Annotated in this window: 47 protein-coding genes, 1 pseudogene and 1 riboswitch (1 of these 49 running past the window's edge); of the genes and pseudogenes, 9 read left to right on the top strand and 39 right to left on the bottom strand. The window is 40.9% G+C overall.

Annotation, left to right across the window (positions count from 1 at the left end; translation table 11 throughout):
* Both LJE12_RS06555 and LJE12_RS06550 read right to left on the bottom strand, forming a co-directional pair.
* Nucleotides 1-619 carry the 5' portion of a carbohydrate ABC transporter permease gene (locus tag LJE12_RS06555; RefSeq protein ID WP_119253240.1) on the bottom strand. It extends 263 nt beyond the left edge of the window, so 619 of the gene's 882 nt are visible here — the first part of the coding sequence; it begins with the start codon at nt 617-619; the stop codon falls past the left edge of the window.
* A 158-nt stretch (nt 620-777) separates the two neighbouring features.
* Nucleotides 778-2,124: a carbohydrate ABC transporter substrate-binding protein gene (locus tag LJE12_RS06550; RefSeq protein ID WP_055199588.1), complete on the bottom strand. Its 1,347-nt coding sequence runs from the start codon at nt 2,122-2,124 to the stop codon at nt 778-780.
* 312 nt (nt 2,125-2,436) lie between these two features.
* Between LJE12_RS06550 and LJE12_RS06545 the strand changes: the two genes are divergently transcribed.
* Nucleotides 2,437-4,221, top strand: a complete 1,785-nt coding sequence (locus LJE12_RS06545; RefSeq protein WP_055150789.1) for a cache domain-containing sensor histidine kinase — start codon at nt 2,437-2,439, stop codon at nt 4,219-4,221.
* A gap of 36 nt (nt 4,222-4,257) precedes the next feature.
* Nucleotides 4,258-5,436 (top strand): response regulator transcription factor, encoded by a 1,179-nt coding sequence (locus LJE12_RS06540; RefSeq protein WP_008706712.1) that lies wholly within the window; start codon nt 4,258-4,260, stop codon nt 5,434-5,436.
* Between the two features lie 78 nt (nt 5,437-5,514).
* Here the strand turns inward: LJE12_RS06540 and LJE12_RS06535 are convergent, their stop codons facing one another.
* The 5 genes and pseudogenes from LJE12_RS06535 to LJE12_RS20530 form a co-directional block, all read right to left on the bottom strand.
* Nucleotides 5,515-7,770 carry a glycoside hydrolase family 95 protein gene (locus tag LJE12_RS06535; protein ID WP_055058442.1) on the bottom strand — a complete coding sequence of 752 codons (2,256 nt, stop codon included), beginning with the start codon at nt 7,768-7,770 and terminating at the stop codon, nt 5,515-5,517.
* Nucleotides 7,771-8,046: 276 nt separating this feature from the next.
* Complete coding sequence (locus tag LJE12_RS06530) at nt 8,047-8,859, bottom strand: EAL domain-containing protein (RefSeq protein ID WP_195303387.1); 813 nt, start codon at nt 8,857-8,859, stop codon at nt 8,047-8,049.
* 25 nt (nt 8,860-8,884) lie between these two features.
* Complete coding sequence (locus LJE12_RS06525; protein ID WP_055058444.1) at nt 8,885-10,012, bottom strand: YibE/F family protein; 1,128 nt, start codon at nt 10,010-10,012, stop codon at nt 8,885-8,887.
* On the bottom strand, nt 10,012-12,552 hold the full coding sequence (locus LJE12_RS06520) for a metallophosphoesterase (protein ID WP_055058445.1): 2,541 nt from the start codon (nt 12,550-12,552) through the stop codon (nt 10,012-10,014). The genes LJE12_RS06525 and LJE12_RS06520 overlap by 1 nt, the downstream gene beginning before the upstream one ends.
* A gap of 205 nt (nt 12,553-12,757) precedes the next feature.
* Nucleotides 12,758-13,324: pseudogene (locus LJE12_RS20530) on the bottom strand (4Fe-4S binding protein); the annotation flags it as partial.
* Nucleotides 13,325-13,544: 220 nt separating this feature from the next.
* On the opposite strand from LJE12_RS20530, the gene LJE12_RS06510 reads away from it, so the two are divergent.
* The gene (locus tag LJE12_RS06510; RefSeq protein ID WP_055058447.1) at nt 13,545-14,129 is read left to right on the top strand and encodes a cytidylate kinase-like family protein; all 585 of its coding nucleotides are present in this window, start codon (nt 13,545-13,547) and stop codon (nt 14,127-14,129) included.
* Nucleotides 14,130-14,289: 160 nt separating this feature from the next.
* On the opposite strand, the gene LJE12_RS06505 is transcribed toward LJE12_RS06510, so the two are convergent.
* The 4 genes from LJE12_RS06505 to LJE12_RS06490 all read right to left on the bottom strand — a co-directional run bounded on the left by LJE12_RS06505 (nt 14,290) and on the right by LJE12_RS06490 (nt 16,856).
* Nucleotides 14,290-14,766 carry a GNAT family N-acetyltransferase gene (locus LJE12_RS06505; protein WP_055058448.1) on the bottom strand — a complete coding sequence of 159 codons (477 nt, stop codon included), beginning with the start codon at nt 14,764-14,766 and terminating at the stop codon, nt 14,290-14,292.
* Between the two features lie 42 nt (nt 14,767-14,808).
* On the bottom strand, nt 14,809-15,939 hold the full coding sequence (locus tag LJE12_RS06500) for a type II toxin-antitoxin system HipA family toxin (RefSeq protein ID WP_227226517.1): 1,131 nt from the start codon (nt 15,937-15,939) through the stop codon (nt 14,809-14,811).
* A complete protein-coding gene (locus LJE12_RS06495; protein WP_227226516.1) occupies nt 15,926-16,204 on the bottom strand; it encodes a helix-turn-helix domain-containing protein in 279 nt (92 codons plus the stop codon). The genes LJE12_RS06500 and LJE12_RS06495 overlap by 14 nt, the downstream gene beginning before the upstream one ends.
* A gap of 148 nt (nt 16,205-16,352) precedes the next feature.
* A complete protein-coding gene (locus LJE12_RS06490) occupies nt 16,353-16,856 on the bottom strand; it encodes a pyridoxamine 5'-phosphate oxidase family protein (RefSeq protein WP_227226515.1) in 504 nt (167 codons plus the stop codon).
* Between the two features lie 269 nt (nt 16,857-17,125).
* Here LJE12_RS06490 and LJE12_RS06485 point away from each other — a divergent pair, with 269 nt between their 5' ends.
* Nucleotides 17,126-17,704 carry a TetR/AcrR family transcriptional regulator gene (locus LJE12_RS06485; protein ID WP_216459539.1) on the top strand — a complete coding sequence of 193 codons (579 nt, stop codon included), beginning with the start codon at nt 17,126-17,128 and terminating at the stop codon, nt 17,702-17,704.
* 195 nt (nt 17,705-17,899) lie between these two features.
* Here the strand turns inward: LJE12_RS06485 and LJE12_RS06480 are convergent, their stop codons facing one another.
* From LJE12_RS06480 to LJE12_RS06430, 11 genes are all read right to left on the bottom strand, one after another.
* A complete protein-coding gene (locus LJE12_RS06480; protein ID WP_227226514.1) occupies nt 17,900-19,444 on the bottom strand; it encodes an AMP-binding protein in 1,545 nt (514 codons plus the stop codon).
* Nucleotides 19,445-19,547: 103 nt separating this feature from the next.
* Nucleotides 19,548-19,778: an acyl carrier protein gene (locus LJE12_RS06475; protein ID WP_055054282.1), complete on the bottom strand. Its 231-nt coding sequence runs from the start codon at nt 19,776-19,778 to the stop codon at nt 19,548-19,550.
* 184 nt (nt 19,779-19,962) lie between these two features.
* The gene (locus LJE12_RS06470) at nt 19,963-21,351 is read right to left on the bottom strand and encodes a condensation domain-containing protein (protein ID WP_008706732.1); all 1,389 of its coding nucleotides are present in this window, start codon (nt 21,349-21,351) and stop codon (nt 19,963-19,965) included.
* A gap of 463 nt (nt 21,352-21,814) precedes the next feature.
* Nucleotides 21,815-22,801 (bottom strand): alpha/beta hydrolase, encoded by a 987-nt coding sequence (locus LJE12_RS06465; protein WP_118572780.1) that lies wholly within the window; start codon nt 22,799-22,801, stop codon nt 21,815-21,817.
* Between the two features lie 124 nt (nt 22,802-22,925).
* Nucleotides 22,926-26,306: a bifunctional diguanylate cyclase/phosphodiesterase gene (locus LJE12_RS06460; RefSeq protein ID WP_227226513.1), complete on the bottom strand. Its 3,381-nt coding sequence runs from the start codon at nt 26,304-26,306 to the stop codon at nt 22,926-22,928.
* A 262-nt stretch (nt 26,307-26,568) separates the two neighbouring features.
* The gene (locus LJE12_RS06455) at nt 26,569-26,763 is read right to left on the bottom strand and encodes a hypothetical protein (protein ID WP_025577511.1); all 195 of its coding nucleotides are present in this window, start codon (nt 26,761-26,763) and stop codon (nt 26,569-26,571) included.
* Nucleotides 26,764-26,841: 78 nt separating this feature from the next.
* Nucleotides 26,842-27,699, bottom strand: a complete 858-nt coding sequence (locus LJE12_RS06450; protein WP_118521833.1) for an EamA family transporter — start codon at nt 27,697-27,699, stop codon at nt 26,842-26,844.
* Between the two features lies 1 nt (nt 27,700).
* Complete coding sequence (locus LJE12_RS06445; RefSeq protein ID WP_118331386.1) at nt 27,701-28,327, bottom strand: esterase; 627 nt, start codon at nt 28,325-28,327, stop codon at nt 27,701-27,703.
* A gap of 435 nt (nt 28,328-28,762) precedes the next feature.
* Nucleotides 28,763-30,040: an L-cysteine desulfidase family protein gene (locus LJE12_RS06440; protein WP_227226512.1), complete on the bottom strand. Its 1,278-nt coding sequence runs from the start codon at nt 30,038-30,040 to the stop codon at nt 28,763-28,765.
* A 74-nt stretch (nt 30,041-30,114) separates the two neighbouring features.
* A complete protein-coding gene (locus tag LJE12_RS06435) occupies nt 30,115-31,458 on the bottom strand; it encodes an MATE family efflux transporter (protein WP_118520294.1) in 1,344 nt (447 codons plus the stop codon).
* A complete protein-coding gene (locus tag LJE12_RS06430) occupies nt 31,448-31,900 on the bottom strand; it encodes a MarR family winged helix-turn-helix transcriptional regulator (protein ID WP_008706749.1) in 453 nt (150 codons plus the stop codon). The genes LJE12_RS06435 and LJE12_RS06430 overlap by 11 nt, the downstream gene beginning before the upstream one ends.
* Nucleotides 31,901-32,092: 192 nt before the next feature.
* On the opposite strand from LJE12_RS06430, the gene LJE12_RS06425 reads away from it, so the two are divergent.
* Nucleotides 32,093-33,025: an AEC family transporter gene (locus LJE12_RS06425; protein WP_118571260.1), complete on the top strand. Its 933-nt coding sequence runs from the start codon at nt 32,093-32,095 to the stop codon at nt 33,023-33,025.
* 38 nt (nt 33,026-33,063) lie between these two features.
* The gene (locus tag LJE12_RS06420) at nt 33,064-33,606 is read left to right on the top strand and encodes a TIGR00730 family Rossman fold protein (protein ID WP_227226511.1); all 543 of its coding nucleotides are present in this window, start codon (nt 33,064-33,066) and stop codon (nt 33,604-33,606) included.
* Between the two features lie 325 nt (nt 33,607-33,931).
* Here the strand turns inward: LJE12_RS06420 and LJE12_RS06415 are convergent, their stop codons facing one another.
* From LJE12_RS06415 to mgtE, 11 genes are all read right to left on the bottom strand, one after another.
* Complete coding sequence (locus tag LJE12_RS06415) at nt 33,932-34,603, bottom strand: energy-coupling factor ABC transporter ATP-binding protein (RefSeq protein WP_227226510.1); 672 nt, start codon at nt 34,601-34,603, stop codon at nt 33,932-33,934.
* 32 nt (nt 34,604-34,635) lie between these two features.
* A complete protein-coding gene (locus LJE12_RS06410; RefSeq protein WP_055199580.1) occupies nt 34,636-35,460 on the bottom strand; it encodes an energy-coupling factor transporter transmembrane component T family protein in 825 nt (274 codons plus the stop codon).
* 3 nt (nt 35,461-35,463) lie between these two features.
* Nucleotides 35,464-36,468 carry a cobalt transporter CbiM gene (cbiM, locus tag LJE12_RS06405; protein ID WP_118408673.1) on the bottom strand — a complete coding sequence of 335 codons (1,005 nt, stop codon included), beginning with the start codon at nt 36,466-36,468 and terminating at the stop codon, nt 35,464-35,466.
* A gap of 182 nt (nt 36,469-36,650) precedes the next feature.
* Entirely contained in the window at nt 36,651-37,412 is a 762-nt protein-coding gene (locus LJE12_RS06400) for an ABC transporter ATP-binding protein (protein WP_178414553.1), read from the bottom strand.
* Nucleotides 37,409-38,203: an ABC transporter ATP-binding protein gene (locus LJE12_RS06395; protein ID WP_227226509.1), complete on the bottom strand. Its 795-nt coding sequence runs from the start codon at nt 38,201-38,203 to the stop codon at nt 37,409-37,411. The genes LJE12_RS06400 and LJE12_RS06395 overlap by 4 nt, the downstream gene beginning before the upstream one ends.
* A 98-nt stretch (nt 38,204-38,301) precedes the next feature.
* A complete protein-coding gene (locus LJE12_RS06390) occupies nt 38,302-39,840 on the bottom strand; it encodes an ABC transporter substrate-binding protein (protein WP_227226508.1) in 1,539 nt (512 codons plus the stop codon).
* Nucleotides 39,841-39,874: 34 nt separating this feature from the next.
* The gene (gene nikC / locus LJE12_RS06385; protein WP_022380077.1) at nt 39,875-40,741 is read right to left on the bottom strand and encodes a nickel transporter permease; all 867 of its coding nucleotides are present in this window, start codon (nt 40,739-40,741) and stop codon (nt 39,875-39,877) included.
* The gene (nikB, locus tag LJE12_RS06380; RefSeq protein ID WP_008706768.1) at nt 40,738-41,682 is read right to left on the bottom strand and encodes a nickel ABC transporter permease; all 945 of its coding nucleotides are present in this window, start codon (nt 41,680-41,682) and stop codon (nt 40,738-40,740) included. The genes nikC and nikB overlap by 4 nt, the downstream gene beginning before the upstream one ends.
* A gap of 499 nt (nt 41,683-42,181) precedes the next feature.
* Entirely contained in the window at nt 42,182-43,090 is a 909-nt protein-coding gene (locus tag LJE12_RS06375) for a LysR family transcriptional regulator (protein WP_025577533.1), read from the bottom strand.
* Nucleotides 43,091-43,125: 35 nt separating this feature from the next.
* On the bottom strand, nt 43,126-44,856 hold the full coding sequence (locus LJE12_RS06370) for a sensor domain-containing diguanylate cyclase (RefSeq protein WP_227226507.1): 1,731 nt from the start codon (nt 44,854-44,856) through the stop codon (nt 43,126-43,128).
* 92 nt (nt 44,857-44,948) lie between these two features.
* Nucleotides 44,949-45,024: riboswitch (cyclic di-GMP riboswitch) on the bottom strand.
* 485 nt (nt 45,025-45,509) lie between these two features.
* Nucleotides 45,510-46,904 (bottom strand): magnesium transporter, encoded by a 1,395-nt coding sequence (gene mgtE / locus LJE12_RS06365; RefSeq protein WP_161233556.1) that lies wholly within the window; start codon nt 46,902-46,904, stop codon nt 45,510-45,512.
* A 749-nt stretch (nt 46,905-47,653) separates the two neighbouring features.
* On the opposite strand from mgtE, the gene sdaAB reads away from it, so the two are divergent.
* Nucleotides 47,654-48,322, top strand: a complete 669-nt coding sequence (gene sdaAB, locus LJE12_RS06360) for an L-serine ammonia-lyase, iron-sulfur-dependent subunit beta (protein ID WP_025577539.1) — start codon at nt 47,654-47,656, stop codon at nt 48,320-48,322.
* A gap of 19 nt (nt 48,323-48,341) precedes the next feature.
* Nucleotides 48,342-49,211 (top strand): L-serine ammonia-lyase, iron-sulfur-dependent, subunit alpha, encoded by an 870-nt coding sequence (gene sdaAA, locus LJE12_RS06355; protein ID WP_055150769.1) that lies wholly within the window; start codon nt 48,342-48,344, stop codon nt 49,209-49,211.
* A gap of 79 nt (nt 49,212-49,290) precedes the next feature.
* Here sdaAA and LJE12_RS06350 read toward each other — a convergent pair whose 3' ends face one another.
* On the bottom strand, nt 49,291-49,926 hold the full coding sequence (locus LJE12_RS06350; RefSeq protein ID WP_008706774.1) for a YczE/YyaS/YitT family protein: 636 nt from the start codon (nt 49,924-49,926) through the stop codon (nt 49,291-49,293).
* 344 nt (nt 49,927-50,270) lie between these two features.
* On the opposite strand from LJE12_RS06350, the gene LJE12_RS06345 reads away from it, so the two are divergent.
* Complete coding sequence (locus LJE12_RS06345; protein ID WP_055052633.1) at nt 50,271-51,362, top strand: PTS transporter subunit IIC; 1,092 nt, start codon at nt 50,271-50,273, stop codon at nt 51,360-51,362.
* 188 nt (nt 51,363-51,550) lie between these two features.
* On the opposite strand, the gene LJE12_RS06340 is transcribed toward LJE12_RS06345, so the two are convergent.
* The 5 genes from LJE12_RS06340 to LJE12_RS06320 all read right to left on the bottom strand — a co-directional run bounded on the left by LJE12_RS06340 (nt 51,551) and on the right by LJE12_RS06320 (nt 57,375).
* On the bottom strand, nt 51,551-52,207 hold the full coding sequence (locus LJE12_RS06340) for a ribonuclease H1 domain-containing protein (RefSeq protein ID WP_195303481.1): 657 nt from the start codon (nt 52,205-52,207) through the stop codon (nt 51,551-51,553).
* Between the two features lie 283 nt (nt 52,208-52,490).
* Nucleotides 52,491-53,675 carry an iron-containing alcohol dehydrogenase gene (locus LJE12_RS06335; protein ID WP_195303480.1) on the bottom strand — a complete coding sequence of 395 codons (1,185 nt, stop codon included), beginning with the start codon at nt 53,673-53,675 and terminating at the stop codon, nt 52,491-52,493.
* 110 nt (nt 53,676-53,785) lie between these two features.
* A complete protein-coding gene (locus LJE12_RS06330; RefSeq protein ID WP_173680931.1) occupies nt 53,786-55,306 on the bottom strand; it encodes an APC family permease in 1,521 nt (506 codons plus the stop codon).
* Nucleotides 55,307-55,309: 3 nt separating this feature from the next.
* Nucleotides 55,310-55,930, bottom strand: coding sequence for a cytidylate kinase-like family protein (locus tag LJE12_RS06325; RefSeq protein ID WP_022380087.1), 621 nt, complete (start codon nt 55,928-55,930; stop codon nt 55,310-55,312).
* Between the two features lie 227 nt (nt 55,931-56,157).
* On the bottom strand, nt 56,158-57,375 hold the full coding sequence (locus tag LJE12_RS06320) for an aspartate aminotransferase family protein (RefSeq protein ID WP_008706795.1): 1,218 nt from the start codon (nt 57,373-57,375) through the stop codon (nt 56,158-56,160).
* Between the last annotated feature and the right edge of the window lie 296 nt (nt 57,376-57,671).

The raw sequence follows: 57,671 nt of genomic DNA, 5'->3' as shown, positions 1-57,671 counted from the left end.
TCCTAAAGAACTTCTGCACTCCTGTTGCACCGTCAATGGAAGCAGCTTCATAAACCTCCTGGGAAATCCCGTCAATGGAAGCCACATGCATAACCATATAATAACCAATAGCCTGCCACACCAGGGCTGCACCGATACACCAGAGAGCCGTTTTTCCCTCTCCAAGCCATGCGTGTTTCCAAGTGGAGAGATGGAACAGATCCAGCATATGATTCAGAATTCCTCTTGTGGGATTAAACACAAAAGACCACACAATACCAACTACAGTCATGGAAACAATACTTGGGAAAAAGAATACGGTCCGGTAAAATGACTTTTCCTTGAGCTGTCCCTGAGTAAGGATAAATGCAAATATAAGACTTAGAAATATGGTCACAGCCGGGATTACCAGCATCAGCTTAAGAGTATTAAACAGTGCCTGAAGAAAATCCTTATCCTGGAACATATACTTGTAATTATCCAAAAATACAAATTTGCTGTTAAAGCCTACGCTAAGTGCAGTGGAACTGGTAAAAGACAGATAAATGGCATTTACCATAGGCACAATCATAAAAACAATGGTTAAAATCAATGCAGGAAGCGTACACAGGGCTATAAATAATCTGGGCTTCTTTACCACGCTTGTTCACCTCTTTAAATTTAAAGTATTTAATAAATGTGGATGACATCACCGATTGGCGATATATCTGTTCAGGGTTACAAAAGGCTGCTGCATAGCATACACTGTGTAGCAGCCTTTCCATGCTTTACCGTTTTTATCCGGCTGGTATATGAAGTTTAGTTGGCAGCTTCCATATCAGCACGAACCTGTGCAAAAGCATCTTCCACATTCTGTGCCCACTCTTCCACTGTCATTTCATCATTCATAACAGATGTAATCGGATTAAATATCTCATCTTTCGGGTTAACCTTGCAGTCAGCCGGAACTGCTGCGAAGCTCATAATCAGGGAGGAGGCATTTGCCTCTTCGTAGATTCCGTACATGTTGTAGATTGCAGTAGACAGCTTATCTTTTGCTACTTCACGGGCACTCTTGGTAGCATAGAGGGCACCGGAAGCTTCTGCAAAAGCAGATACAGATTCATCACTATACAGGAAACGAAGAAATTCTTTTGCAAGTTCTGGATTCTTGGCAGCTGCCGGAATGGAAAACTGCTCGCAGCTGTCAAATACATAGTGCACATCGTCTGCGTTCTCGGTCGGGATCGTAGCCATTGCAAATTCAAATCCATCTTCTCTTGGCGCATCCTGCATCTCATTTTCCATCCAGGTTCCGTTTGTGATAAATGCAGCTTTTCCAAGCATCATCTCTGTCTGAGACTCTGTATGGTTCATACCAACAGTGCCCTCTAACAGATAGCCTTTATCTGCAATCTCTTTAATATGACTTAAAGCCTTTAACACACCCTCATTATTAAAGGAACCTTCTTCGTAATTGGCAATCTTAGTAAGTGCTTCTTCGCCGCACTCATTTGCAATTGCCGGCCAGAGCATTTCTTCCATGTATCCCGGATAAATTCCCTGATATGTGAAAAGTGCACGTCCGTCAATATCTTTTACCTTATCACCAAGTGCAAAGAACTCATCCCAGGTCTTCGGCACTTCCAGATTATTCTCATCAAAGAATGTTTTGTTGTAAATCAGACCCTGCGGACCACTGTTGAATGGTGCCAGATAGATCTCATCATCTCCGTATGGTGCACACTTTGTACTGGAAAGGATCCCATCTGTAATATCATCGCGAAGGGTACCGGTTCCAGCATAATTTTCTCCGTCAAAAACATCATCCAGGTTGAGAAGTGCATGATCTTTGATCAGGGAAAGGATTACACCATCCTCACCACCATCGTTAAGACAGATAAAATCAGGTGCATTTCCAGCTACAATCTGTGGACGGATGATATCTCCAATTGTAGGGCTGATAGTCATGTTTACTTTCACGCCCTCATGGCTTTCTTCAAAAAGCTCCACCATCTGATTCCAGTAAGCATCCCCATATCCACCCTGGAAAATGGCAATGTTCAATTCCTGTTCTTCTGCCTCTGCAAATGCAGTAAGCGGGGAAAGTACTGTTGCTGCGCTCATAGCAAGGATCATAGCAGAAGCTGCAAATCTTTTCTTCATAGGTTGTTTCCTCCTTCTTGTTGGCTTTTATTATGTTTGCCTGATGATATTAGTATAATGGAAAATCTTCTTGTGGTAAATTCACAAAATAATTCTTTATATGGAACATTTTTCTGTTATTTTTATATAATATGGATTTTCTTGCGACATATATGTACAATCTTTTTCTATTTGTATTTTAAATGGATTATCTTGTTTTTTTCCTGTATAATAAATCTGTCACAATCCGATACAGTCATGAAAATCAGAACGATTTTTTCCATCTTTACCGGACCATGTACGAATTATTTTTTAGAAATGAGGGACAGCGGCATGGAAAAAAGACAACGATATCAGGGATTTCGAAAATTCAGTATTAGAACCAGGCTGATCATAGCGCTTTTCCTGATCTCTATTGTACCATTAACAGGAATCAGCTTCTATTCGTTTCATATTTTTTCAGAAGCGCTTCGGGAAAAACTTTCCACTTCCATCTCACAGACTTTATCCATGATCAATCTGAATATGGTAAGTGAGATTGAAAAGTATCAGTATCTCTGCGGCTCCATCTGCATCAGTCAGGAAATCAAGGACGGTCTTCTGAAAAAGGGTATGACAGATACGGAAAAGAATCAAGCCATCAATGAAATCCAACATATGATTCGAAGTAAAATCATCTATCCTGCACAGGCAAAAAACATTACAGTATATGATACAGATGGGAATATTTTTTATGATTTGGGATATGATGGGTTATATTCGGATGATGTAAGCAGGATCCTGAGTCGTCTTGAAGAAGAAAATCAGGATGTATGGGCATACGCACATACTTACCGTAACCGGGACATCCTGATTCTTGGAAGAAGAATTTATGAACAATACAGTCAGAGTCGTGTAATTGGTTATACCCTGATTTCCATTGATGAAAAAATTTTTTCCAAAACAGTACTGGAACCAGTAGGTCTGGCTGACTCTTCCAATATTATGTATCTGAATATGGATGGAACAATCCTTTCTTCCTGGGATCGTAGTATTCAACTGGGGCAAAAAACCGAAAAAAAGCTGCTGAAAAATATTCAAGCAAGACTTCCAAACAGAACAGATTTTTTCAGCATTTACAAAGATGGCGAAGAACAGCTGGTTACTTATATTTTCAATAAAAACCTGAACCAGCTGTTTGTATATACCATGCCATATCATTATATTAATTCTGAAGTTAACACTATGTTTTGGAAAATCCTGGCTGTGGCATTCTTCCTTGTTCTACTCTGCATTGGAATTGTAGCTATGGTGTATCCTGGAATTACCTCCCCCATCAGAAGCATGCTGGATTTTTGCAGGGAATTATCAAAGGGAAATCTTTCCGTACGGATCCAGGATGACCACAAAGACGAACTTTCCGATCTTTCCGGAAGCATGAATCATATGGCAGATACCATTGAGAGCCTGATGAAACAACAGAAAAGCCAGGAAAAGAAAAAAAGAGAATTGGAGCTACAGATGCTTCAATATCAGTTAAATCCTCATTTTCTTTTCAACACTTTAAACAGTCTGCGCTTTGTAGCCGCCATGCATAAAGACCAGATTGTAAGTGATGGAATCCAGGCCCTCAGCAGTCTTTTGCAAAATACACTGACTAATAAAAACGAGTATATAACCATTCAGGAAGAGCTTGAGAACCTGGAAAACTACTTCGCGATTTTAAGAATCCGGTATGCCGGAAGCTTTGAGTACTCTTTTGACGTAGAAGAGGAAGAACTGCTCTCCTGCCTTGTTCCTAAACTAATCCTGCAGCCCCTTGCAGAAAATTCTGTTATGCATGGTTCTTCTGATGACGGCTCCGTTATGGAAATTCTAATCACCTGTTGGGAAGAAAACAATCATCTTATCATAGAACTCTGTGACAATGGAAAAGGATTTGAAGTGACACCTGCAGCGCTGGAACCTCATACAAACCGGAAAAAGATTGGAATTACCAATGTAAATGACCGAATACAGCTGAATTTTGGAAAGGAATATGGACTTAAGGTCAATAGTCACCCTGGAGAAGGAACCACATGTACGCTGACTCTTCCCTTACTATATGTACAAGAACTGTCAAAAGATTATAACAGCTAAAAATCACAACCACTTTTGCCCACAGAAAGGACTTTTATGTACAGTATATTAATTATTGACGATGAACCAATCGTAAAAATTGCGCTTCGCTCCATTCTTCCCTGGGAAGAGCATGGTTTTTTCATTTGTGGAACAGCATCAAATGGTCTTGAGGCTGTTCCACTGATTGAAAAACATCATCCGGATATCATTATCACTGACCTGAAAATGCCTGAAATGGACGGACTGGAACTAATTCGTTTTCTGAAGGAAAAAGAATATCCCGGAGAAATACTGGTACTAAGTAACTACGAAGACTTCGATTCAGTAAGAAGTGCATTGCTTTTAGGTGCTGCGGACTATCTGTTAAAAATCAAAATTCAACCAGATACACTCCTTGCCTGTCTGAACAAAACCACAAAAAAAATGCAAAATACAGCTGACCGAAAAGATTCCATTCTGAAAACAGACATCACTGAACCCATAACCGATCATCTTCTCTCCTTTTTTCAGGGAGAAGAGTCTCTCGATTCGTTCATTGAAAGATATGGAGCAGAAAAATTTGGATTTATGAAACATTCCTGTGCTGTATGCTATGTAACGTTTGAAAAATTTTTATCAAATGATGCATTTTCTATATCAGCTAATCTGCTGCGAGATATGATACTGGATGCTGTTCAGGGAGTGCTACAGCCATACATTCTTGTTCTTAGTGCCCATAATGCGCTCGTAGTATTTTCCCAAAAAGAATTAATGTGCAGTCAAGTAAAAGTGGAACAGCTGATAAAAAAGCTGTATAACCGTTTTACCATGTACCAATCCTTTGCACCAGATATGCCATATAAAGAAAATCTGAAAAATTATGAAGAGGCCAGGACCACATATCAGGACTTTCTTCATAGTGAGGGGCATTATAAAAATGATGTTGCCAAAACCCTTACATACATAGAAAATAATTACATGCACCGTCTCACATTATCCTCCATTTCGGCAAATGTCAATCTCAGCACTAGCTATTTATGCCGTGTTTTCAAGTCCGAAGTAGGAACAAGTATTACCAGCTACTTAAACAATCTGCGGATAAGAAAAGCTGCTACACTGATAAAGGAGAATACCTTTTCCCTTAAGGAGATCTCCGTTATGGTAGGAATTGACGATCAACTTTATTTTAGTCGATTATTCAAAAAGTGTATGGGAATTTCACCTTCTGAATATGGGAAACGATTTCATCTATAAGCAGGTAATCTGATATAAAACAGCAGGATGTCTTATAATCACAAGATATCCTGCCTTTCATATATCATAATATATTCTTTATATCAGCGTCTTCTGATAACTGCTTCCAGCATTCAGGACGATTTCTTCTTCCATACCATTATATAAGATTACCAGTTTCGCATCAATTGGAGATTTCAGATTTATTTCCGTAACCCGTTTTTCTTTCCACTTGAAATTAAGTGTGATATTACCAGGCGCTTTCACGCCTTCTGCCATCCCATCTTTCCATTCATCTGGTAATGCCGGAAGAAAAACAATTTTCTGCTCTTCATACTGAACCAGCATTTCCAGCACAGCAGCAGCAAATCCAAAATTACCATCAATCTGAAACGGAGGATGGGCACAAAGCATATTCGGATATATCCCGCCACCTACCAGACTGCATGCTTCTTCTCTTGTTAAGCGAAGCTGATTTTTTAATAAAGTCAGGGCATGATTTCCATCTCCAAGTTTTGCCCACAGGCAGGCTTTCCACGCCATACACCAGCCGGTTCCCTTATCCCCACGCCTTTCCAAAGAAGTTCTGCAGGCTTCTATAAGAGGTTCATTCTCTTTATGAATCTGGTTCCCAGGATATAATCCAAACAGGTGAGAAATATGTCTGTGATTGATATCTGCTTCCGGGTAATCATAAAACCATTCCTGAAGCTGCCCTTCTTTCCCAATTTTATAGGGAGGAAGTTTCTGAAGCACATTTTTGACTGCATTTGTAAAATCTTCTACTCCCAGAATTTCACATGCTTTTAAATATAATCCAAACAGTTCTCTCAATATGCTGATATCCATTGTTGACGCAAACGTAACACTATGTGTCGTCATATCTGGTGCAAGGAATGTATTTTCAGGTGAAGTAGAGGGAGCAGTTACATAATATCCCTTATAAGGTACCAGATAGCCCAGGTAAAATTCTACGGCCCCTTGTATAATCGGAAATGCCTTCTTTTTTAAAAAAGCTTCATCCAATGTATAGCAGTAATGTTCCCATAAATGACAGCATAACCATCCAGAACTCATCGGCCACATGGAATATGTACAGGGATTTTCGTCCTGTCCAAATTGTCCAACCGGGCTTGAGTGTCCCCAAATATCCAGATTATGGTGGCTTACCCAGCCAGCCAGATGATAAACATCCTGAGCTGTTTTTTCACCTTTTTTTGAGGTACGTTCTATAAGTTCAAGCAAAGGCATATGACAGTCACTTAAATTTGCTTTTTCTGCCATCCAGTAATTCATTTCCGTATTAATATTTACAGTATAATTACTGCTCCAGGGAGCACGCATATGGTGATTCCAGATTCCCTGAAGATTTGTACATTGTGAACCGGGTACAGATGAACAGATCATCAGATAGCGGGCATAATGAAACATTTTTAATGCAAGTTCATTATCGGGTGTATAATTAATGTCAAGATGCATCCTATCAAAATAATTTGCGTATACATCCATATGCGCCTTTTTTTGCTTTTCATATTGAATGTGCTGAATGTTTTCCATCATACAGTTTCTTTTTGAAAAAAAGAGTTCTTTTTGTTTAAAATCAGTTACTCCGGACACGTAAATATACACATCATTTGGAGTATTTATAAAAAGCTTATCCGCTTGCTGATATACATTTCCACCGTTCGTTTGTACATATAATCCAATTGCAAAACGGATTCCCTGCCCCTCTTCATAAACGACAGGAACTTCGCAGGAATAATAAGGTGGTGCAACATAAATGGGTGCCTGCCCTTCTAATATAATTCCATTTTCTGCAAAAAAAGCAGATTTGTGCTTTATTTCACTTTCCAGTGTTATTGACATTTCAAGATTGCAATTTGGAGAAGTATGATAATGAATTGCCATCACTGGTTCTGACATACTCACAAAAAATTCTCTTTGATAAATCAAATCATCCTGGCAGAATTCTATTTTTTCAGTTGCATTCGTCAGGCACAGTTCTCTTCTATAAAAGCTGTTTCCATTTTGAATGGGTTCTTTCACATTAATGGAAAGCGTTCCTGCAGGCAGATAGCTTTCTGTCCAGTCTCCTAACACATTTTCTTTGCAATAATTCTCTGCTCCCTGGTAATCCCCTGCAAAAATGTGTTTTCTAAAAAGATCCCAGTCGACATTTTTGTTGGGATTTTCCTTGTTTCTTCCATTTCCAGACCAAAGCGAATCCAGATTCAATTCTATTCTTTCATTTTGAAATCTTCCATAGGACATTGCTCCCATGGTTCCATTTCCAAGGGGCAGCGCTTCATTCCAGGCTTCTGCTGGTTTATCAAAAATAAGTGCTAAGCGATCCATAACCCACTCCTCAATTCTAGTACATCGTTTTCGAAATAACTATACCACTTACTTGTCTGCGAATCCGATTGCACAGGTCTAAAAGCCTCAGCGTAGCCCGCTACGCCTGCGTTTTTATACCAGCACACTCGAATCCGCATCCTACGCGATTGATATAGTTATTTACGAAACGATGTACTAGAAAACTTTATTTTTATAATTATACACAACTCTCAGGGATTAATCAACTGGTGTAATTTCGGATTTATTGTTAAAAAATGTAGAAAAATGAATGGCTTATTTGCCTGATATATCCAAAAATAAAATATTCTTTCTCCCATTTAATCGCTCTAATATTTCTTCCGATTCAGCACTGATATTTCCAAATGCGCGCTCTGGTTTTCCGAGGAAAAATCCCTGGCCGTAATGTACTCCCAAGCTGTGCAGACATTCCAGCTCCTGTGCTGTTTCTATCCCTTCTGCGATCAGAATCGCCCCTGTTGCATTACAGTAATCCAGCAGGAGTTTCATCATGATTTCTTTTTTCTTATACTTGTAGATATCCCTTACTAATTCTATATCCGCCTTCAGATAATCAGGCGTGGTATTTACCACACGGTTTAGTCCTGAATGTCCAGCTCCCACATCATCCAATGCTATCTCATATCCCTGATCTGCATAATGTTTCATGATCTGCTGCAATATCTGATAGTTTTCTATGTCTGATCTCTCTGTTATTTCGAATACAATATCAGAAGCAGGAACCCCTGCCTTCATAGCCTTACGGTTTGTAAATCCCTGTATAAACGCTTTATCCTGAATAATATTTCCATCAACATTAAGAAATAATTTTACATTTTCCGGTTTTTCAACTGCTGCCTTCAAGGCTTTGTTTCTGCATAGTTTCTCTAATTTCCATACGCATCCCAACTGTTCAGCGATCACAAACAAATCTGAAATCGTAAGTGTCGTACTACTCCTGTCTATACGGCTGAGTGCCTCATAGCCGGACACCCTGCCGGTCTGTAAATTGACGATTGGCTGAAACACCGGATATATGGCTTTTCTCTCTAATATCTTATAGAATTCATCTGCTTTGTTTACTTTCATCGTTTTATGATCCCTCCTGCGAGAATCACTTTTTCAATACTTTTCCTGAAATAAAGAAGGCTCCTGCCAGTGAGGTAAAGGGAACTGTAAGGATTACTCCCATACTTGCGGAAATCCCCTGCATCAGTTCAATCCCAATAGAATACATATTGATGATCTGATGATAGGAATAGTTATATGCAAAAATAAATACCAGTGTGTTGAGAGAGCCACCTGCAAAAGCAAGAATCAGCGTGTTTGACATAGTTCCCATCATATCTTTTCCAACATTCATGCCGCTTTTAAACAAGTCCCACATTCCAAGATCCGGGCGTCTGCTGTATATTTCCTGTAAAGTAGAGGCAATAGACATTCCTACATCCATTACTGCTCCCAGTGATGCGATCAGGATCCCTGCAAACAGAAGTTCATTTATTTTTATAGCTGTTTTCTCTTCCAGGTAAATCAACTCTTCAATATCACTTACATTATAACCTGTGATCTGAGTTACTTTTCCAAATATTCCTGCAAATATAACAGCCATTACAACACCGGTTACAGTTCCTGAAATTGCAGTTAATGATTTAACAGAAATTCCGGAAATCAGATAAATTGTTACTACAGTGGTTATAACGGCAACAACTACCGCTGAAAAGATTGGCGAAACACCTCTGTATATCATCGGAAGAAACAGAAACAGCACACATACAATGGTAAAGCCCAGCCCCATTACAGATGCCGCACCTTTTTTTCCACCGATCAGGATAATTACCAGAAGAAACACTGCAATCATAAAATATAAGGAAAATTCACGGTCAGCACTATATACAGATGCAATGACTTCACCCTGTGATTCACTGACCAGTGCAATGACTTTCATACCCTTTTTACAGGTTGCACCAAACAGATAGCTGGAAGAACTGATTGCTTCCACTTTTTCGTTCTTAAATTTGCCGGAACAGAGTCGCAGCCTGACTGTCTGATTACCTACTCTGTTTCCGTTTTCTGTAAGGTTATCTGAAATAACCTCTGTTACTACTGCTTTTTCAAAGGTTCTGCCCTCTGTAGAAAGAAGTTCTGTTTTTTCGATCTTATTATATTGCATCAGAAAAATGAGGAAAAGGATGCCTGTGATCACCAGGCACCCTCTCCGAAGGAAATTTTTGTTTAACATTATTTTGCTTTCACCTTAATTGTTTTGCTTGCTGCACCATACACGTTCTTCTCTGAAACTTTGGTAAATGCTTTTACTCTTACATAGTAAGTTTTTCCTTTGGACAAATTTTTAAGAGCATATGTAGTTTTTGCTGTACGGTAAGTAGTTACCTTTTTGAATGAAGAATCTGTGGAAACCTGAATTGCATAGCCGGAAACTTTTCCACCTGCTTTTCCGATCGTAACAGTGGCTGTTCCGGATTTTCCGGCTTTCACAGTTTTTAACACTGCTTTCTTTGGCACAATCTTAAATGTTACTGTCTGTGTTCCTGTATACTTTCCGATTCCATTGATGGTTGCTTTTGCCAGACCTGTATTTTTGTTATCTGTATAGGTAACTGTGTAGTCTTTTCCTGCCTTTAAGGTCTTTCCATTCAGAGTTACTTTAAGAGCCGGCTGGATCTGTTTTCCTGTATAAATCTGATTCTTCACTTTCCCTACAGATGCAGATTTAATATCTTCTGTCACACCTTTTTTAATCGTAAAGGTTTCATCAATTTTCTGGTCATTATCTGTACGATAAGTATTGATTGTAAATGTATTATCTGTTACATCAATAACAGAATAAGTCGGAACATCTTCCTGCCATCTGTTTGCAATATAGCTCTGCATTCTTGGTACAAGATCATAATACTTGCTTCCTGATGAAGAGTTTGCTGTCATATAGAGAATACCATCCGGATTTACAACTGTCTCACCCTTTTCTGTATCCTCTATCGCATCCTTATCCATGACTGCATTCAGATAATTCAGATAAGCCACATCAGCCGGTTCCTTGGAATCTGTGGAAATATTTGCCGGTGCTTCATATCTTGTAGCCGGATTTTCTCCTGCATCCATATCCTTATCCAGTTCTGCATCAAACTCATCATCCGTATATTCTACAGTTTTATGTCCGCCCTCAAGAATATGGGTACGGGAATATGCATGATCGTGTCCTGTAAGAACAACATCTACATCATTTGCTTCAAAATAGGGTACCAGTGTATATCTGAGGTTTGTAATCTCCGGTTCATTGGAATGCTCCGCTGAACCATAGATATCCTGATGTAAGGTTACGACTCTCCAGGTACAGTTTGGATTTGCAGCAATCGCCTGTTCCATAAACTGTTTATGTTCAGCAGCATTTGTATCCTGTGTATTGAGCATCATAAACAAAGTGTTTCCATATGTGAAATAATAATCTCCACCCACAACTCCGTTAGAACCCAGGTCGCTGCTGTTTGGTGTATTAAAATGATATGTGTAGTTTGCATTATCTGCGTCATGGTTTCCAACAGTTGTTGCAACAGGAAGGGATTTCAGCACATCTGGGCTTAAATATCCGGTATACTCAATCTCGCTGGTCATTTCACTTTTTCCCGGAGATTTCTTCTTTGTTGTCTGGATCTGGTCACCTGCTGATACCACGAAGCTTGCATTTCCGCCTGTTTTATCCATAGCTTCATTTAATGTGGTGTTCCAGTTAAAGGAATCATTTCTGACCGCATCGGACTGTGCCTGATAAAATTCTGCTGTATCAGAGCCTTTCAGTTCATTGGAAGATCCAATCTGCGGATCACCTACGAAAATAAAGCTGTAATTATTTGTTGATTTTGTAGCATATTCTGCAGGTTCTGTGTAGGTTCCATCCTCTTTTTCATAGCTGTAATAGTACACAGTATTTGCACTCAGACCTGTGGCAGTTACTTTATTGGAAACATATGCCTCATTTGTCTTTGTATTTGTAGTTGCATCTGTCTGCTCTGCAACATACACTTTTGCATTTTTCATATTTCTGCCTTCACCGATGATCAGTTTCGGCGCAGCTGTATCAGCCTGTGCTCCAAGGATATCCGCTACCATTGCAGCAATTGCACGACTTTCATCACCTTCTGTATCAAAATCAGGAAGGTTCTCATCTGAGTTTGCTTCTGCTGCGAATTCCTCTGCGTCATTCTCAGAAGTACTAAATGCTGCTACGTTTTCTCCTTCTTCCGCATTAAATGCTGCTATGCTTTCTTCTGATGCTATATCCTCTTCAGCTATTGCAGTTTTCTCTGCTATATTTACTTCTGTTGCTGCATTTGATTCTGTCTCTTCAGCCTGTGCTGCTTCCACTGTTTCACCTGCTGCTGAAGTATCGGCTTCTGTTCCTGCAAAGACAGATTCACTGCTGTCACTGAAAGCATCACCTGACTGAGCGGAGAACTCCTGTGCAGCCTGTTCTTCTTTCTTTTCTGCTGTGTCAGAGTTGTCTTTTTTAGAATACCATGCGAAATTTAACTGGCTAAAGTCAGAGCCCGGAGTAAGTGAAACCTGAGTCCAGTCATTCTTAACAGCTTCCCACTCTGCTTTCCAGGATTCCCAGTTCCGGGAAATTCCCATTCCGCCTGCAAGAGAAGCAGCATCTGTTTTTCCGTCCGGTGCTGCACTTGCAAATGCCGGAGTAACCGCTCCTGCTGTCAGTGAAACTGATAAAATACCTGCCATAAAACTTTTTCGCCATAAGTTGTTCATTTTTTCATAATCCTCCTGAGAAATGAATGTTTCATCACACGATCACAGATCGGGTGTTCATTACATTGGAGAGTATAGAAACATTGAGAAAAAAGTTCAATAGACTTTACTGAGGTTTAACTATATTTTACATAGGTCTTACACTACTGTTCGCTCCGTTCTCAGTAACAGCTGACACCAAAGTACATCCTGCAGGAAATTCGGCTCAAAGTGCTTTCCTCGGACAGGTTCTGACACATTCCATGCACAAAATACATTCTGTTCCGTTTTTCCGTTTTCTGGAGTTATCGGTTATATCAACATTCATCGGACAAACTTTTTTACATTTTCCACATGAAATACACTTCTCTTTGTCACACTTAACTCTGACTACAGAGAAATAACTCATAGGTTTCAGAAAGATCGTGACAGGACAAATATACTTACAGAACGCTCTGTTATCTTTGAATAGGAATGCCAGAATAATCCCCACAATATAATACAGAATATTCCCCACGATAAAAGCTATAAACATGATTTTCTCCATATTCTCTACGTGATTCAGAAAAAGTAGCACCACGAAAGAGAACTAAAATGCAAATGTAATATACCGGATGAAACCTATCTTTTTTCTTGCAGCCTGAGGCTTTTTATATGGTAAAAAGTCCAACACCATAGCTGTCCAACAGGCATATCCGCACCATCCTCTTCCAAACAAAAGTGGTCCGAATATTTTTGCAACAACATAATGGATCGTAGCTGCTTCAAATACTCCGCTGCAAAGCAGCTCCCACAATTCTCATCATATCTCAATATAAAGTATTTGTCTAATGTTTCTATTAAGCAAATATTTGTCAGACCAACTTGCCATAAGTACCAGAATATCAAGGTTTGCGAAGGCAATTTATAGTAGATTTTGGCATATACATTTCGATTTTTTTTGAGTATAATAATTCCGAAAAAGTACTTTGACAGTAAATAAATGCAACATCATTGCACAGGAGGCATGGGATATGATTATTACAATAGCAAGACAGTGCGGAAGCGGCGGACATGAAATAGGAAAAGAACTGGCTTCCAGACTTGGACTGGAACTCTATGACAGAAAGAAACTGGAAGAAGAGGCCAAAAAACTTGGAAAGCTTGACGAAAACAAAGAATTTTTCCAGGAAAAGGCAGTAAACAGCCTGCTCTACAGCATTGCTGTAAGCTACGGAGAAAGCAATCCGATGGAAAAATCTTTTGAACTTATACGTGAACTTACGCAGCAAAAACCTGCCGTAATCATCGGACGCTGTTCAGGAGCGATTTATGCAAATGATCCTGAGGCAACTACTGTTTTTCTTCACGCAGATAAAGACTGCCGTATCAAACGTGTAATGGAACGGGACGGTATTAATGAGAAAAAAGCTGCAAAGCTGATAAAGGAAGTGGATGAGAAAAGAGCATCTTTCCACAAATTCTGCACAGGCAAAGAATGGGAAGACGCCAGCCAGTATCAGCTGTCTATTGATACAGGCAAACTTGATATTTCCGATGCAGCAGACATGATCATAAATTATATCAATGCTAAAAATATCGGACAAAAGCACCTGTAATTTCCAAATAACACTGTAAAAATCAGGCACAAGTTTCCGAAATATAACTTGTGCCTGATTTGCATTTTCTTTTAATATTTACTGTTTGACTGATCGGATTCATCCATCGGATATCTCTGTAAATTCGCAGATAGACTTCTCAAATATGCTATACAACGCATCAATGTTCTAGGATATATTCCATCTGCCTTTCTTTTGTTTTCATACCCATTTTTTCATAGAACTTTTCGGCTGAAGTATTTCCTGCCCATACGTTCAGTGTCACTTCATAACAGCCCATTCGCTTTGCTTCATTTTTTACATATTCAAACAAGCTCTCGCCGATATGCTGTCCTCGTGCGTGCTGATCAACACATAGATCATCTATAAAAAGAGACTTAAACGGTACCATATTAGTTGAAAAAGGCTGTTCCTGTAATTGGCAAAATGCATATCCTACACAAACATCTTCCTCGTTCACTGCTACATATATGGGTTTTTCTTCTTTTCCTAATAGCTCTGTCAATTGGCTTACAGTATATTTTGTGGTACCGGGAATAAAAATATCAGGTCTTATATCTGCATGGATCTGCAATACCTGTCCCAACAGTTCAATTATTCTTAGAATGTCTTTTTCTTCTGCTTTTCTAATAGTCATTTTTGTCCTCCAAGTAACAAATTATTCCACATGTCGATTTCTTTAAAGATATCTTCCCAGCATATTTTTCACACACTTTTCTACCATATCCATACTTTCTATACATACCTCTTTTTTCATTCCTGCCGCAATTCCCACAGTCAGGAGTTCTTTTCTGCCTGGATTACGTCCATTTCCGTCAACTGTTGTAGTATGCTCTCCATAGTATGTGTTACTGTAAGTAAGATCATATGCCGGACTCAGGCTCCATCTGTCTTTTTCATCATCATATAAATAGGTGAAATTCTTTGAATGATCATCTCTGTTATGTGCAAAAACATTAAAACACATCCTGCGAAACATCTCTCTCATATCTTTCTTATTATCTCTGGTTAATATTTTTGTCAGTTTCATCAGACTGTGATAATCCAGGCTTGGCTGCTCAAAATTCAACTCCAGCAACGCAGCAGCTGTCAGCATATGAATTCTCTTTGTTCCATTTTTATCTGATATCCTATCAAACCGCTTAATCCCAAAATACCCCTCACAGTTCTCAGATGGAAACAGTCTGGTTTCACTCATTATAATACCACATTTTTTTGCGCAGCATGAATAATCATATTCCATCTTCCCTGCATTTTCTCCATCCACATGTGCAGGAAATTTAATAATCCATTCCTCTCCATTCACTGTAGTCATAATTTTGGGTCTGGCTCCACCACTTGTACCACCGAGACGATATAATTCATCCAATCTATCGGAGTATTCCGTATTTAGTATTTTCCGGCACTGCTCCGCAAGTTCATCCAAATCCACATCTCCATATTGTTCATCTATTTTTTTCTCTGGATAATAGGTAAGTGCTCCCATACCTGACTTTCCAACAATTGCCAGCCGATCCAGCACTGTTAATTTGTCTGGATTCTGCTTATGTGCACGTAGCAGACGATCCAACAACAATCTCCCCCAATTATCCGGCAAACTATCTGCAAATACTCCAAATAATCCGTCAAAATAATCTTTTGTCGGTACAAAAACCTGCTTTTTAAGGGGAAGTGAAAACGGACTGATCGGAAAACCATTTTCAATCCATTCTTCACTATATTGAAACGCAGCTTTATGGTCAGCTGTCATAGCCAGTGTTCCTACAAGTTTTTCATCATAAAATACCTGTAATGCATTACCTTCCCTCATTTATGACCTCCTGAATATCTTTATATGGAACATGCGTAAAAATATTTCTAAGCTCATCTGCAATATCCAAAGCCATGGCAATCTTTGTCAGTGATCTCAATGATATCTGTCCGGTAGTTTCGAATCTCTTAATTGAACCATAGCTTACTCCGCTCATGGAAGATAATTTTTCCTGAGAAATAGAGCGGCGTTTTCTGATATTACGCACTCTTTGTGCAAGTTTCTGATCCAACTCCTCTGCGGTTTCCCATACAAACTGCTCCATTTTCCCTCCTTATTTCACAGATATTATTTTATCTAAAATCGTCCTATTTTACCAAAAACAGATAATATTTTATCTGGCATTATTTTATCATTCATTCATTTATAAATCAATCTTTTATTTGTTTCTTTGCTATATACCAGAAAGGTTCTTAATTTTCCTGTCTTTCCACTCCTGGCTTTGCCGGTAATGGTCTGTACTTTGCAGTATAATAATCACACTCAATTCGGATGACACTGACAATTGAAACCAGCCGCTCATTAAACTCAAAATCCTTACCCGTTTGTATTTTCATTAAGGCAATCATGGCCTTAATTTTTTCTTGTGGTGCTTCCACAATCTCCGCAGTTCCAAATCCATCAAAAGAATAATAACTACACCCATATTGGCAGGCTACTTTACCTGAGAATGGTTGAACATCACACTCAATCTGAACACAGCAGTCTGAATTGTTTCTGATAATGTCAAGCTTACGGCCTTCCAAAGCACTGTGCACATAAAATACAAGTTTATCATTTTCCATAACATAACCGTAGTTCATAGGAACTATGTATGGCTTTCCCTGATCCACCAGCCCAAGATGCAAAACCTTACCAGAATCAAGTATATGTATGATCTCATTAAGATCTGTTACTTCTCTGTCTCTTCTGCGCATAAAAACTCCTCCCATCGTACCTCTTATATTTTCATTTTTTCTTCTCCGGATAATGGATTATTCCATAATCAATTTAATCATAGCACATACATTCCTGCTTGACAAATACATCGCAATGCGATGTAACATAATATTTTCAAATGACCAATTATGGATATGGGATTATGCAGAAAGTAAAAGAATTGACTGAGAACGAAAATATATTTTTTTATCGTCAGATTTGTGGTATACTTTATGTATTACTTACAGACTCCCGGGAGGAGACAGCTATGCAAAATATAATTCCCGATGAAAGATATTCCGTGGCTGACGAAGCCATTTTAGGTGCTTTTTTCAAATTGGTAAAAGAAAAGAAGCCTGACAGGATTACTGTATCCGACATCACTAAAACAGCAGGTATTGCCAGAAGTACTTTTTATAATCACTATCAGGACATCCCTTCACTGATCTCTGCAGTTGAGGATAAAACGATTCATGACGTTTTTTCCATGATGGAAAACTTCCAACCCAAAAATGACCGGGATATCTGCAGTTCCTATTTTCTGACTCTGTGCCGGTACACTATGGAAAATCCTTTTCTGTCCGGTCTTTTAAGCACACCTCATGGCAATGATCTGTTTGAAAAAATGCTGACTATGCTCCATCATTATGTCACAGAAACTACATCTAATTCCAGGCCTGACAGGCATACAAAGGAAGAAGTTTCCTATGTGATCACCTGTGCCATCGGCAGTACTATCGGAGTTCTCCACAAATGGAGCCGGGATAATTTTAATCTTGCACCGGAAGTGATCGCTGATATTCTGTCTGAAATTTTTTTATCCGGTATGCTGCCGCTTTTATCCTAACCGAATCAAGCAAGTCCTCACCCACTGCTTCAATTGCGAAAAGCAATAAGCAGTGGGTGGGGACTTGCTTGTATCAGGAGGAGTGCAAGCTCCTTCTGATAAACTGCGAAGCAGTTATTCGGTTATGAGCAAGTAGCGAAGCGAATTGCGAATATCCGCTTGACTTCAGGGAGCATAATCATTGTCCGGTCTTATTTACGCCAGAGGCTCATCAATCAGAACATCCTGCCTCTTAATCTTCTTTGTTGTGTTGCGGATAAACGGATTTTTGCGGACAACCAATCCTGTAATGCGGCGATAGGTAGGCTGATTTCTGTTATATTCATCCAGAAATGCCTGAAGCTGTGCCTGAATTGCCTCTGCACCCAATGCTTTCGCTTCCACAACAGCCTGCTCCGGATAAATACGGGCAGTCAGGCCATTATCCTCACCTGTGACGATCACTTCGCCTACCAGCGGATTCAGAGCCAGCTTATTCTCAATCTCCTCCGGAGATACATTTTCACCATTGGACAAAATGATCAGGTTCTTCACACGTCCATTGATAAACAGATAACCGTCTTCATCCATATATCCCTTATCACCTGTATGCAACCAGCCATCCTTTAAAGTCTCTGCTGTCTCATCAGGCATCTGATAATATCCTTTCATAACGCTACTGCCTTTTACCAGGATCTCACCGTTTTCAAATCTGATTTCTGCATTTTCAAGTGGTTTTCCAATAGAACCCTTTTTATTGTTTTCCAGTGTATTATTGCTGATAACAGGAGAGCATTCTGACATTCCATAGCCTTCCAGTACTTCGACGCCATATTCTGCAAAACGGTCAATATAATACGGATCCAGATGTGCACCGCCTGTAAAGATAATGCGCAGTTTTCCGCCGAATACCTTTTCTGCCAGAACTGCCTTCGGGATTGACGGATCAGCAGCAGCCAGTCTCTTATAAATCGTCTCAATCATCATTGGAACCATAAGCATAATATTCGGTTTGAAAATACTCATATTTCTTACCATATGAAGCAGGGAATCATTGATGCAAAGAGTTGCACCCAGAGAGAATCCCTTCAGCCAGTCCATAACAAGACAGAATGCGTGATGGATCGGAAGCACACTGAGCATGGCAGTTCCCGGTTCTGCCGTAATCTTTACTGCCTCAACATTGGAAGCCAGATTATTCTGTGTCAACATAACACCCTTGCTCTTTCCTGTTGTTCCGGAAGTGAAGATAATGGTCGCAATATCCTCTGCATCCGGGCAGACAGAATCTGCTGATGCGCTCTTTCCTGCATTTCGAAGTTCACCAATACCATATACCTTTGCCGGTGCATCTTCTACCTCTTCCTGAAGCATCCACACCTTCTGAAGTTTCGGGCAGTTTTCAAGAAATGCATCCAGATATGGTCTAAGCTTCGGACTTAAGAAAAGAGCTACGGAATCGGAACGGTTAAGCAGATCGATCAGATCCTCACAGGGAAGTGCGGCATCCAGCGGTACTGCAGTGGTACATCCGGTGATGATTCCCAGATAACTTTCCATCCACTCTACAGAACTGGTTCCGATCAGTGCAATGTGTTTGCCCTCAAAGCCTTCTGCAAGAAGACCTTTTCTGGTGGAAACTACATTTTCTATCAGTTCGCCATAGCTTCTTTCCATGATTTCCTTTTTGTTGAGCCATTTTACTGCTTTTACTTCATCAAATTTACGTACACTTTCTTCTAATATATTTCTGATCAGCATATCTGTCCCCCATTATTTTCTGAACTGTTCAAGTTATGGATATCCTGTCAGGTACAAAATATCCTTGACCCTGACATCTTTATAAGTTTTGCTTCGAAAAAAATTACTGAAGTTCTTCCAGTAGATTTAAGGCTTCTCCAAGAGTTGTGATCTTCAGCACTTCGCTCTCGTCAAGTTCAAGATCAAAGGTATCCTCAAGCTCACCTAAAAAGGACATAAAATCCAGAGAACTGAAACCCAGATCCTCGCGGAATCTCATTTCATTATTCATTTCTTCCGATGCTACCTTGCTATACTGTGCTACGATATTTTTAAATTCCATTTCCTGATTCATTGCATTTCCTCCTGATATTGATTTAAGTCAAGCGGATATTCGCAATCCGCTTCGCTACTTGCTCATAACCGAATAACTGCTCCGCAGTTTATCAGAAGGAGCTTACACTCCTCCTGATACAAGCAAGTCCCCACCCACTGCTTATTGCTTTTCGGAATTGAAGCAGGGGACTTACTTGATTCGGTTAAACCAGTTCCATAATTTCGCCGATGCTCATATCCGGCTCTGCGATTCCCTTGAAAAGAATACGCATCATATAATAATAGAGCAGTTCCATATCATGTTCCTCCAGATGAGCAGTCTGGTAATGATAGGAGAAGTTCATACCTCCATCTTCTGTATGGGATACAGTCAGATACATCTTCTTGGTGGCTGCACCGTTTGCAAACCATTTTGCATGCTGACGGATAGTTCCAAGCATTTCATTCTCTACCTTCACAGTCATTGGCTGGTAAGTCAGATAACAGCTCTCATATCCTGTATGCTCCGGTGTATTGTATCTCTTTCTCATCTCATCCATAATAAATGCCGGATCGTAATTGCTGTGCATGTAGATACGATTCTGCATATTCTGGATCTCATAAGCAGCAGAAAGGAAATCTGTCTCCGGTGCGATCACTGTTCTGCATGGGAACATGATAGTTCTGCTTCCTCCTGAAGTCCATTCATCATGAGTAGAACGTCTGGATATAAAGTTCTGGATAGTGATATCTTCCTGTCCGTTATTTACCTTTGACAGATAGGTACGGATGCCAAGCAGAAGAAGGTTTGTCATAGACAGCTGATGGTTCATACAGAAATCGATCAGATTTTTAGTTGGTCCCGGCTCCAGATAATAATCCTTAACTGCCACAAACAGATCCTTCATCTCAATGTCAGAAGAACGAAGTTTTGGATTTCCATGACGTTTTCTTGCTTCCTCCAGTACGGACGGTCCCTGAATATCAGAATACAGAGGTTCGCCCAGTGCATCCAGCTGATCATCCCAGAATTTCTTATCTTTTGCAAAACGTTTCTCGTTGCCTGCTTTTGCAAGATCTTTTTTCAGTACTGTCTCAAAGTCTGCCAGTTCCTGCGGATAGGCTGTTCCATATTTATAATAGGTATATAACTGAAACAGATCACCGATCATTACTACCAGACCACAGGAATCGATCAGTCTGTGATCCATATGTACAAAGAAACCATTATATCCTTCCGGCAGCTTCAGCATAGTAAACTCGCACATGGGAATGTCATCACCGTCAAAGGTTTCGTATGCCCACTGCTGCATCAGCTCGTCTGCTTTTGCAAGGCTTCCCATTCCTGACAGATCCTTGAATCCGATATCTCTTGGATCCTGTTTTACAAGGTATTGCTGTACATTTCCGTCTTTATCAGGCTTCGTAAAACGGATTCTGGTGCATCCGGAACGTTCTGTCTCCATCTGAATACATTTTTTTAATAATCCAAAATCCAGTTCAGCCTGTACAGACGCCACAACACTGACACCGGATACCTGCTGTGTACCGTAATCCATGATCCAGTTATGGTGCATTTTCTGTGCTGCTGTTAAAGGATAGTAGTTTGTCATACTTTATTTAACCTCCATCACCCGTTTTTTCTCTTTTCCCGGGTACAAAAACATTACATACTTGTTCAGTAGCCCACAGTTATTTTAAAAATAATGTACTGGCAGCTACAACATTACTTTTTTATTACGTGACAAAAAATAGCACAGATTTTTCCCAAATACCAGTACCCTCAGCACTTAATGAACACTTTACATAAAATTGACCGAGACTTATCATGCATTTAACCGAATCAAGCAAGTCCCCACCCACTGCTTCAATTGCGAAAAGCAATAAGCAGTGGATGGGGACTTGCTTGTATCAGGAGGAGTGCAAGCTCCTTCTGATAAACTGCGGAGCAGTTATTCGGTTATGAGCAAGTAGCGAAGCGGATTGCGAATATCCGCTTGACCATACGCATCTGATAAGTCCCGGTCAGGAATTGTTATCATTCGTAATCGCCTTTGGCGGTTGAAAACAGTCACATTATTTTTCAGAATTACTGCCATCATATTTCTCAAAAAACTCCATCACTGTACGCTGATACAGTTCCGGATCTGCATAGGCACTGCACAGATGCCTTGCTCCCTGTACAATGACCAGTTCCTTTGGTGCTTTGCACAGCATATAGTTCTGGAATGAATTGTTCGGGTACACATAAGTATCCTTCTCTCCATGAAAGAAAAGGACAGGTCTTGTATTCCTTTTCATAGCTTCTGTGGTATCTGCATCTTTCATACGAAATCCTGCCACAAAATGGCACAGACAGTCCATTTCCTTCAAAAGCAAAGGGATATAATGCAGATGGAACCAGTTGTCAGCCATATCCCGCATCTGTCTTTCCATAGACTGAAAACCACAGTCTGCGATCAGTCCCTTCACCTCTGACGGAAGCCTGTATCCGGATGCCATCAGTACAGCGGCTGCTCCCATAGACTGTCCATACAGATAGATTGGAAGCTTTTCTTTATTTCTCTCGGACACATAAATTGCCCAACGCTGCACATCCCATTTTTCCTTTGCTCCAAAGGTAATATATTTTCCTTCACTTTCTCCACAACATCGCTGTTCCATAAACAGAAGATTACATTGATGCTCATGGAGATATTTTGCCATAAATGACAGGGAACCAAATCTGCTGCCCCTGTAACCATGGCTTAAGATAACAAACCGCTTTGCATGCTCTGCCGGCAGATAGAATCCGTGGAGTTTTAATCCATCCACGCTCTGGATATAACAGTCCTGCATCTTCTGAGCCTCGCACCATGCCCTGCTCTCATCATATTCCTTTGCATATCCGTTTCTGGGATGATTATCCCGTATATGGGATAATTCAAACCATTTCTTTCTTTCCTTTTTCCTTCCCCCTCTTTTGCAGCAGACCACCATGTTAAAAAAGCGCCAGCCAATCTCCATAATTCCCGAGAAAAAAAGCAATACTGCTGCTGACAACCTGAAAAATTTTTTCTTCATCTGATTTTCCCTCTTCTTACCTGTCAGAATGTGTTTGAAATAACTACACCACTTGCTTGTCTGCGAGTCCTGTTGTACAAATGAAAAAGCCTCAGTGTAGCCCGAAATATTCACGCCAGCTTTCTCATAATCTGCTTTCTGTAAATTTTCTCATAAATTCTTCATACTCACAAGGCTTCCCCCAGAAATATCCCTGTGTGAATTCCGGGTACAGTTTTCGGATCATGGCCCATTCCTGCTCATTTTCCACGCCTTCAATGCAAATCCTCATATCCAGATTATGGATCATGGTACAAAACTGATTCAGCAGATAATATTCCTGTTTATCTGCAACTGCTTTGGCAGTGAAAGAGCGGTCGATCTTAATGATCTCTGGTTTCAGTTCGCTGAGATAATGGAAATTCGAGTATCCGGTTCCAAAATCATCCAGTGCAAGACTGATTCCCATCCGCTTTAGTTCTGTAAGAAAATGCTTCTCATTTATATTTTGTTCCAGAAGGTCACTCTCTGTCAATTCCACGATCAAGGCTTCCAACGGCAGCCCGGCTCTTTTCATTTCCCCACTGATATCCTGGATCACATCAGACTTGGATGCCTGAACCTGAGAAATATTAATACTTACTCTGAACTCTGGAATTACTTTCCTGATTTCACTGCATTTTCCCATAACCTCCCTCATCATCCATCGGCCAGCAGGAATAATAAGTCCTGTTTCTTCCAGAATCGGAATAAACTCTGCCGGTGAAACCATTCCAAATTTTTCAGAAGTAAAACGCATTAAAGCTTCTGCTCCATAAGACACCTTTTTATCTTCAGCAAATACAGGCTGATAAAAAGCCCTAAAGCCTCGGAAGCCATTGTTCACAGCTTCTCTCAGTTCCTGGGTAATCTCCCTCTTCCTAAGAAATCTTCTGTAGGTTTCCTCATTAAATATATAGCAACGGTTTCTTCCCAGCTTCTTCGCTTCATTCAAAGCAAAATCTGTCAGCTTCAGGGCTTCTGAATACTGATTCCCCTTTAATGCCGCAAATGGCACAATTCCTCCTGAAACCGTATACATGACCTTAAACTCATTAGATTCAATGAATCTGTCTATTTCATTTCTCACTTTATCATAAAGTTTATCTGCATCCTTCACCTCGTCAGAAGAAACATCCAGAATCAGAAATTCATCTGCCACAAGCTTGTACACTTTCTGTGCTTCTGATATGCAGCCGGAAATACAATCTGCTGTTTTTCTAAGTACAAAATCACCGTACTCCTGTCCGAAGTTATCATTGATTTCCTTAAAATGATCGATTCCTATACGAAGCAGATATCCTGTTTCCAAAGGAGTATCCTGTTGATCCATATACTGCCGCAATCCTGTCTCTCCTAATAACCCGCTTACATTATCTGCCTTCTGTCTTTCTCCAATCTCATTGATACAACCGATCATATAAAGAGGTTTCGTATTATCATCCCGGACCAGATATCCTTTGCAATGAATCCAGACCGGCATTTTTTTCAGATCCAGCCATCGATATTCCATACTATGGATACAACGGTCTGTTTTAAGAAGATCATCAAATTCCTCTTTCAGTTTTTCATAATCAGGTTCATATACAAATTCTTTATGGTTTGAAATCACATTATGAAAACTATTTTTCGGAATACAGAAACGGTCAAGAGCCTGGTTTGCTATGTAATAAAAATCTGTCCGAAAATCAATCACATACGGGTAACTATCTGTAGTTGGACTCAGAAGATCGATCACGCTGCAAAGTTCATCCACTGACATACTCTGATACTTTTTCTCCTGCAGGATCACCTCATCTGTGATCTCCTCTGTGGAATGCTTTTCCATACGGGAAAGCAAGTGACTCGGATCAGTTGACCCCGCAATCTTCTTCCTGCGCTTCTGACGATACAGCATGGTATCGCTTCGTCTTACAATATCTTTAAAGTCAAAATCTATATCCGGCTGATAATAAGCGTATCCTGCTGATATACTAAGCGGATACTCCAGCTTGTGTGTTTCTGCGGTTTTCTTCAAAATCAGCTCCAGTGTCTTCAGCCGTTCCGGAATCATATCTTTCTCATCGCTGTGATATACATATGCAAACTCATCGCCGCCAATTCTAAAACAGTTCTTTACATTCTGAAATGCCTGACTGATACACTGATAACACAGCTTCAGTGCCTCGTCTCCCTTTTCATGTCCAAAATCATCATTGATTACTTTCAGGTTATCCAGATCAAAAAGCACTACACCTGTGGTGCGCAGTTTAATTTCACCTTCATCCAGATATTTCACCATATCCTCGTAAGCATTTCGGTTCATGGCCTCTGTGAGCATATCCATATTGGCTATTTTCTGCAGATAAATCACCTTTTGCTTCTGGATATATTGATCGTAATATTGAGAAACCTGGATCCAGATCAGCATAATAATAAACAGCATAGTTCCCATGGAAAGCAAAATGGATATCTGTTCAAATCTTCTTAAATAATAAAAAATCATTTCCGCCATTCCAAATCCCATGGCCACGCACATAGGATACCGGAATTTTTGGGCTACATCATTTTCTTTTTTTCTGGCTTCGTAAAGAATGATCACAACTGTGTAAACCGCATTTGCAACCATAATAACATGAGTTACAGAAAGTAAGCGGGACATATCAATAATTCCTGTACACTGAAGCAAAACATCGACTGCCATATTTGTAAGATAAAGAATGGAAAAAATCAATGCTCCTTTGTGATACCTGCTTTTGCAGATATCATATAACATGAAATTAAATGGCACCGGGAAAAGAAAAAGTGAAAAATAATCCACAAAATATAAGGTTCTTCCATCCGGGATCAAAAACTGCAGAAAGCCACATTGTACCAGTGTCCATACTGCGACCAGCAATGAGAAAAATCCAAGGTTTAAAAAAATCTCAATTTTCGCTTCTGTCTTATCTCTTCTTTTTCTTCGCGCTGCGCCACAATAGAGAATCAGGCAGATAACAGCGGCAAACAAAATTCCACAGCTGATTACCAGAGTTCCGAGACTGTCTGTTAATATTTTCAGAATACAATCGCCTCGTGTTCCGTATACAAGGATGACTTCATTTCCATAATATCCCTCATATACCGGAATAATTCTGACCTCCAGGCTTTTGCCTGCACTGTCTCCCGGAATATCCACAATATGCCAGCAGCTTCCAGGAGTCTTCATAAAGCCCGGGGCATCCGCTTCATTTCCGTATTCGTATATTTTTTCTCCATCCAGCCAAACTTCTGCAATGGTGTGGGTGGTTTTAAATAAAATCGATCTGGGGATATCGAAGTCTTCAGGCAGAGCAATATTCTCTGATTTAATTTCTCCTTCTGCCAGTTCTTTTGTTTCGCACTGGACCGTATTATCCCAGAACAATTTTTCCCTGGTCGTACTCTGGCTGAAAATCCAACCTGAAAAACAAATGGCGAATATCCCAAATGCAAACAGAGTAATCCATAGTTTTTTTTCTATTTTCATAGTCTCTCCCTTATCCAATATATCTGTATTCTGAGATATATCCAACAGTCAAACGGATAATATCAGATATTTTCTATATTTCGCACTTTCCATTGTATCACAGATTTCTGAATAATTGTTAGTGCTTTTTGACACTTTCTTTATTTTTAAAAGCACAAAATTTTACGACATTTTGAGTAAGAAATCAAAAAGCAGAAATGTCTTTCACGAATAAAATCGCTTCAGACATTTCTGCTCTATCTGCTGCCCTGTCTGATATACTTCAGACACAGGATAAATATACAATTTGGGGATAACGGTCTGCGTATTCTTTTTCCAGGCCGCATCTTTCCAGAAGTTCTTCCACTTTTCTCCGGGTTTCGGTGCGGCTTATCCCCATATTTCTCAGGCTTTCTCCGATTCCGTCCCCGAGCGTACAGCGCGGATCAAAGGATTCCATTGGCATCTGAAATACCATCTGAATATCCCTCTGCTACCTGAAAAAGCCAGTTTCCGCAATTATACTTTTCCAGATAGTCTTTCTTTTTTATAATAGTTATATCAGCAAAGCTAACGTTCCAACAACAATAAGAAGCAGTCCTGTCCCTGATTTCAATGACAGTTTTTCATGGAATACAATATATGAGAATGCAACGGTCACAAGAATACTCAGTTTATCAATGGGAACTATCACACTGGCCGGACCTGTCTGAAGTGCTCTGTAATAGCATAACCAGGAACAGCCTGTTGCAAATCCGGAAAGAACAAGGAACAGCCAGCTTTTTCTGTCAATATCCTTTACCGTATCCTGCTTTCCGGTCACAAATACTACAATCCACGCCATCACCAATACAACAGCAGTCCTGATCGCAGTTCCAAGATTTGAATTGACATCCTGAATTCCAATCTTTCCCAAAATAGAGGTAAGACTGGCAAAAACAGCGGAACCGACTGCATAAAGCAGCCACTTCTTATCTTCTGCCTTCTCCTTTGTTTCCTTTTTCTGTATCATCAGATAAGTACCGATACCGATAAGAATCATTGAAACAAATTTCAGCCACGTTATTTCTTCCCTGAGAAAAATAAAAGCCAGCAGCATCGTTATCACTATACTCGATTTATCAATTGGTGTTACTTTATTGATATCTCCAATCTGCAGTGCTTTGAAATAGCATAGCCAAGATATCCCCGTTGACAGTCCTGACAAAATCAAAAAAATCAGGACTTTTGCCGAAATATCTCTGATTTCACTTTGTGCCCCGACCATGAATACCATAAGCCATGAAAAGACTAACACTACACCGGTTCTTAATGCCGTCGCAACATTAGAATCTGTATTTCTGATTCCGCATTTTGCCAGTATGGCAGTCAGGCCTGCAAACAGAGCAGAACCAAATGCAAATAATATCCACATATTATTTCCCCTCCATTACCCAGGCAAATGCTTTCGCAATTCTTATATCCGGTTCTCTAAAATGATTACCCTGATTCCATTCCAGATTACAATTTATCCCATGCTCTATGAGCCACTCATATCCCATCCGGATACAGTTTCCAACCTGTGACATCACCGAATTTCTCGTTTTTTCTTCTCTGTCACCAAGACTTAGATAAACTGTCTCACTTTTAATTTCATGTTCCTTCATATACTCAATAAATCCCGGAAACCAGACAGACGGTGAAGCAGCTGCAATGCCGGAAAATACATCTGTCTGATATGCTGCCCATAACGAGAACAGCCCCGCAAGAGAATATCCCCCGATATAATATGTCCTGCTTTTGTCTGTGCATAATGTCAGAATCTGCTCCAGTGTCCTGACAGCACCATCACCAAAGTCTTCATTTCCGAACACCGCCGGTGCTTTCCATGGAGACAACTCATAATTCCAGTCATCAACTTTTGCAGCAATGAGTCTGAAATCTGTTGAAGTCCTTTTTCGGATTTCTTCAACCTCATTCTTAAGAACAGATAATTCATGATCACCAGTCAACTGAATCAAAACAGTATCCGCATCTGGATTTCCATACTCATATATAGTCATATCTATCTGCTTACCTCGTAAAAATTTTTTACTTTCTCAAGTTCCTTGACTTAAATTTTATTTTCAGCAAACTCAGTCAAACAAAAAATCTCTTTATATTGACTCTATTCTTCACTTTCTTTATTCCAAGTCATTCATAATTTCATTTCAAGATGACCGTAATTCTGCTTTTCTTGTTTTAAGTCATTCATATTCTCTTCTATACATAACTGTAATTGTACTTTTTTCGTTTCAGGTCATTTTCATCGGTTTCTTAAGATGACCGTAATTATACTTTTTTCGTTTCAGGTCATTTATATTCCTATTTTCAAATGAATATAATAGATGAATTGAAATTTATAGTCATTATTTTTTCTTGTCTTATCACAAAACCAGTGCAATTATGTCTTTTTTTCAGCAGGAGAATATACCGTTCTTTTTTACTTTGTCATAAAATCAAACACGCTCTAACATAATCCGCAGAATTTCTTTGTCTGTTTCTTTCATTCCTTCTTTGCCGATCTGTCCTACACAGCTGATGGTTTCGCCGGTTTCTTCCTTGAGGATTCCGGTATATGGCGCATAGGACTGACCGTTCATAGCAAGGTGATGTGCCAGGAATGCAGCGTCAAGACTGGCGGCGATTTTCGCTGCACAGGATATTTTCGCTCCATCACAGATGATTCCCGGAATATTGGCAAGCGTATTCTCTATGGTCTTCTTGATCACTGAAAGTTCGCCACCGCCCATGTAAGTAATCCCCGCACCGGCTGCACAGGACGCAGATACCGCACCGCAAAATGCGGAAAGTTTACCGATGTACTGTTTCTGGTATACAGTTAAGAGATTAGAAAATACCAGTGCGCGGTAAAGTACATAGTCCGGAAGTTCCATTTCTCTGGCATATACGATCAGAGGTACAGAACAGGCAATTCCCTGGTTTCCGCTGCCTGAGTTGATGACTACCGGCATGTCACATCCGCCCATTCTGGCTTCGGAAGCTGCGGCTGTAAGGCTGCGCATTTTCGTGAGCATATCATTGGAGTAGGTTTCACGGATGATCCGGCCGATTCCAAGACCGTATTTACCAGTCATTCCTTCATGGGCGATTGCCATATTGCTGCGGATCTGATTTTCTATAATTTCTTTGACATCATCAAGTTCTACAGTATCTGCAAATGTTTTAATATCTTCCAGATTGAGCAGAGTTCTGTCTGCTGCAGCCGGAGTTTCACCGGATTTATGATCTGAATCCAGCAGGACTTCCTGGTTCTTTACAATTTTGGTTACATTTATATGATCGTATTTAATTTCCAGACTTACTGTGTCATCTCCAGCCTGCATTTCTATGATAAAGTGCAGGACTACCGGGGAGTCCAGAAGTTCTACTTTGCATATCTTTTTATCCAGAAGTTCACAACATCTCTTTCTTCCAGATTCATTTACCTTCGAAAGAACTTCCATGTTCAGGGATGGGTCTCCGGCTACTGCACCGAGGACTACACCTGCTTCAATTCCAGTCAATCCGCCGGAGTTTGGAATGATAACACAACGGACATTTTTTATAATGTTTCCACTGCATTTTGCAGTGATATGTTCCGGTTCTTTTCCCAGAACTTCTCGTGCTCTGGCTGCTCCATATGCCAGTGCGATCGGTTCTGTACATCCCATTGCAGGAATCATTTCTTCTTTCAGAATGCCTATGTAATTCTGATATATTCTCTCATCTAACATTGTGCTGATGTCTCCTGTTCATTTTTAATATTTATTCAAGTATGACATAACACTATCAGAATGTCCAGAAAGAATCAGCCCGGTGTATTTTCTGTGCGGTTCAGGTATATATAAAATCCCACATTCAAGATAATTCCCGTTACTGTTGCCACAGGGGCAGCCAGTCCGATCTTGGTAAGATTTGCATCTGGCTGTATACTCATAAAATATGCCAGTGGCAAACGTACCAGAAGTGTCTGGATCAGTCCCTGGATCATTACCCAGACTGTCTTGTTATTTCCATTGAAATAGCCAATCATACTGAACAGGATTGCTGTCACTATGGTTTCTGGTGCAAAGCCTTTCAGATAGTCAAATGCATTACTGATAACTTCTGCATCTGTGGAGAAAATACCAGCCAGCATATCACCTTTGAACATAACCAGTATAAATACCACGCATCCCACAGCAAGCCCTACTCCGATTCCTGTAAACATGGACTGTTTTGCTCGTTTTTTCTTGCCCGCTCCTATGTTCTGAGATACAAAGGATGCCATAGACTGCATCAGAGAACTTGGTACCAGCATGGCGAAGTTAACGATTTTGCAGGCAACCCCGTAGCCGGACGAAGCCTCCAGTCCCAGCCGATTTACGAATGCACAGAGCGCAAGGAAGGAAATCTGTGTCAGACATTCCTGCAATGCAAGAGGAAGTCCGATCTGAAAAAATCTTTTGCACTGTACATTCAGCCTGAAGTCTTTTTTTGTAATCGTAAACGGAAGTTTCATTTTAACAAGCAGGATAAGTGCGAATACCACGCTAAGTGCCTGAGCAGCAACTGTTGCAATAGCAGCTCCGGCTGCATCCATATGAAGTCCCGCTACCAGCACCAGATCTCCGATCACATTTACAATACATGCCACCAGCACAAACAGAAGCGGCGATTTACTGTCACCCAGTCCACGAAAAATTGCAGACAGCAGGTTGTAAGCTACAATAAAGAAAATACCGCCGCCACAGATACGTACATAACTGGATGTAAGACTGACGGCTGATTCCGGCGCCTGCATCAGCACAGAAATCGGATGTGCAAAAGCTACCATTATAACAAACAGCACAGCCGAAATCATTGTAAACACAATTGCACCGCCGCCGATAACAGCTCCTATCTTTTCCGGTCTTCTTTCTCCCAGATAGCGGGCGATCAGAACTGTAATACCCATTGCAAACTGTACAACCACAAAAGTAACCAGGTTTAAGACCTGGCTGCCTGTAGAAACTGCAGAAAGTCCAGCAGTAGAGCCAAACCTTCCCACAACAAGAAGGTCAACTGCACCATATGCTGCCTGCAGGATCAGTGCCCCGAGAATGGGCATCATAAAAGAAACCAGCTTTTTCAGAATATTTCCCTGTGTGAAATCAGATCTATCATTTGTCATAGTGATTCCTCCTCTCACACATGATCTGGTAAAATTTCTCAATTGTCCGGATCATGCAGTCAGCTTCCTCTTCGGATATCTCACTGAGATAGGGAACCAGTTCCCCAAAATAATACTCATTATATTTCTGTGACAGTTTTCTTCCTTCTTCTGTAATGGATATATAAGTGACACGTCCGTCATCCGGGGAAGAAATTTTCCGGAGATATCCCTTTGTTTCCATTTCCTTTACAGTTCTGGTAACACCGGGACGTGGAAGATTCATTACATCACTGATATCCGATATCTTTACCTGGATTCCCTGTTTTTCCAATGCATGAATGTTATCCAGATACTGAATGTAAGACGGGGTAACTCCCTGTGGCAGCGGCGGAAGCAATTCCCGTATCCGCTTCGCCTGATAGCATGCATCCAGCATTCGCTTGATTTTTTCAGTTGTCATATTGTACGCTCCTATATAATTATCTTTGTTAATTACCATTGATAATTATATGCAGATTCTGAAATTTGTCAACCACCAAAATTACTATTGAACCGTAATCTGGAAAGTTCTATAATGAGTTCCGACATCAGAAATCGAGGAAATACAATATTCCCGATGACGGACATTTTTAAGAATACGAGGTGGATATTTATGAATATCAGCATACTGCTCATGGAACAGATCATTCAATTGTTTCTTATGATCTTCATGGGATATTTGATCGTGAAAGTTGGGCTTGTAAAAGATGAAGACAGCAAGGTTTTATCCAAAATCATTCTCTATCTGATCATTCCCTGTGTAATCATCAATGCTTTTCAGGTAGATTACACGATGGATACTGTAAAGGGATTGCTGCTTGCTCTGGCTGCATCTGTCATGACCCAGGTTCTTCTCCTGATCATTATCTCCATAGCCGGAAAGCTTTTGCATCTGAATGAAGTGGAAATTGCTTCTGTTTATTATTCTAATTCAGGAAATTTGATCGTACCCATTGTGACCTTTATTCTTGGACAGGACTGGGTTTTATATGGATGTGTTTTTATGAGTGTGCAGCTTATCTTTCTGTGGACACACTGCAAAAAGATTATCAGCCGGGAATCTTCCTACGACTGGAAAAAGATTGTGTTAAATATTAACATGATTTCTATTTTCATCGGTGTTGTACTTTTTTTCGCAAAAATCCATTTGCCGGAGATCATCAATAATACTCTTGGCTCAGTGAGCAGCATGATAGGACCGGCCAGTATGATCGTAACCGGTATGCTGTTTGCAGGAATGAATCTCAAACAGATTTTTGCTGACAAAAGAGTATATTTTGTATCATTTCTTCGTCTGATTGCAGTGCCTTTGCTTGCACTTGTAATGATTAAGATCAGCCATCTGGCTATGTTCTCTGCAGACGGAAATAAAATCATGCTTATTGTCTTTCTGGCGATCATCACACCGTCTGCTTCCACAATAACCCAGATGTGCCAGGTATACGGAAATGATTCACGTTATGCCAGTGCCATCAATGTCATGACTACACTGTTCTCGATTATTACAATGCCGCTGATGGTAATGTTATTTGAGGCAGTTATATAAAACAATTACCTGTACATGAAAAAAGAAAGGAAATTACAATGAATATTACCGTTTATCTTGGAGCTTTGGAGGGGAATGATCCGGCACTTGGAGATGCTGTCCGGGAATTAGGAACATGGATTGGAGAAAGTGGAAATTCTCTGATATATGGCGGATCGAAGTCCGGTCTTATGGGACAGATAGCAGAAAGTGTGCTGAATGCCAGAGGAAAAGTAACAGGCGTGGAACCACAGTTTTTTATAGATTCTGAACTGCAGTATGATGAGATTACAGAATTGATCGTCACAAAAGATATGGCTGAAAGAAAAGCAAAAATGATTGAACTTGGTGATGCATTTATTGCATTTCCGGGAGGCACCGGTACTCTGGAGGAAATCGCAGAAGTTATGTCCATGGTTTCCTTAAAACACCTCAATGCCCCCTGTATTCTGTATAATCTGAATGGATATTATGACAGCCTGAAGCAGCTTCTTGACCATATGATCAAAATGGGGCTGTCCTCAGAAAATCGTCAGCAGGGAATTTATTTTGCTGATGATATGGAAGATATTAAAGCACTTCTGGCTACAGTAACTAAGTAAAATTCAGATCGTAAACAATTGTCAAACACCCCTGGGGGATATTTACCTATTCATATATTGCATAGTTCATACTACTTTTTTCATGGTTTGAAATCCCCCTGGGAGGCTTGTTCTTTCCCATAATTTTGTTAAAATATAATCAATGCAGAGATCATTAAATATCAGTCAGCGAGATACTTAATGATTCATGTATCCGCACAAAGATTTGTGTCAGACAACAAATAAAGGTGCACAGACCTCCGCGCAATGCGCATCTAAAAACTCATTAAAAAAAGTACTTCGTCCGCAGGAAGTACTTTTTTTAACGAAAAGATAATTATCAATATTATGATAGCATCTTCAATTCATGTTCTTCATTCATACAGGCAAATCTTGTACCAATAGTTTCAGCTAGCTGTCTGTTATGTGTGATCGTAATCAACGTTTTTCCTGCTTTATGAAAACTCTGCAGAAAATCCACCAGCATATCCTGTGTTTTTTCATCAAGTCCTGCAAGAGGTTCATCCAAAATCAGAACCTCAGGATTCAATGAAAGAATACATGCCAATGAAACCTTTCTTTTCTCTCCTCCACTCAGATGATAGGGTGGTCTATCTCTTAGTTTTTCCAATCCAAATAAGTGCAGGCAGTCTTCTGTTCTTTTTTTAATCTCCTCTTCCGAAAGCCCCATCTGGACCGGGCCAAATGCAATCTCCTCTTCCACATTTCCACAGAAAAGCTGGGTATCTGCATTCTGAAACACATATCCCATCTGCTGATGAAACCATTTTGCAAACTGGCTGTTTTTTAATGTCTTTTCATTAATTTCATGTCCCTGATAAAAATATTTTCCTTCCGATGGGAAAATAATTCCATTCAATAGTTTAATCAGTGTTGATTTTCCACATCCGTTAGGTCCCTGGATAACTATAGAATCTCCTCTGTTTATGTGAAGATCCACATATCTCAGTGCAATTTCTTTTTCATATGCAAAACATACATTCTCAAGTCTGATCATAACTGCCCTCTTCTGTCTTTTCCTGTCAATTATCATATCTTTCTGTTCAGATACCAGAACAATACAATACATCCAGCCATAATAAAAGTGCTGAAAATATCCGCTGCACATAACGTGTATTTCTGCTTTTTCTTATACTCTCCTGTAAATCCACGACAGCACATTGCTGTATGCATTTCTTCCGCCATTTCACCAGATTTCAGAAATGAGATTCCCAGCACACCTGACAAAGCTTTTGCTTTCTGAGGATTCTTTCCCACTGACCTTAACCGGACAGACGTAAGAATAGCCGCACACATTTCTCCAAGCACCGAAATATATTTCAAAGTAATATCCAGCGTAAAAATAAATATGGATGGCAGCCGAAAAGTTCTCATACTTCCTGTCAGTTTATTCCAGGATGTCCCTGATGACAAAATACCAACCAGAGTTACAGATACATATACTCTTGAAGTAATATTCATTAAAGTCTGAGGAGTTCCCATAAATACGGATGGGAGAAGGATCAATATAGAAAACAGAACCGCACCTGCTGTTCCTCTCAGGATCTGACGGATAGCTTTTGCCGAAAAAAACGCCAGTCTGACTGTCACTGCTGCACACATGATCAGAGTAAACAGATAATTTCCCGAACATGCAGTAAGAACAATATATAGAAGTGTATAAAACAGTTTCAGAGAAGGAGTGGCAGAAAATTTGCCATCCTTCCCTTCATAAAACCGCATTTTTGCAAGCACAGATAAAACTGATTTCGTACTTTTTGTTAAAAATGCTTCTTTATCTTTAGATGGAACATAAGTTTCTCCGGAACACATCCAGTCTGGAAGCATAGTTTCTTCTTTTTTATGATCATTCATCTGTTATGCAGCCTTCTTTTTAAAATCAACTTTCTCTTTCATCATGGAAGAAATAATCTTAAAAATGATCACCAGAAGTGCCACGCCTACAATAGCCGAAAGAATATATCCTGTCCACTCAGGTAACCCGGACATAGAATAATCAGGAAACAAAGTTGACAGTTCAAATCCATTGGTCATTCCTGACGGAGTGTATCCAAGCTGGCTTCCGCCACTTACCAGACCAGCGATTTCATCAGCACCCCATTCACCCCAGGCAGTACCGGTTGCCAGAAGTCCCAGAGGAGTCAGTACAATGAGAACAGCCATCAGTATATACAGTGGTTTAAATGCTGTCTTATCCGGAACAACATCCAATGCTTTTGGTGTAACTTTTTCAACAAAGGTAAGTACCACTACTGTCAGAATAATCTCTGCCAGACCAAATAATGTAATATGTCCGATCATCATTGCAGGTATGGATACACTTAGCGGATACGGACAATAAAGAGCCTGGCCTTCTGCATTTTTGAACAGCAGTGGCTGAATACCAAATTCAACAGCTGCACAAAAGGCCGCAGCATTAATACCTATATATGAACCAATTGCCGCGCTAAGTTTGCGCATACCTGTTTTCTTCAAAAGAAGTTTATACAGAAAAAAGCCCAGATATGGCAATATAAATGCCATATTAAAACAGTTTGCCCCAAATGCAAGGATTCCGCCATCTCCAAAAAGAAGTGCCTGTATCAGCAGAGCAATAGAAACCGCTATGCACCCGGCTGCAGGACTTCCTGTCAGTATGGCAATAAGAGTTCCCCCTACTGCATGTCCTGTTGTACCGCCCGGAAGCGGAACATTAAACATCATTCCCAGAAATGAAAAGGCTGCCCCAATACCAAGAAGCGGCATCTTTGATTTCGGTATCTCTGTTTTTATTTTATGAATAGAATATCCCCACACCGGAAGCATGGCTGCTGTCATTACAGCACATGTTGACGGGCTTAAATAATTTTCAGGTATATGCATAAATATACTTCCTTTCCTGTGAAAATATTATTTTTATCTGGCGCGCACCTTACAAACAACTGTATTGTAGCACCACATTAAAGCATCAACAACCCACCCAAGGGGATATCTATATATTCTTATCCGGCATAGTTTTGCCTGTATTTTTCATACCACTATCGCACTTCCAAAAAAAATCACATTCACGAAAGTACCGCATCCACCAGTCTCTGCGTATACTCTTCCTTGGGTTCATTGATGATATCATCGGAAATTCCGCTTTCCACTACTTTTCCCTCATACAGTACCAGAACCCTGTCACAGAACATCTGGACAAGGGCCAGATTATGACAAATAAAAATAAAAGACAGCCCATTCTTCTCTTTCAGGTCTTCCAGAAGCTCCATGATCTGTTTCTGTATGGTTACATCCAGAGCACTGGTTGCCTCATCACAGATCAGAACTTTTGGTTCTACTGCCAGAGCTCTTGCTATCGCAGCCCGCTGACACTGTCCGCCACTTACCTCATGAGGATATCTTTTTGCATATTCCTTCTCAAGGCCGCACTGCTTAAGCAATTCTGCTACTCTTTTCTCCACATCAGCCTTTTTCATTCCACGGTTTCTAAGACTCTCACCAATTCCGTCACCCAGTGTCCTTCTGGGATCAAAAGAACCCACCGGATTCTGAAAAACCATCTGTATATCTCCATATACCTCTTTCAGCTGACTTTGTTTCAGTCTTGTAATATCTTTTCCTTCAAATTTCAATGTACCCTCTGTGATATCAGTCAGCCGGGTGAGCAGCTTTGCTATTGTACTTTTCCCACTGCCGGATTCTCCTACGATTCCCAGCGTTTCTCCTTTTTTTAGTGTAAAGCTTACATCATTTACTGCTTTAAAAGGATTTTTTCCTCTCTGGGTAAATATTTTTGTTAAATGTTCTGCCTCTAAAAGTATGCTCATACTCTGACCTTCCTTTGCAGCTTTGGTACAGCCTCCAGCAATTTCCTGGTATACGGATCCCGGGGATGATCCAGTACACGGTCTGCTGTGCCATATTCTACTGTTTTGCCATTTTTCAAAACCAACACAGTATCTGCCATTGCCCGGACTACCCCGATATCATGTGTCACGATCACGATTGCAGTTCCAAACAACTCTCTTAACTTAAGCATTTCCCTTACAACCTGGCGCTGTACAGACACATCCAGAGCACTGGTCGGCTCATCTGCAAATAAGATAGGCGGATTCATAAGCATGGCGATGGCAATACCTGCTCTCTGATTCATTCCGCCAGACAGCTCAAATGGATAACTGTCCCACACGCGCTCGCTATCCTTAAAATTCAGTTTGTCAAACAGATCCATTGCCCTGGTTTTAGCCTCACTTCTTGTTATCTTTGTATGTGCACACATACTTTCGTAAATCTGCTCTCCGATGGTGCGAATCGGACACAGAGAGGCACCTGCATCCTGAAAAATCATTCCAATTCCTGCACCTCTGATCTTTCTTTTTTCTTTCTCCGGTATATCCAGGATATTCTGATCCATATATCGGATATCTCCTCTTGTCACAAGACCATCCGATCCCAGAAGTCCCATTGCAGCTTTGATCAGAGTGCTTTTTCCACTGCCTGATTCCCCCACAAGACCAAGTATTTCTCCATGTTCAAGGGAGAAACTCACATCATGAACCACCGCTTTTCCGCCAAATGATATCTCTACGGAATCGTAGGTCAGTATTTTTCTATCCATCTGTAAACCATCCTTGTTAATCCTTACCAAATCAGGGGCAAAATATCTTTTGCCCCTGAAATATCATCGTTCAAATATTCTTCATTTATTCTTACAGTTTAGTTAATATCCAGATCTGCTGTCAGTTCATAATAATCACATGGATGTGCAGTCAGTCCTGTTACATTAGACTGCATGATCATACTCATTCTCAGGTGAGAACAGAATACATAGGCATTGTCATCCAGGATTGTCTGCTGCATCTGAATCGCCAGATCTGAACGCTTATCTGCATCGAATTCTTGCTTCATCTGTTTTTCCAGATCTTCCAGTTTATCACTGTGATAATGTCCGTTATTGCTTGCAGATTCATCCAGTGTGCAGGAAGTGAAGAAATACTCCGGATCTCCTGTAGGTGCAGTTACCATGGCACTTGCATATACATCCCATAATGTAGGGTCTTTACGGATAGTATTATTATCAGAGGTACAATTTATCTGAACATCCATACCGATTTCTTTTAAGGTTGCCTGTGCAGACTCTGCAAGAAGCGGAAGCTCCTGACGGCTTGGATAAGTAAGCCAGCGGATTTCCAGTTTCTGTCCGTCTTTTTCACGGATACCGTCACCATCGGAATCCACCCATCCAGCTTCCTCCAGAACCTTCTTTGCCCCATCAGGATCATAGCTCTCTGTTGTCAGATTCTGTCCGCCAAAAGAGAAAGTATCCGGGAAAGCACCGACTGCAGGATATCCATATCCATTCAGAAGCACAGACACAAAGCTGTCCTTATCAATACCCATGGCAATTGCTTTGCGCACTGCAGGGTCAGATGTTACAGGACTTTCAAAGTTCATCCATGCATAGAATGCACGGCTTGTAGCTGTACTGGTAAATGTAAAATCATCATTTTCAAATAAGGGATAGCTTGCATATGCCATACCATAGGCAGCATTGATCTCCCCTGCCTGAAGAGCCATTCCCAGTGTATCACCGTCAGAAATTGTGCGGACAGTGATCTCATCCACATTTACATCTCCATTCCAGTAGTTTTCGTTTTTTACAAGATTAACATGATCATCTGTCACCAGTTCAGTTGCCACATAAGGACCTGTACCGATCACGATCCCATCATCACTGACACCTGCCTGCATATCAATAATGCATCCATAAGGATCACTGAGATAATTGATCAGTGCAGGCTTCGGTTCTGTAGTCTTTATGGTAACAGTATTTCCGTCAGCCTCGATAGTATCAATGCAGAGATCTCCTGCTGCACGCTCATGATTGGCAACCAAAGCCTCCAGGCTTTCCTTTACTGCTTCTCCGTCACAGGCACGTCCATTGGAAAACACAACTCCGTCGTTCAGTGTGATCTTCCAGGTCAGCTCGTCAATATTTTCATACTCTTTTGCGATCCATGGCTCTATTTCCATTGTATCAGAATAACGGAAAAGAGTTTCCCCTACTCCATAACGGATGCAAGCCCATCCTGCATAGGTATTCTGAGGATTAATATCTGCCTCCTCATTTTCCGCATTAAAGGTGGTATCGCCAAATACCAATGTCTTTTTTTCTGCTGCCAGTGTTGGCATAGCTGTCATTCCTACTGCCAGCCCCAGGGCAATTGCCATTGCCAGAAATTTCTTTGCTCTCATTTTCTTTCCTCCTCGTTTGTTTTCATATTACTTATCATGAACGGCTGTTCTTCGGATCCAGATAGTCACGGACTGTATCACCTAACAGATTGAAAATTGCCACAGATATAAAAATTGCAATTCCAGGTGATAATACTACCCATGGATATGTCTGGATCATACTTCGTCCGCTGCTCATCATACTTCCCCACTCAGCCATGGGAATCTGTGCTCCCAGTCCAAGAAATGACAGGCCCGCAAGCTCCATCATCATAGTACCAATGTCAAGCATGGCTGTTACCAGAACAGGTCCCAGCATATTGGGAAGAATATGCCTGAGCATAATCTGACCTGAGCTGTCACCTGCAAGTATGGCAGCATGAATATAGGGTTCCTCTTTTAATGCCAGAGTCTGCCCTCTGGCAATACGTGAATATTTCGGCCAGCTTACTACTGCCAGTGCTATAACAGCATTCTGAATGCCTCCCCCAAGAATAGCCGCGATCGCCATGGCAAATACAAGCCCAGGGAAAGCAAGACATACATCTGAAATCCTCATCATAACAGCATCTGCAGCTCCGCCAAAATATCCGCAGCATACACCCACAGCTGTTCCCAGCACAGCGATCACAGCAACCAGGATAAAGGTAGAGAAAATACTGGCTCTTGCACCACTTATCACTCTGGACAGCATATCTCTCCCATATGTATCTGTTCCCATAGGATGCTGAAGACTGGGGGGCTGAAGTGCACTTGCCAGATCCTGTGCATAAGGGTCATATGGACAGAGATGCTCTGAAAAAATTGCAAGTATTACAAGCCCTATTGCAAGAATAAGAAAAAAAATCAGCTTTTGTTTTATATGGTTTTTCTTAATCTTCTGTACACGCACTGTCACATTTTTATTCTGCTTTTCACTCATTGTTTCACACCTCCCAGACGGATTCTCGGATCCAGGAACCGGTATGACAGATCTGTAAGCAGATTTACTACAACATAGATGATCGCCATCCACATAACATAGGCCTGAATAATAGGATAATCACGCATGGAGATGGCATCTACTGCCATCTTTCCAACTCCATCCCACATAAAGATTGATTCTACGATTGCAGTTCCTCCCAGCAGATTTCCCACTGACAGCATCAGCAAGGTAATGATGGTTACCAGCGAAGCCTTCATAATACTTTTCCAAAGAGTGACAGAAAACTTTACTCCTCTTGCTTTCGCTCCTGCCACATAGTCTTTGCTTAATTCATCCAGCACAGTTGCACGGACCTGGCGGAGATACTTGGCTGACATGGCAATTGCCAGAGTGATCGCCGGCATTGCCACACTCTTTAAACTTACATCTTTGGATATAACCGGAAAAATCCGCAACCGGATCGCAAGAAAATACATTAACAGCAATGATACAAAAAAATTAGGAAGACTGTTTCCTATAAAGCTGCATAAACGGATCAGATAATCCGTGATCGTATTCTGTTTTACTGCTGACAGAATCCCCAGAGGGATTGATATGATGATAGTCAGCAAAATAGATGTCACTGTAAGAAGCAGCGTTGCCGGAAGCTTCGATATGAACGTATCAAAAACCGGAAGACTGGATACATAGCTGTTTCCCATATCTCCATGAAGCAGTTTCCCAAGCCACACAAAATACTGGGTCAGAAATGGTTTGTCCAGTCCCAGCTGTTCTCTGGCTGCATTTAACTTATCTTCTGACAGGATCTGTCCTGTATTTTCCATTTTTTGTGTTACTACATCACTTCCCGCAATCCGCATCATGCCATAAGAGAGAAAAGTAATCGCAAACAAAATGGGAATCAGCTGAAGCAGTCGTCTGAATGCATATTTTCTCATTTGATTATCTCCATTTTATAATTTTTGAAAATTGTACTCTTAATTTGCCACCATTCAGTTTAACAAAAGCAAAAATAGCCCACAACCCACCCTGGGGGTTATAAGCTATTCTTAATTTGAATATCTATCGTCATTTTTGGAATAGATTTTTTTTATATCAGCAATAATTTAAAACAACCATCCCATTTTGTTCTAAACTATGTTATACTACAAGAGCTGTCGAACCTCCAGCAGGAAGGAGGTGAGTTTCATGGAAGCAATTTTTACTTCATTTCTTGTCTCTGTCATAGCAGGCGTAGTTAGCTACTACATATGCAGATGGCTGGACAGCGGACATTAGACAGCAACAGTCTAAACGGAACAGCTCCCCGTAACGAGCAAGAAAGCCCTCAGAGCGGCAACTCTGAGGGCTTTCGTTTCGCTTCATGGAAATTTCACTTCATTTCTTAGCTACTATTAGTATATGCAAAATAAGTTAAAAAGTCAACTGCAATTTTTATTAATGCTTCGGCAGTCTGCTCTTTAAAAACTCCACAAGCTCTGCCACACTCTCATCCATTTCTTCTCCTTTGTGGAGTATAAAACCAAAAATCACTTTACTGTCTCCAAGATCCAGAGGGATTCCCGGTGTAGTGCCTTCTTTGTTTTCTGACAGGTAACTTCCGCTTATATTTGCCACCTTGCTGTTCTTCAGCATTTTTTCCATAATATAATCACTGTTGGTCAGCACGGAAATGTCAATATCCTTCCATTGGAATGCATCTTCTTTTACAGCACCGATGTCAAAAAATTCATCCTGATAATTCTGTATAAAACGGATTCCCTCCAGGTCTTCCAGTTCTGCCCTCTCTTTGCCGGAATTGTAAAGCTCTGTCAGCCTTCCCGGATACAGCATTACATCTGTTTCATAGATAGGTTCGAAATGCATTTTGTTTTTTGACAATTCATACAGGAAATTTTCCTTCTGCTGACTGAGGATATATACAAAACCAATATCATCCATATAATCCCGGACTCTTTCCATTACGCTTTGTACACCTGCTGTTGTTACCTGGAAATGATATTTTTTTTCATAGGTTTCATTATAAAAGTCTACAAATTGATTGGCAAACCAGGAGCTGGGATTTAGAGATATCCTTATCCATTTTGTCATTCCGCTGGAAGCCATATTTTCCAGAACATTTACTTCATTTATAATTTTCGACGCATATTCATACATCTTATGCCCCTGTACTGTCAGTCTGATTCCTCTTGGCAGCCGTTCAAAAAGCTGCATTCCCAGCGTATCTTCCAGTCCCTTGATCACCTTGCTGACACTGGGCTGTGTAGAATACAGATTTTTCGCAGCATCACTGAATGAACCAGTCTGCGCACATACTACGAAATACTGTAATTGTTTTAAATCCATAAAGATTTTATCCCTCTTTCTGTTTTTATCCGCCATTAACCCTTTTTTCTATTTTGAGTTTTATCTTCATACATTCTGTGATCTGCCATAATGCGGATTTCATCGATCTTCTGGCTGTGTTCCGGATAAATGGCATAGCCACAGCTTGTATCCACGCTCAGCAGACGACCCTCTATGTTAAAAGGCCGGTCAATGACACTTTTTATTCTTCTGACCATCATCTCACAGAATTCATCATTAATATTGCCCTCCTCAATGATCAGGGAAAATTCATCTCCACCGATACGGAAAGCATAGTCTGTCTTCCTGATACATTTGCACAATCTCCGGGAAACCGCCTTCAGCAATCTGTCTCCCATGTCATGTCCATAAGTGTCATTAACAGGCTTAAACCTGTCCAGATCCAGATAGAACATGGCAAATTTTTTGCGTAACTTTCCATTTCTTTTTAATCTTTCAGAAAGATAACGTTCATTATAAAGTCCTGTCAGTGCATCCGTATTTGCCAGCTTCTCAAGTTCATGCTTCTGCCCGATATCCTGAGCGATCAACATTACTTTGGACAGTATACTACCTTTCCATTCCACAGGTATCACTGACATTACTTTATAAGAAGATCTGTCAAGAGTACAATATTCAAAGGTATACAGATCATCCTCAGATATAATAACCTTTCTCAGATGTTCCGGTGAAAGCAGATCATCCATCTGTATATTTATCTTTTCCGTAAGTACCACATACTCTCCGGACATACGCTGAAGAAGTTCCCTGTAATCACCTGTAGGATTATAATAAGACTCATTGTTCATCTCATAATATTCGTATATCCCGCTGTCCAGATCACAAACTGCAAAACGCTCTACAATCCTGGTTACTCCCTGAATAAGCTGGTCCATGGCGATGTTCTGCTTTAACATCGCTCTGCGTTCTTTTTCCGCATTTTTCGAATCCGTCACATCACGAAGAAAAATCATGGCGTGTCTGACCTCTCCGTTCTCATCTGTATCTCCCTCCATCACTACATTCCGGATAATACGCAGCTCTCCGTCAAGCACTGCTTTGTATTCCTGACTGAGTTCCCCGGTAATTTTTCTGAGTTCCTTCATAATATATTCCCGGTTGTAAATCTGCGCAACCGCCTCTTTACTCTCAGGACAGACATAATTATTAAGAAACATCTGTATCAGTTCATCCCATGTCCGGCTTTTGTTGGAAATTTCCTGAAGCGAGCCCCTTACTTTCATAGATTCAAATGTATTTTCCTGAAGATCCACATAATATTCACACAGATTCATATCTGTAAAAGCCCGGTGAAAAACAGCTTCCCTTGCTTCCTGATTCCGGGCAAAGTGATCAGATCTGACAGATAATACCCAGATTGGCCGTCCTTTATTATCCCTGGCATCTGCCTTCACAATCCTTACCGGTATTGATAAACCTTTACTGTCTGTCAGATACAAGGTGTGAGAACCCTGTAAATCATGAAGTCCTGCCGGTGAAAATATATGCTTTTGCTCATTACAGACCACACTGAGCATAGATCCGTCTGATGCTTTCATAAATTCATCAAGGTCATCCCACCCCAAAAGTTGCAGAAAATAGTTACTTACACTCCAGATTGTCAGCTTCTCATCATAATAACCGGCGATTGTTCCCACAGGATCATTCTGTTTCAGTACATATTTAATAGCTTCCTGAACTGAAGGATTAATATCCGTATCTTCATTTGCGACATATATTTCAATCTTATTCATTTTGTTAAGCATACACCTATGCTCTGACATGATATTCTCAACCTTTCTTTAAAATAAAAGAGAATAATGCCCGCTACAATACAACAAGACATTACTCTCTGTATAAATGCAACTGGCTGCCATTTTACAGGCCCTTTAGCTTTGCGCCGCAGCCTTTCGACTGTTTTGCCGATACTGTATCTGTGGAATTATACAGTTACCTGGTGTGCCAACAAGTTGATTTCTCGAAGAATCAACTTGTCGGCACACTGGTTGATTCACAGATACATTATATATATTATATTTTCAATCTCTTATTACTGTTTACCATTAATATTTCCTGCACCGATGTTTATTTGTTACTGTTTATTCCGTTCTCAGTAACATTTATATGCTTTGTAAATCCAAATAACAACTTGCCTCTTTCAATTGTCAGGTCAGTTAAACACTAATTGCAATATATTATTTGCATATCCCCTGAATAATGTCAACTGCTATTTTCCTTATTTCACAAAATTTATTCCAGATTGCAAACGACATACATTACATTTGTCATAATTAATCCTCTGAAATATTAAGACAGGTCCGTATTTTACGGGATAACGACCAACTATAATAACTCCATACAAAAACAGATCCAATATCTTATAATCAAAGATACAGGACCTGTTTTTATTATCTGAAATTCAGCCTGCAAGATTCAGCATTTTTAATAAGAACAGCCAGCTCAGGCCATAATAGGTAATTACTGCAACAAGGTCATTCACTGTTGTGATCAGCGGACCTGATGCTACTGCCGGGTCAATATTGATCTTCTTAAAAAACAATGGAATACAGGTGCCTACTGCACTGGAGATCAACATAGCCAGCAACAGTGCCACACCGATACATCCGGATACTGCATAGGAAAACAAAAGTGTTTTTCCTTTAAACAGATAAATATACAATCCAATCAGCGCAAAAGACAGAATTCCAAGAAGTCCGCCATTACACAGACCAATTCTCATTTCCTTCCACACAAGTTCCAGTTTCTGCTTACCTGTCAGAGATTCATCCATCAGCACACGAATCGTCACAGCCAGAGACTGGGTACCCACATTACCTGCCATATCAAGGATCAAAGACTGGAAGCACATAATGATCGGAAGTACAGTCACCACCTTCTCAAAAATTCCTACCACTGAGGAAACTACCATGCCAAGTCCCAGAAGAATGATCAGCCAGGGCAGACGTTTCTTCATACTTTCTTTCAGTGGCTCCTTTAAATCCTCTTCTGCTGTCAGACCGGCCAGCTTCGCATAGTCATCACCCATCTCATCATCAACCAGGTCAATGATACTGGCAGATGTGATGACACCCAGAAGCTGATTATCGTTGTCAAGAACCGGAATAGAATCCTCAGAATAATCTTTCAGTTCTTCGATACAGTCATCAATATTCTCTTCCGCATATACATATGGATAGGAAGTCACCACCAGATTCTCAAGCAGATCATCCCGTCTGGCAATGATCAGTTCTTTCAGATTAATGGCCCCATAAAATTTCTGCTGCTCTGTCACTACAAAAATAGTGGAGATATTGTCATTTTTTGCAGCCTGTTCGATCAGACTGCTCATTGCCTGCTTAACTGTCAGTTTATCTGTGATCACAATATAATTTGTTGTCATGCGGCTTCCGATCTCATCCTCATCAAAGGATGCGATCATCTCCACATCACGTCGAACCTCAGGTTCAAGCAGATCGATCAGTATTTTTTTCTTTGTTTTTTCAACTTTATTTAATACATCTGCAAGAGCATCTGTCTCCATTTTGGATAAAATGGCTGCTGCTTTTTTCACATCCATTTCATTCAGATACTCTGCTGCATTCTCCTCATCTGTATATTCAAAAATATCAGAGAGCATATCTGTATCCAGGATACGGTACAGCTTGCACCGCTCCTGTACAGTCAGTTTCGGCATTACATCTGCCAGATCATTCTCATGATAATCCTGCAGCCTTCCTCCCATAACGGCAGGAGAGGTGTTGCTGCGGATGATCTTCAGAATTTCTTTGGAATAATCCTGTACTCTTTTCTCCATTCTTTCATCCTCCGTTTTTTTGCATAAAAGCACACCAAAAGAAAGCAGTCTGTTATTTATTACATTTTACTGCCATTTCTTTCATGCTTTTTCCAGCAGAATAAACCGCAGGGTATCAAACCATAACCTGCTATTCATCCGCTGTCCGTAACTGTCCGGCATCTTCGCCGGATCATTACTGCTCAATATGTAATTGCATGATTCGGGGGAATTTCATAAATACAGGATAAGAAATGAAAAAGACATCCAATCTTCCACATACAGAAACTGTCAGATCACAGACAGTAAAAAGCTTCTATTCTATATGCATACATGGAAAATATATGACTACAGCAGAACAAAAACGGCTGCTATACTCATATACTCTTTTTAATTCAGATCCTGTGCTACTACTTCGCCCATGAGAATCGCAATTATCCATTCTGTTCCACCTGCCTTTTCTTTAAAATTTACGATTTCGGATATCAGACCCTGTTTTCGGGAATCTGATTTCTAACAGCAAATTTTATGCTGTTCCCTATTTTGAAACAGCATTTTTAAAATTATTTTCAATTTGCACAGTTATTGTAACCGCCCAGTAGAGAAAAAGCAACCCTGTTTTCTCATTTTTTACATTAATTTTTGTTAATGTTAACGATAAGTTTGCTTCTTTTATTCCTAAATGATAGAATATAATCAGAAATTTGCAAATAATAAGATTATTGCCATAAACATGCAAGACTATAATTGATATTCACAGGAGAAAAAATATGTCATTTATCAGTGTATTTGATGTTATGGGGCCGAACATGATCGGTCCTTCAAGTTCACATACCGCAGGTGCGGCGCGTATTTCCTATCTTGCCCAGAAAATGATCGAAGGCCCGTTAAAGAGAGCCGACTTCATCCTGTACGGCTCTTTTGCAAAAACTTACCATGGTCACGGTACTGACCGAGCTCTGCTGGGTGGTATTATGGGATTCTCTACTGATGATATGCGCATCCGAAATTCTTTTGATATTGCTCATGAAAAAGGTCTGAAATTCTCTTTCACTCCAAATGAGCAGGAAACAGATATTCATCCGAACACCGTAGATATCTGCATGGAAAATGAAAAAGGCCAGAAAATGACCGTACGCGGCGAATCCCTTGGAGGAGGCAAGGTCCGTATTGTAGATATCAATCACGTACAGGTAGACTTTACAGGCGAGTACAGTGCAGTGATCGTGATTCATCAGGACACTCCCGGCGTTGTGGCCTATATTACCAAATGCCTGAGTGACCGCAATATCAATATTGCATTTATGCGTCTGTTCCGTGAAAGCAAGGGAGAGATTGCTTATACAATCGTAGAATCTGACGGCAAACTTCCTGAGAATATCGTTCCTGCGATTCGCGAGAACCCGAATATTCATGAAGTTATGATCGTACAGATGTAAAGAAAGGAGGATTTTTATCATGGATTTTAAAAATGCAAATGAACTCTTAGCACTCTGTGAAGAAAAAAATCTTCCTATCTCAGAGATTATGCGTATCCGTGAGATTGAGCTTGGCGAAACAGCCTCTGAGATTGTAAATAAAAAAATGACACGAGTACTGGGAATTATGAAAGATGCTGCTTTCTCACCAATCAGACAGCCGGTAAAATCTATGGGTGGTCTGATCGGCGGCGAAGCCAGAAAGCTGAGTCTCCACGCTCAGGAGAAAAAAGGTCTCTGCGGAAATCTGCTTCAGAAGGCAATTACTTATGCTATGGCTACACTGGAAACGAATGCCTCCATGGGGCTGATCGTGGCCTCTCCTACTGCCGGTTCTGCCGGAATCGTACCGGGACTGATGCTGGCAATGCAGGAACATTATCAATTCTCTGATGAAGAGATTATACGGGCATTATTTAACGCAAGTGCCATTGGTTATCTGGCAATGCGAAATGCAACTGTTGCAGGTGCGGTAGGCGGATGCCAGGCCGAGGTAGGGGTTGCATCTGCAATGGCTGCATCTGCTGCTGTAGAGCTGATGGGAGGTTCACCGAAAGAATGTACTTTTGCTGCATCTACTGTTCTTATGAACATGCTTGGTCTGGTATGCGATCCGGTCGGCGGTCTGGTAGAATATCCATGTCAGAACAGAAATGCTGCAGGTGTGGCAAACGCTATAATTGCCGCAGAAATGGCTCTCGCAGGAATCCCGCAGTTGATTCCTCTGGACGAAATGATCCAGACGATGTTTACCGTGGGTAAAAAGCTTCCTGCAGAACTGCGTGAAACTGCTATGGGAGGATGCGCTACTACGCCATCTGCATGTGAAGCATGCCATATATGCAGTTAACAGGCTGACAAATAAAAAAACTGTCTCTGTAATGCACCTATTTTCTACGTATAATGTGCATATACAGGACAGTTTTTTATTATTTTTCCAGCTTTGCCAGCACTTTTGATGTAAAATGTGTATCGAAAAACTGAACAAAAGGTCCGAATCCAAATGCACTGACTAGTGTTCCCAGTCCGACGATTCCCCCTGCAAGCCAACACACCAGTGCACTGATCGCATCATTAGATACTCTGCACCAGAAATACGGAATTTTCGGCCATTTCTCTGTCATGATCAGAGAAATACTGTCATATGGTGCAACTCCCTGTTTCGGAAGCTGGTACATGGAAATTCCAAGGCTTGTTATGATAACTCCAATAAATACGGTAACCACCTGCATTGCCATCTGATCCGGTGCATCGATCACAGATGTGATCAGGTTATAGAAAAATGTAACAAAATATCCAAGGAATAACGCATTTATGATCGTTCCCAATCCGATAAGCTTTCTTCCCCAGATAATTTCTATTACAAAAAATCCCAGATTCAGAAGAATTAAAAAACGGGCATATTCAATTCCCACACATTCTGCCAGTGCCATTACCATTCCGCTGAAAGGGTCATTTCCAAGTCCGGAAAGTTTAAATATCGCAATTCCCAGACCAAGGATTATATTTCCAATCAACATTACGACCACATACTTCCAGTTTATTTTTCTGATCCATTCACTCATCTTTTTTCCTCCGTAAAATTAACTCTTTCTATCATATCAGACAGTAAAATACTTTACAATATTCTTTCTGTAAATTGTTTTCCACTATTTTAAAACTACGTTACTGTTCACTCCGTTCACAGTAACGTACCCAAAATTCATTCCAGATTGCCTGCGGCAATGGAATTTTGGCTTGTATGTCTTGTGATTTTGGCATATTCATGCCAAAACACTTCGCGGGATAGTGGTGTGTGAACAGTTACAAAACTACTTGATTTACTCCGTGAATATGACTATAATGAGAAAAACGTATATAGGTGTATATACACCCTTCTATACATAATAAAAACAGGAGAAAGTAATCTATGGAAAAGTTTAAAGCATTTCTCAGACGTAAAGACATCGAAATCTCCATAAAACGTTATGGAATCGATGCCCTTGGTGCCATGGCGCAGGGTCTTTTCTGCTCCCTGCTGATTGGCACGATCATCAACACACTTGGAACACAGTTTCATATTTCATTTCTGACCACTGCTGTGGCAACTGTAAACGACACCCAGTATACCGTAGGCTCTCTGGCATCTGCAATGAGTGGTCCTGCCATGGCTGTCGCCATCGGCTATGCGCTGCATTGTCCGCCGTTGGTGTTGTTTTCATTGATTACTGTTGGCTTTGCATCTAACGCATTAGGCGGTGCAGGCGGACCGCTGGCTGTATTATTTGTAGCCATCTTCGCTTCCGAAATCGGAAAAGCAGTATCTAAGGAAACCAAAATTGATATTCTGGTCACTCCACTTGTCACGATCGGTGTAGGTGTTGCCCTGTCCGCGTGGTGGGCTCCGGCACTTGGAAGTGCAGCGATGAAAGTGGGAAATATTATTATGTGGGCAACCAACCTGCAGCCGTTCCTGATGGGAATCCTTGTTTCTGTATTCGTGGGTATTGCACTGACACTTCCTATCTCATCTGCCGCAATCTGTGCTGCGCTTGGCCTTACCGGACTTGCCGGAGGAGCTGCTGTAGCAGGCTGCTGTGCACAAATGGTAGGTTTCGCAGTAATGTCCTTCCGTGAGAACAAATGGGGCGGACTTGTTTCTCAGGGAATCGGAACATCCATGCTCCAGATGGGAAATATCGTAAAAAATCCACGCATCTGGATTGCACCGATCCTTACTTCTGCCATCACCGGACCTCTTGCAACCTGTCTGTTCAAACTTCAGATGAACGGTACTCCGGTTTCTTCCGGTATGGGTACCTGTGGTTTCGTAGGACAGATTGGTGTCTACACCGGATGGATGAATGATATTGCCGCAGGAACAAAAACAGCTGTCACAGGCTGGGACTGGGCCGGACTTTTGCTGATTTCCTTTATCCTGCCTGCAATCCTGTGTCCGCTCATCAACATGTTTATCCGTAAGCTTGGATGGGTGAAAGACGGGGATATGACACTTTCATAAGCAAAAACAGCTGCGTTACCTGTCAATTGAAACTGTTACTTGATAAAATTTCAGCTAACAGTTTCAATGGTAACACAGCTGCTTTTTATTTTTCCACTTCCGTATATTGATTTCCCTGAGGATCACTCAAATTGTCATCCACATAATTTTTTCATCCCTTTGGAAATCGCCTTTCAGTGATAAGATTTTTATATTCGTACTTCTTCATCCATTTTAAGCAATGCACTCTTAGCCAGCTGATCTGCCTCTTCATTGTAGTGATTGCCCGTATGAGCTGCTATTTTACAAAAAGAAATCTGTACTTTCTTTCCTGCTTCCTGCATATGGGCTGCGTATTTGCTGGTCAGAGGTGTTTTGGCTCTCCACACACCTGTTACCCACTTCTCTACACCTTCGTAATCATAGCGGATTTCCACAGCTGGATATTTGTTTTCTATGGCCCAGTTTACTGCAGTCATGGAACCAAGCATCTCTCCTGCCACATTTCGGATCGCGACTCCTGCAGAATCACTGCCGCTGCCGGATTTACGGATTTCCTGTCCATCCGGTGTAAGGATCACACAACCAAAGGCATATCTGCCAATACTTTTCTCGAAACTTCCATCTACATAAGCAATGACCATATTTTCAGGTACTTCCACGATTCCTGCCGCCTCTTTTTCTTTATCACCGGATACATTTCCTGTTGTCTCCATGTTCAGAAAAGCCAATGCTTCCTCTTTCTCTGTAAATCCCCGAAACTCAGCTCCTGAATATCCGCTTACTGCCTTCTGGCACTCCGCCCATGTAGCAAAAAGTCCTGTTTTATGTCCCTTGCGTACTGCATATATTTTCTTCTTTGCCATAAAATCCTCCTGAACAAATAATCAATATTTTGACTCACATTACTTTACTATATTTTGATTAATACTATATAATCTTTCTTTCTATCAGGCAAGTTATACAATGGAAATTTCTCAAAAAAACAACGTGCAGATACATTTTAAAATCGGGATAAATCTTCAAACCTGAAGTTATCTGTCGACTTCAATGTTTCTGCACGTTTTTTATAATAGCAGATATTTTAATCAATACCTTCTGTTAACCTGTAGCAATTACATAAAATACTGCATTCCTCTTTATCTGAATTTATAAAGCCTTATGATACAATTCCACAATATCCTGCTTTCTGGAGGATCTTGGATTTACTGCAATATTTCCGCTCTTCATAGCATCATCTGCCATGGCATCAATCTTGCTTTCAATCTCCTCATCAGAAATCTCTTCTCCCTTCTTTGCCTGGCGGATGGCTGTGGTCAGGTCTTCCGGGATTCCGATATCTTCGTTTAATTCCCTGATGGCATCCACCAGCATCAGTGGTTCGAATTCATCCTCATATGCAGGGATCGGACTGATATAATTATAAATCTTCAGATATCTGCCATGATCTGCCAGCGCATTATATTCTGCAATCACAGGGAGAAGAACTGCATTTGCCACTCCATGTGCTACATTAAAGAAAGCACTTACCGGATGACTCATGGCATGGACATTTCCAAGTCTTGCAAAGGAAAAGGCGATTCCTGCAAAAAGAGAACCTGTAAGCATTGCTTCTGCTGCCTCCAGATCTGTACGTCTTGCCACAAAACGGCGGATATTTCCACCGATCAGCTCCATTGCTTTCTCTGCCATTGCGTCAGAAAACGGAGATGCTGCTGTGGAAACATAAGCCTCCTCCGCATGGATAAATGCATCGATTCCGCAGGCTGCTGCCACAGATGCCGGAGCAGATGTGAGAAGCTCAGGATCCAGGATCGCATATGCAGGAAGAAGTTCATAACTGAATACCGTCAGCTTATAATCTCTGCTGTGGTCAGTGATAACAGAAAATGCCGTAACCTCTGAACCGGTTCCCGCAGTAGTCGGGATTGCGATCAGCGGAACAATTTTTCCGGGAACCTTATGTGCCCCCTCATATTCTGTAATACTGCCGCCATATTTAGCCGTAACTCCCACTGCTTTTGCCACATCCATAGGAGAACCACCGCCCAGCGCAACGATAAAATCTGCACCGGATTCCTTATACGCTTCTGTCGCTTTTTCCACTGTGGTGACAGACGGATTGGCTTCTACATCTGTAAAAATATCCACTGCCATTCCGGCGTCTTTCAGATAATCCGCCGCCTTATCCACAACTCCCATTTTCCGGAGAGTTGGTCCTGAGATCAGCATTGCATGAGAACCTCCAAGCTTTTTGGCACATTCCGGAAGCTTCGCCAGAGTACCTGCACCGACTGTAATATTCTGAGGAATAAAAAATTCAAATGGATTCATTAATTTCTGCCTCTTTTCCTGTATTTTTCAATATTGCAATGTGCAGGGCATCTACCCTGCACAAATTCAAAACTCTGTTACCCAAAATAATTGTCATGTCATTTATAGCGTTATGCCATAGAGGAAAGCACCCTGTCAATAGCCGCATCGATTACCACATCAAGCTCTTCATCATCAGCCTCCGGCATAAGACTTGCTGCATCCTCATCAGAGATCAGTTCAATAAGTTTACCAAAGTCTTCTTTATATTTACGTTTACAGATCGCATAAAATACAACTCCAAGTAAGCTCCAGCCGCCTACCATGATCCATTCCTGAAATACCAGACTTCCACCGGAACCCGGAATACAGTAAACCAGAAGCATTAGCCCTGACATGACTACTGCCATAAAACCTACAAATTTGTAGTGGCCTACTTTGTAAGGTCTTGCCATATCCGGTTCCTTTTTACGAAGGATCAGGAAAGAGGCAGAAACCATACAGTATGCAAGGCAGCATCCGAAGTTACCTGCATCACAGATCCAGACCATCATTGTTCTTCCTGCAAAAGGAGCCAGCATAGTCAGGGCACCGATCAGATACAGAGAATTAACCGGAGTTTTGTGCTTCGGATGAAGCTTTGCAAAAAACGGAGGAATCATGTAGGATTCTGCCATAGAGTACATGGCACGGGAACCGCCAAGGAGGAAGGAGTTCCATGATGTAATAATACCACACATTCCACCTACAATGATAACCTTGGCCATAATCTTTGTCCCGAAAGCCTTGGCCATGGCATCTGCTGTTACAAGTCCTGTTCCCTGCTGAGACTCAATAATCTCTGCCGGATTCAGGATATAACCTACTGCAAGAATAACCAGTGCGTAAAATACAACAGCCAGCACAACAGAGAGGATCATCATTTTACCGATTTTTTTCAGCGGAACATTGATTTCCTCTGCTGCCTGTGGGATAACGTCAAAACCAATAAAGAAAAACGGAGTGATGACTGCAACCTTAATAATACTTTTCATCGCTTCGCCGGTACCGTTTCCAACAAACATCTGTCCCTGAAGGTTATCCACACTTCCTGTAACCACAGAAGCCACGATCAGAATAATTCCGGCACCGCCGATGATACAGGTAAGAACAGTCTGCAGAACTGCCGCAGTCTTTGCTCCATTAATGTTAATTATCATAATAAGAAAAGCAATCACAATCGCCACGATCAACCAGGATGCATAAACATCAAAGCCTGCAACTGTATAGAGATATCCTTTCAGGAACCCCGGCCACAGATAAGAGATGATTGTGGGAAATGCACATGCCTCAAAGCAGGCAACACTTACATATCCAAGAATGATCGCCCAGGTGCAGATAAAAGAACCTGTAGAACCCATTGCCCTGTAGCTGAATACATGCTCACCACCACACTGAGGCATGGCTGCTGTAAGCTCTGCATAGGTCAGACCTACGAAAAAGATCATGATTCCACCGATTGCAAATGCAATAGCTGCACCAAGCACACCACCAGATTCAATCCAGTTACCGGAAGAAACTACCCAGCCCCAGCCGATCATGGCGCCAAATGCAATTACAAGTATGTCCCATGCACCAAGTACTTTGTCAAATTCTGATGTTTTTTGTTCCATAGTTCAGGCCTCCTTTTTTCCGTATTTTTTTGCGATCAGATCTTCCAGATATTCTGCTGTTCCCTGAATTCCCAGAAAATCACTGTTAATAAGAATATCCCTGTTATGTCTGTCACCGCGGTTACTTCCTGTCAGTGCCAGATGTCTCTTATGATAACGTTTATCCTTCTCATCCAGCAGAAGCTTTGCATCCTTTTCCGAAAGATTATGGCTTTCCATAATGTTGTGAACGCGAACATCATTAGGTGCATAAATAAATGCTCTCACCAGCTGGATTCCTTCTGTATCTTTCAGAATATAATCTGCAGACCGTCCTATGATCACGCAGGCTTCTTTCTGAGCCAGCTTCCGGATAATCTGCTTCTGTACATGAATGGCGCGGTCTGTCAGATCCGCATATTTGGAAAAGGAACCTCGCACATCACCCTGTGCACCTTTACCTGCGATGGTTCCGCCTTCCTCTACTCTGTCCATAATGTCTGTAGGGATGCCTACCTCTTTGATAATCTCATCCACAAGATCACGATCATAAAACTTAATCCCCAGATCCTGTGCAATCTTCTTACCGATGGCATTGCCCTTGGCTCCATATTCGCAGCCAATCGTAATTACCAGATGTTTCATGCTCTTCCCTCTCACACTCAAATTTTTATCAGATTCTCAAACATTTGAAATCCACTGATTTGCTATGTAAATCGCTACTTTCTCATGTTTGGCAGGTCCCAAGTTCAAAAGTCTTATCGTGCAGGCACGAACGACTTTTTGACCTTTGGGCCCTGATATCATAAAAGGGCGCACGAATATAATTCGTGACGCCCTTGTCCTTACTGTATCACTCCGTTGCCGGATTTTTATTTTTCCAGAGATTTAATTGTATCTTCGATGATTGCTACAGCTTTGTCACACTCTTCTTCTGTAACAATAAGCGGTGGGATCATACGGATGATATGCGCTCCGATAGCTGTGATCAGAAGATGTCTGTCAAGACAACCATGTTTTACATCCACTCCGCCGATAGTATCATCAAATTCCACACCTACCAGAAGTCCCTGATGTCTTACTTCTTTTACATGAGGAAGCTTCTCAAGCTTAGCTGCAAAGTAATCGCCAACCTTCTTTGCATTTCCAGCCAAATCTCTGTCCAGAAGCTCATTCACCTCAGCCAGTGCAGCTGCACAGCTTACCGGATGTCCGCCGAATGTAGTTCCATGGGAACCTGCTGTGAAAGCTTTTGCAACCTCTGCTGTTGCACAGATGGCACCGATCGGCATTCCACCGCCCAGAGCCTTTGCCATAGATACGATATCCGGTTTGATACCATAATTCATATAGGACATAACAGCACCTGTTCTGCACCATCCTGTCTGTACTTCATCAATCAGAAGAAGCATATCGTTCTCATCACAGAATTTACGAAGTCCCTGCATGAATTCCATTGTTGCAGGATGTACGCCACCCTCGCCCTGTACAGGCTCAACCATAATGGCAATTGTGTTCTCTGTGCATGCATCCTTGAAAGCCTGAAGGTCATTGTACGGTGCATAGGAGAAACCATAAGTCATAGGTCCGAATCCAACCTGGCATCCATTACCCGGCTGACCTGTTGCAGACATGGCACCAAAGGTTCTTCCATGGAATCCCATCTTTGCAGTTACGATATGATAACGGTTTGGACCATATTTTTCAATACCATATTTACGAGCCATTTTGATCATTGCCTCGTTAGCCTCTGTACCGGAGTTCTGATAGAAAATCTTGTCCATTCCGATTGTTTCACAGACTTTCTCAGCAAGCAGCGCCTGCGGGATTGTGTATGGATAGTTGAATGTATGCATAATATCATCTAACTGATCCTTTGCAGCAGCTACAACCTTAGGGTTACAGTTTCCTGCGCTGTTTACTGCAATACCAGCATAAAAATCAAGATATGGGGTTTTATTCTCATCATAAATGTACATGCCCTCTGCTGTCTCTGCAAGGAAATCAAATCTCTCATAAGTCTCGATCATGTACTTGTTTACTTTGTCCTTAATGTCCTGAAAAGTTAATCCTGTGTCTTTTAATTTCATAGCTGTACCCTCCTGCATCCTTAAGATAATAAAAAAAGCAAAGACAAACTGACCCGTATGGGTAAGCGCCTTTGCTTAACTTTTTCTGTGTATTATTTTGTACATCCTTACAATATCACTGCCCTTATGATTTGTCAACATGTTTTTTTGAACATTTACATTTTTTACAGAAAGATCGTTACTGAGAACGGAGTGAACAGTAACGAAAGCTCTGTGTTCTCCTTATTGTATATCCAATATTTAGGCGTTTGCGAAACGCCAAAAGCCGCATAAATACGGCATTTTTTTGTTGTTAA

The sequence above is a fragment of the Blautia sp. DFI.6.71 genome, assembly GCF_020593585.1.
Lineage (GTDB): Bacteria > Bacillota > Clostridia > Lachnospirales > Lachnospiraceae > Blautia_A > Blautia_A wexlerae.
This window is presented reverse-complemented; position numbering and strand designations above follow the sequence as displayed.

Bases quoted from the DNA above. Each gene is read 5' to 3' on its own strand.
- LJE12_RS06550 (WP_055199588.1), bottom strand. From the start codon at position 2,124: ATGAAGAAAAGATTTGCAGCTTCTGCTATGATCCTTGCTATGAGCGCA.
- LJE12_RS06545 (WP_055150789.1), top strand. From the start codon at position 2,437: ATGGAAAAAAGACAACGATATCAGGGATTTCGAAAATTCAGTATTAGA.
- LJE12_RS06540 (WP_008706712.1), top strand. From the start codon at position 4,258: ATGTACAGTATATTAATTATTGACGATGAACCAATCGTAAAAATTGCG.
- LJE12_RS06535 (WP_055058442.1), bottom strand. From the start codon at position 7,770: ATGGATCGCTTAGCACTTATTTTTGATAAACCAGCAGAAGCCTGGAAT.
- LJE12_RS06530 (WP_195303387.1), bottom strand. From the start codon at position 8,859: ATGAAAGTAAACAAAGCAGATGAATTCTATAAGATATTAGAGAGAAAA.
- LJE12_RS06525 (WP_055058444.1), bottom strand. From the start codon at position 10,012: ATGTTAAACAAAAATTTCCTTCGGAGAGGGTGCCTGGTGATCACAGGC.
- LJE12_RS06520 (WP_055058445.1), bottom strand. From the start codon at position 12,552: ATGAACAACTTATGGCGAAAAAGTTTTATGGCAGGTATTTTATCAGTT.
- LJE12_RS06510 (WP_055058447.1), top strand. From the start codon at position 13,545: ATGATTATTACAATAGCAAGACAGTGCGGAAGCGGCGGACATGAAATA.
- LJE12_RS06505 (WP_055058448.1), bottom strand. From the start codon at position 14,766: ATGACTATTAGAAAAGCAGAAGAAAAAGACATTCTAAGAATAATTGAA.
- LJE12_RS06500 (WP_227226517.1), bottom strand. From the start codon at position 15,939: ATGAGGGAAGGTAATGCATTACAGGTATTTTATGATGAAAAACTTGTA.
- LJE12_RS06495 (WP_227226516.1), bottom strand. From the start codon at position 16,204: ATGGAGCAGTTTGTATGGGAAACCGCAGAGGAGTTGGATCAGAAACTT.
- LJE12_RS06490 (WP_227226515.1), bottom strand. From the start codon at position 16,856: ATGCGCAGAAGAGACAGAGAAGTAACAGATCTTAATGAGATCATACAT.
- LJE12_RS06485 (WP_216459539.1), top strand. From the start codon at position 17,126: ATGCAAAATATAATTCCCGATGAAAGATATTCCGTGGCTGACGAAGCC.
- LJE12_RS06480 (WP_227226514.1), bottom strand. From the start codon at position 19,444: ATGCTGATCAGAAATATATTAGAAGAAAGTGTACGTAAATTTGATGAA.
- LJE12_RS06475 (WP_055054282.1), bottom strand. From the start codon at position 19,778: ATGAATCAGGAAATGGAATTTAAAAATATCGTAGCACAGTATAGCAAG.
- LJE12_RS06470 (WP_008706732.1), bottom strand. From the start codon at position 21,351: ATGACAAACTACTATCCTTTAACAGCAGCACAGAAAATGCACCATAAC.
- LJE12_RS06465 (WP_118572780.1), bottom strand. From the start codon at position 22,801: ATGAAGAAAAAATTTTTCAGGTTGTCAGCAGCAGTATTGCTTTTTTTC.
- LJE12_RS06460 (WP_227226513.1), bottom strand. From the start codon at position 26,306: ATGAAAATAGAAAAAAAACTATGGATTACTCTGTTTGCATTTGGGATA.
- LJE12_RS06455 (WP_025577511.1), bottom strand. From the start codon at position 26,763: ATGGTATTTCAGATGCCAATGGAATCCTTTGATCCGCGCTGTACGCTC.
- LJE12_RS06450 (WP_118521833.1), bottom strand. From the start codon at position 27,699: ATGTGGATATTATTTGCATTTGGTTCTGCTCTGTTTGCAGGCCTGACT.
- LJE12_RS06445 (WP_118331386.1), bottom strand. From the start codon at position 28,327: ATGACTATATATGAGTATGGAAATCCAGATGCGGATACTGTTTTGATT.
- LJE12_RS06440 (WP_227226512.1), bottom strand. From the start codon at position 30,040: ATGTTAGATGAGAGAATATATCAGAATTACATAGGCATTCTGAAAGAA.
- LJE12_RS06435 (WP_118520294.1), bottom strand. From the start codon at position 31,458: ATGACAAATGATAGATCTGATTTCACACAGGGAAATATTCTGAAAAAG.
- LJE12_RS06430 (WP_008706749.1), bottom strand. From the start codon at position 31,900: ATGACAACTGAAAAAATCAAGCGAATGCTGGATGCATGCTATCAGGCG.
- LJE12_RS06425 (WP_118571260.1), top strand. From the start codon at position 32,093: ATGAATATCAGCATACTGCTCATGGAACAGATCATTCAATTGTTTCTT.
- LJE12_RS06420 (WP_227226511.1), top strand. From the start codon at position 33,064: ATGAATATTACCGTTTATCTTGGAGCTTTGGAGGGGAATGATCCGGCA.
- LJE12_RS06415 (WP_227226510.1), bottom strand. From the start codon at position 34,603: ATGATCAGACTTGAGAATGTATGTTTTGCATATGAAAAAGAAATTGCA.
- LJE12_RS06410 (WP_055199580.1), bottom strand. From the start codon at position 35,460: ATGAATGATCATAAAAAAGAAGAAACTATGCTTCCAGACTGGATGTGT.
- cbiM (WP_118408673.1), bottom strand. From the start codon at position 36,468: ATGCATATACCTGAAAATTATTTAAGCCCGTCAACATGTGCTGTAATG.
- LJE12_RS06400 (WP_178414553.1), bottom strand. From the start codon at position 37,412: ATGAGCATACTTTTAGAGGCAGAACATTTAACAAAAATATTTACCCAG.
- LJE12_RS06395 (WP_227226509.1), bottom strand. From the start codon at position 38,203: ATGGATAGAAAAATACTGACCTACGATTCCGTAGAGATATCATTTGGC.
- LJE12_RS06390 (WP_227226508.1), bottom strand. From the start codon at position 39,840: ATGAGAGCAAAGAAATTTCTGGCAATGGCAATTGCCCTGGGGCTGGCA.
- nikC (WP_022380077.1), bottom strand. From the start codon at position 40,741: ATGAGTGAAAAGCAGAATAAAAATGTGACAGTGCGTGTACAGAAGATT.
- nikB (WP_008706768.1), bottom strand. From the start codon at position 41,682: ATGAGAAAATATGCATTCAGACGACTGCTTCAGCTGATTCCCATTTTG.
- LJE12_RS06375 (WP_025577533.1), bottom strand. From the start codon at position 43,090: ATGGATTTAAAACAATTACAGTATTTCGTAGTATGTGCGCAGACTGGT.
- LJE12_RS06370 (WP_227226507.1), bottom strand. From the start codon at position 44,856: ATGCTTAACAAAATGAATAAGATTGAAATATATGTCGCAAATGAAGAT.
- mgtE (WP_161233556.1), bottom strand. From the start codon at position 46,904: ATGGAGAAAAGAGTACAGGATTATTCCAAAGAAATTCTGAAGATCATC.
- sdaAB (WP_025577539.1), top strand. From the start codon at position 47,654: ATGTCATTTATCAGTGTATTTGATGTTATGGGGCCGAACATGATCGGT.
- sdaAA (WP_055150769.1), top strand. From the start codon at position 48,342: ATGGATTTTAAAAATGCAAATGAACTCTTAGCACTCTGTGAAGAAAAA.
- LJE12_RS06350 (WP_008706774.1), bottom strand. From the start codon at position 49,926: ATGAGTGAATGGATCAGAAAAATAAACTGGAAGTATGTGGTCGTAATG.
- LJE12_RS06345 (WP_055052633.1), top strand. From the start codon at position 50,271: ATGGAAAAGTTTAAAGCATTTCTCAGACGTAAAGACATCGAAATCTCC.
- LJE12_RS06340 (WP_195303481.1), bottom strand. From the start codon at position 52,207: ATGGCAAAGAAGAAAATATATGCAGTACGCAAGGGACATAAAACAGGA.
- LJE12_RS06335 (WP_195303480.1), bottom strand. From the start codon at position 53,675: ATGAATCCATTTGAATTTTTTATTCCTCAGAATATTACAGTCGGTGCA.
- LJE12_RS06330 (WP_173680931.1), bottom strand. From the start codon at position 55,306: ATGGAACAAAAAACATCAGAATTTGACAAAGTACTTGGTGCATGGGAC.
- LJE12_RS06325 (WP_022380087.1), bottom strand. From the start codon at position 55,930: ATGAAACATCTGGTAATTACGATTGGCTGCGAATATGGAGCCAAGGGC.
- LJE12_RS06320 (WP_008706795.1), bottom strand. From the start codon at position 57,375: ATGAAATTAAAAGACACAGGATTAACTTTTCAGGACATTAAGGACAAA.